Annotated in this window: 55 protein-coding genes (2 of these 55 cut by a window edge); 34 read left to right on the top strand and 21 right to left on the bottom strand. The window is 61.2% G+C overall.

What is annotated here, in order from left to right; translation table 11 throughout:
* Positions 1-398 carry the 3' portion of a membrane integrity-associated transporter subunit PqiC gene (locus LOY67_RS10240; protein ID WP_265067047.1) on the top strand. Its footprint begins 139 nt before the window's first position, so 398 of the gene's 537 nt are visible here — the last part of the coding sequence; its start codon lies beyond the left edge, outside the window; its stop codon occupies positions 396-398.
* Positions 399-491: 93 nt separating this feature from the next.
* On the opposite strand, the gene LOY67_RS10235 is transcribed toward LOY67_RS10240, so the two are convergent.
* Entirely contained in the window at positions 492-1,121 is a 630-nt protein-coding gene (locus LOY67_RS10235) for a glutathione S-transferase family protein (protein ID WP_265067046.1), read from the bottom strand.
* On the opposite strand from LOY67_RS10235, the gene LOY67_RS10230 reads away from it, so the two are divergent.
* Positions 1,113-1,868 carry a phage infection protein gene (locus tag LOY67_RS10230; protein WP_320110011.1) on the top strand — a complete coding sequence of 252 codons (756 nt, stop codon included), beginning with the start codon at positions 1,113-1,115 and terminating at the stop codon, positions 1,866-1,868. The genes LOY67_RS10235 and LOY67_RS10230 overlap by 9 nt on opposite strands.
* A gap of 68 nt (positions 1,869-1,936) precedes the next feature.
* Here the strand turns inward: LOY67_RS10230 and LOY67_RS10225 are convergent, their stop codons facing one another.
* The gene (locus tag LOY67_RS10225; protein ID WP_265067045.1) at positions 1,937-3,031 is read right to left on the bottom strand and encodes a DUF1615 domain-containing protein; all 1,095 of its coding nucleotides are present in this window, start codon (positions 3,029-3,031) and stop codon (positions 1,937-1,939) included.
* Between the two features lie 250 nt (positions 3,032-3,281).
* Positions 3,282-4,712 (bottom strand): mechanosensitive ion channel family protein, encoded by a 1,431-nt coding sequence (locus LOY67_RS10220; RefSeq protein ID WP_265067044.1) that lies wholly within the window; start codon positions 4,710-4,712, stop codon positions 3,282-3,284.
* Between the two features lie 240 nt (positions 4,713-4,952).
* Between LOY67_RS10220 and LOY67_RS10215 the strand changes: the two genes are divergently transcribed.
* Positions 4,953-5,510, top strand: a complete 558-nt coding sequence (locus tag LOY67_RS10215) for a thioesterase family protein (RefSeq protein ID WP_265067043.1) — start codon at positions 4,953-4,955, stop codon at positions 5,508-5,510.
* A gap of 247 nt (positions 5,511-5,757) precedes the next feature.
* Positions 5,758-7,521: an L-lactate permease gene (locus tag LOY67_RS10210; protein WP_265067042.1), complete on the top strand. Its 1,764-nt coding sequence runs from the start codon at positions 5,758-5,760 to the stop codon at positions 7,519-7,521.
* A 137-nt stretch (positions 7,522-7,658) separates the two neighbouring features.
* Here the strand turns inward: LOY67_RS10210 and LOY67_RS10205 are convergent, their stop codons facing one another.
* Positions 7,659-7,994, bottom strand: a complete 336-nt coding sequence (locus LOY67_RS10205; protein ID WP_265067041.1) for a hypothetical protein — start codon at positions 7,992-7,994, stop codon at positions 7,659-7,661.
* Positions 7,995-8,257: 263 nt separating this feature from the next.
* Between LOY67_RS10205 and LOY67_RS10200 the strand changes: the two genes are divergently transcribed.
* Positions 8,258-8,914, top strand: a complete 657-nt coding sequence (locus tag LOY67_RS10200; RefSeq protein WP_265067040.1) for a polysaccharide lyase family 7 protein — start codon at positions 8,258-8,260, stop codon at positions 8,912-8,914.
* A gap of 26 nt (positions 8,915-8,940) precedes the next feature.
* Here LOY67_RS10200 and LOY67_RS10195 read toward each other — a convergent pair whose 3' ends face one another.
* The 3 genes from LOY67_RS10195 to LOY67_RS10185 all read right to left on the bottom strand — a co-directional run bounded on the left by LOY67_RS10195 (position 8,941) and on the right by LOY67_RS10185 (position 12,505).
* Entirely contained in the window at positions 8,941-10,170 is a 1,230-nt protein-coding gene (locus tag LOY67_RS10195; RefSeq protein ID WP_265067039.1) for a nucleoside permease, read from the bottom strand.
* A gap of 83 nt (positions 10,171-10,253) precedes the next feature.
* Positions 10,254-11,270 carry a sugar phosphate isomerase/epimerase family protein gene (locus LOY67_RS10190; protein WP_413776204.1) on the bottom strand — a complete coding sequence of 339 codons (1,017 nt, stop codon included), beginning with the start codon at positions 11,268-11,270 and terminating at the stop codon, positions 10,254-10,256.
* Positions 11,271-11,329: 59 nt separating this feature from the next.
* The gene (locus tag LOY67_RS10185) at positions 11,330-12,505 is read right to left on the bottom strand and encodes a Gfo/Idh/MocA family protein (protein WP_265067037.1); all 1,176 of its coding nucleotides are present in this window, start codon (positions 12,503-12,505) and stop codon (positions 11,330-11,332) included.
* A 180-nt stretch (positions 12,506-12,685) separates the two neighbouring features.
* Here LOY67_RS10185 and LOY67_RS10180 point away from each other — a divergent pair, with 180 nt between their 5' ends.
* Entirely contained in the window at positions 12,686-13,690 is a 1,005-nt protein-coding gene (locus LOY67_RS10180) for a LacI family DNA-binding transcriptional regulator (RefSeq protein WP_265067036.1), read from the top strand.
* Positions 13,691-13,878: 188 nt separating this feature from the next.
* Here the strand turns inward: LOY67_RS10180 and LOY67_RS10175 are convergent, their stop codons facing one another.
* On the bottom strand, positions 13,879-14,970 hold the full coding sequence (locus LOY67_RS10175) for an SMP-30/gluconolactonase/LRE family protein (RefSeq protein WP_265067035.1): 1,092 nt from the start codon (positions 14,968-14,970) through the stop codon (positions 13,879-13,881).
* A 278-nt stretch (positions 14,971-15,248) separates the two neighbouring features.
* Here LOY67_RS10175 and LOY67_RS10170 point away from each other — a divergent pair, with 278 nt between their 5' ends.
* Both LOY67_RS10170 and LOY67_RS10165 read left to right on the top strand, forming a co-directional pair.
* A complete protein-coding gene (locus tag LOY67_RS10170; RefSeq protein ID WP_265067034.1) occupies positions 15,249-16,220 on the top strand; it encodes an EamA family transporter in 972 nt (323 codons plus the stop codon).
* Positions 16,221-16,381: 161 nt separating this feature from the next.
* Complete coding sequence (locus LOY67_RS10165) at positions 16,382-17,242, top strand: CAP domain-containing protein (protein ID WP_265067033.1); 861 nt, start codon at positions 16,382-16,384, stop codon at positions 17,240-17,242.
* Positions 17,243-17,477: 235 nt separating this feature from the next.
* On the opposite strand, the gene LOY67_RS10160 is transcribed toward LOY67_RS10165, so the two are convergent.
* The gene (locus LOY67_RS10160; RefSeq protein ID WP_265067032.1) at positions 17,478-17,810 is read right to left on the bottom strand and encodes a DUF6124 family protein; all 333 of its coding nucleotides are present in this window, start codon (positions 17,808-17,810) and stop codon (positions 17,478-17,480) included.
* A gap of 548 nt (positions 17,811-18,358) precedes the next feature.
* On the opposite strand from LOY67_RS10160, the gene LOY67_RS10155 reads away from it, so the two are divergent.
* Both LOY67_RS10155 and LOY67_RS10150 read left to right on the top strand, forming a co-directional pair.
* On the top strand, positions 18,359-19,579 hold the full coding sequence (locus tag LOY67_RS10155; RefSeq protein WP_265067031.1) for an S-type pyocin domain-containing protein: 1,221 nt from the start codon (positions 18,359-18,361) through the stop codon (positions 19,577-19,579).
* A gap of 7 nt (positions 19,580-19,586) precedes the next feature.
* Entirely contained in the window at positions 19,587-19,841 is a 255-nt protein-coding gene (locus LOY67_RS10150; RefSeq protein WP_265067030.1) for a cloacin immunity family protein, read from the top strand.
* A 62-nt stretch (positions 19,842-19,903) separates the two neighbouring features.
* Here the strand turns inward: LOY67_RS10150 and LOY67_RS10145 are convergent, their stop codons facing one another.
* A complete protein-coding gene (locus LOY67_RS10145; RefSeq protein WP_265067029.1) occupies positions 19,904-20,437 on the bottom strand; it encodes a cysteine hydrolase family protein in 534 nt (177 codons plus the stop codon).
* A gap of 26 nt (positions 20,438-20,463) precedes the next feature.
* Positions 20,464-22,191 carry a gamma-glutamyltransferase gene (gene ggt / locus LOY67_RS10140; RefSeq protein ID WP_265067028.1) on the bottom strand — a complete coding sequence of 576 codons (1,728 nt, stop codon included), beginning with the start codon at positions 22,189-22,191 and terminating at the stop codon, positions 20,464-20,466.
* A 131-nt stretch (positions 22,192-22,322) separates the two neighbouring features.
* Between ggt and LOY67_RS10135 the strand changes: the two genes are divergently transcribed.
* A complete protein-coding gene (locus tag LOY67_RS10135; RefSeq protein WP_265067027.1) occupies positions 22,323-22,757 on the top strand; it encodes a GNAT family N-acetyltransferase in 435 nt (144 codons plus the stop codon).
* Positions 22,758-22,952: 195 nt separating this feature from the next.
* On the opposite strand, the gene LOY67_RS10130 is transcribed toward LOY67_RS10135, so the two are convergent.
* Positions 22,953-23,303, bottom strand: coding sequence for a hypothetical protein (locus LOY67_RS10130; RefSeq protein WP_265067026.1), 351 nt, complete (start codon positions 23,301-23,303; stop codon positions 22,953-22,955).
* A 136-nt stretch (positions 23,304-23,439) separates the two neighbouring features.
* Here LOY67_RS10130 and LOY67_RS10125 point away from each other — a divergent pair, with 136 nt between their 5' ends.
* The 7 genes from LOY67_RS10125 to LOY67_RS10095 all read left to right on the top strand — a co-directional run bounded on the left by LOY67_RS10125 (position 23,440) and on the right by LOY67_RS10095 (position 27,370).
* Positions 23,440-23,769, top strand: coding sequence for a DUF6388 family protein (locus tag LOY67_RS10125; RefSeq protein WP_265067025.1), 330 nt, complete (start codon positions 23,440-23,442; stop codon positions 23,767-23,769).
* 136 nt (positions 23,770-23,905) lie between these two features.
* A complete protein-coding gene (tusD, locus tag LOY67_RS10120) occupies positions 23,906-24,298 on the top strand; it encodes a sulfurtransferase complex subunit TusD (RefSeq protein WP_265067024.1) in 393 nt (130 codons plus the stop codon).
* Positions 24,298-24,660 (top strand): sulfurtransferase complex subunit TusC, encoded by a 363-nt coding sequence (gene tusC / locus LOY67_RS10115; protein WP_265067023.1) that lies wholly within the window; start codon positions 24,298-24,300, stop codon positions 24,658-24,660. The genes tusD and tusC overlap by 1 nt, the downstream gene beginning before the upstream one ends.
* Positions 24,660-24,953, top strand: a complete 294-nt coding sequence (gene tusB, locus LOY67_RS10110; protein ID WP_265067022.1) for a sulfurtransferase complex subunit TusB — start codon at positions 24,660-24,662, stop codon at positions 24,951-24,953. The genes tusC and tusB overlap by 1 nt, the downstream gene beginning before the upstream one ends.
* On the top strand, positions 24,950-25,285 hold the full coding sequence (locus tag LOY67_RS10105) for a TusE/DsrC/DsvC family sulfur relay protein (protein WP_265067021.1): 336 nt from the start codon (positions 24,950-24,952) through the stop codon (positions 25,283-25,285). The genes tusB and LOY67_RS10105 overlap by 4 nt, the downstream gene beginning before the upstream one ends.
* On the top strand, positions 25,282-26,283 hold the full coding sequence (locus tag LOY67_RS10100; protein ID WP_265067020.1) for a glycosyl transferase family protein: 1,002 nt from the start codon (positions 25,282-25,284) through the stop codon (positions 26,281-26,283). Before LOY67_RS10105 ends, LOY67_RS10100 begins: the two co-directional genes overlap by 4 nt.
* Positions 26,284-26,371: 88 nt before the next feature.
* On the top strand, positions 26,372-27,370 hold the full coding sequence (locus tag LOY67_RS10095; protein ID WP_265067019.1) for a glutathione S-transferase family protein: 999 nt from the start codon (positions 26,372-26,374) through the stop codon (positions 27,368-27,370).
* Between the two features lie 140 nt (positions 27,371-27,510).
* Here the strand turns inward: LOY67_RS10095 and cysG are convergent, their stop codons facing one another.
* The 6 genes from cysG to LOY67_RS10065 form a co-directional block, all read right to left on the bottom strand.
* Positions 27,511-28,905 carry a siroheme synthase CysG gene (cysG, locus tag LOY67_RS10090; protein ID WP_265067018.1) on the bottom strand — a complete coding sequence of 465 codons (1,395 nt, stop codon included), beginning with the start codon at positions 28,903-28,905 and terminating at the stop codon, positions 27,511-27,513.
* A complete protein-coding gene (gene serS, locus LOY67_RS10085) occupies positions 28,906-30,186 on the bottom strand; it encodes a serine--tRNA ligase (RefSeq protein WP_265067017.1) in 1,281 nt (426 codons plus the stop codon).
* Positions 30,187-30,199: 13 nt separating this feature from the next.
* A complete protein-coding gene (gene crcB / locus LOY67_RS10080; RefSeq protein ID WP_238965044.1) occupies positions 30,200-30,577 on the bottom strand; it encodes a fluoride efflux transporter CrcB in 378 nt (125 codons plus the stop codon).
* On the bottom strand, positions 30,574-31,899 hold the full coding sequence (locus tag LOY67_RS10075; protein WP_265067016.1) for a replication-associated recombination protein A: 1,326 nt from the start codon (positions 31,897-31,899) through the stop codon (positions 30,574-30,576). The genes crcB and LOY67_RS10075 overlap by 4 nt, the downstream gene beginning before the upstream one ends.
* 164 nt (positions 31,900-32,063) lie before the next feature.
* Positions 32,064-32,687, bottom strand: coding sequence for an outer membrane lipoprotein chaperone LolA (lolA, locus tag LOY67_RS10070; protein ID WP_024779296.1), 624 nt, complete (start codon positions 32,685-32,687; stop codon positions 32,064-32,066).
* Positions 32,688-32,744: 57 nt separating this feature from the next.
* Positions 32,745-35,150 (bottom strand): DNA translocase FtsK, encoded by a 2,406-nt coding sequence (locus tag LOY67_RS10065; RefSeq protein ID WP_265067015.1) that lies wholly within the window; start codon positions 35,148-35,150, stop codon positions 32,745-32,747.
* Between the two features lie 317 nt (positions 35,151-35,467).
* On the opposite strand from LOY67_RS10065, the gene trxB reads away from it, so the two are divergent.
* The 4 genes from trxB to infA all read left to right on the top strand — a co-directional run bounded on the left by trxB (position 35,468) and on the right by infA (position 38,461).
* The gene (trxB, locus tag LOY67_RS10060; protein WP_265067014.1) at positions 35,468-36,427 is read left to right on the top strand and encodes a thioredoxin-disulfide reductase; all 960 of its coding nucleotides are present in this window, start codon (positions 35,468-35,470) and stop codon (positions 36,425-36,427) included.
* Between the two features lie 213 nt (positions 36,428-36,640).
* Positions 36,641-37,321: a leucyl/phenylalanyl-tRNA--protein transferase gene (gene aat, locus LOY67_RS10055; protein WP_265067013.1), complete on the top strand. Its 681-nt coding sequence runs from the start codon at positions 36,641-36,643 to the stop codon at positions 37,319-37,321.
* A 56-nt stretch (positions 37,322-37,377) separates the two neighbouring features.
* Complete coding sequence (locus LOY67_RS10050) at positions 37,378-38,085, top strand: arginyltransferase (RefSeq protein WP_265067012.1); 708 nt, start codon at positions 37,378-37,380, stop codon at positions 38,083-38,085.
* 157 nt (positions 38,086-38,242) lie between these two features.
* Complete coding sequence (gene infA, locus LOY67_RS10045) at positions 38,243-38,461, top strand: translation initiation factor IF-1 (protein WP_002553999.1); 219 nt, start codon at positions 38,243-38,245, stop codon at positions 38,459-38,461.
* A gap of 230 nt (positions 38,462-38,691) precedes the next feature.
* Here the strand turns inward: infA and clpA are convergent, their stop codons facing one another.
* On the bottom strand, positions 38,692-40,962 hold the full coding sequence (clpA, locus tag LOY67_RS10040) for an ATP-dependent Clp protease ATP-binding subunit ClpA (RefSeq protein WP_265067011.1): 2,271 nt from the start codon (positions 40,960-40,962) through the stop codon (positions 38,692-38,694).
* Between the two features lie 29 nt (positions 40,963-40,991).
* Positions 40,992-41,354: an ATP-dependent Clp protease adapter ClpS gene (gene clpS / locus LOY67_RS10035; RefSeq protein WP_015094394.1), complete on the bottom strand. Its 363-nt coding sequence runs from the start codon at positions 41,352-41,354 to the stop codon at positions 40,992-40,994.
* A gap of 241 nt (positions 41,355-41,595) precedes the next feature.
* On the opposite strand from clpS, the gene cspD reads away from it, so the two are divergent.
* The gene (cspD, locus tag LOY67_RS10030; RefSeq protein WP_265067738.1) at positions 41,596-41,859 is read left to right on the top strand and encodes a cold shock domain-containing protein CspD; all 264 of its coding nucleotides are present in this window, start codon (positions 41,596-41,598) and stop codon (positions 41,857-41,859) included.
* Between the two features lie 76 nt (positions 41,860-41,935).
* Here the strand turns inward: cspD and icd are convergent, their stop codons facing one another.
* Entirely contained in the window at positions 41,936-43,192 is a 1,257-nt protein-coding gene (gene icd / locus LOY67_RS10025; protein ID WP_265067010.1) for an NADP-dependent isocitrate dehydrogenase, read from the bottom strand.
* Between the two features lie 482 nt (positions 43,193-43,674).
* On the opposite strand from icd, the gene LOY67_RS10020 reads away from it, so the two are divergent.
* From LOY67_RS10020 to LOY67_RS09970, 11 genes are all read left to right on the top strand, one after another.
* Positions 43,675-45,900 (top strand): NADP-dependent isocitrate dehydrogenase, encoded by a 2,226-nt coding sequence (locus LOY67_RS10020; protein ID WP_265067009.1) that lies wholly within the window; start codon positions 43,675-43,677, stop codon positions 45,898-45,900.
* 587 nt (positions 45,901-46,487) lie between these two features.
* Positions 46,488-47,363, top strand: a complete 876-nt coding sequence (locus tag LOY67_RS10015; protein ID WP_265067008.1) for a hypothetical protein — start codon at positions 46,488-46,490, stop codon at positions 47,361-47,363.
* 195 nt (positions 47,364-47,558) lie between these two features.
* On the top strand, positions 47,559-48,005 hold the full coding sequence (locus LOY67_RS10010) for an NUDIX hydrolase (RefSeq protein WP_265067007.1): 447 nt from the start codon (positions 47,559-47,561) through the stop codon (positions 48,003-48,005).
* A gap of 59 nt (positions 48,006-48,064) precedes the next feature.
* Complete coding sequence (mnmA, locus tag LOY67_RS10005; protein WP_265067006.1) at positions 48,065-49,189, top strand: tRNA 2-thiouridine(34) synthase MnmA; 1,125 nt, start codon at positions 48,065-48,067, stop codon at positions 49,187-49,189.
* Positions 49,186-49,809 (top strand): high frequency lysogenization protein HflD, encoded by a 624-nt coding sequence (gene hflD / locus LOY67_RS10000; protein ID WP_265067005.1) that lies wholly within the window; start codon positions 49,186-49,188, stop codon positions 49,807-49,809. The genes mnmA and hflD overlap by 4 nt, the downstream gene beginning before the upstream one ends.
* A gap of 258 nt (positions 49,810-50,067) precedes the next feature.
* Complete coding sequence (gene purB / locus LOY67_RS09995) at positions 50,068-51,438, top strand: adenylosuccinate lyase (protein ID WP_265067004.1); 1,371 nt, start codon at positions 50,068-50,070, stop codon at positions 51,436-51,438.
* A gap of 84 nt (positions 51,439-51,522) precedes the next feature.
* Positions 51,523-52,689, top strand: a complete 1,167-nt coding sequence (locus LOY67_RS09990; RefSeq protein WP_265067003.1) for a cupin domain-containing protein — start codon at positions 51,523-51,525, stop codon at positions 52,687-52,689.
* On the top strand, positions 52,682-53,107 hold the full coding sequence (locus LOY67_RS09985; protein WP_265067002.1) for a GNAT family N-acetyltransferase: 426 nt from the start codon (positions 52,682-52,684) through the stop codon (positions 53,105-53,107). The genes LOY67_RS09990 and LOY67_RS09985 overlap by 8 nt, the downstream gene beginning before the upstream one ends.
* Before the next feature lie 293 nt (positions 53,108-53,400).
* Positions 53,401-54,162: a secretin N-terminal domain-containing protein gene (locus tag LOY67_RS09980; protein ID WP_265067001.1), complete on the top strand. Its 762-nt coding sequence runs from the start codon at positions 53,401-53,403 to the stop codon at positions 54,160-54,162.
* 491 nt (positions 54,163-54,653) lie between these two features.
* The gene (gene aceA / locus LOY67_RS09975; RefSeq protein ID WP_014337679.1) at positions 54,654-55,979 is read left to right on the top strand and encodes an isocitrate lyase; all 1,326 of its coding nucleotides are present in this window, start codon (positions 54,654-54,656) and stop codon (positions 55,977-55,979) included.
* A gap of 632 nt (positions 55,980-56,611) precedes the next feature.
* Positions 56,612-56,963: the 5' portion of an NADH-quinone oxidoreductase subunit A gene (locus LOY67_RS09970; protein ID WP_024779313.1), read on the top strand. Its footprint extends 62 nt past the window's final position; the window shows 352 of its 414 coding nt (coding positions 1-352); it begins with the start codon at positions 56,612-56,614; its stop codon lies beyond the right edge, outside the window.

Raw genomic sequence — 56,963 nt, 5'->3', positions numbered from 1 at the left:
AGCAGGTCAGCGTCCCGCCTCAGGTGGATCGCCCCCAGATGGTCATTCGCCAAGGCAACAGCGGGTTGGCAATCCTGGAAACCGAATGGTGGGGCGCCAGCCTGGCGGATGAGCTGCGCAGCAGCCTGGAGGAACAACTGAGCAATCCCGGCGCGCCGAAGGTACTGCTGCGGGTGGACGTCCAGCGCTTCGACTCGGTCCCCGGCCAGTACGCGCGCATGGACGTGCAATGGCGCCTGCGCAACCTGAACGACGAAGCCCACGCCTTCACCTGCCGCAACCTCCTGCAGACGCCTGCCGGAAACACCCTCGATGAACTGGTGATGGCGCATCAGAACAATGTCCGGCAATTCGTCGACCTCATCGTCCAGGCCGCCCGTCAAAAGGCATGCCCCTGACCCCTGTAGGAGCTGCCAAGCGCAGCGAGGCTGCGATCTTGCCCCAGACAATTGAGTCCCAAGCGAAAACGCGGCCCGAGCCTGCGGCAGCTCCTACGAAGGCCAATGCAGTGACAGCACCGGCTCAACACGTGGATGCCGGTCGATGCGCTCCAACACAGCATGGAATTCCGGCCGCGCGCTGAGCATCGCCTCGCGCGTTCCGGACCACTTGGTGATCACCGCCGCCAGGATGTCCAGCGCTCCCGGCTCGGTGCCGCTGAAGAATGGTCGCGCCGGAAACTGATCGGCAAACAACACCCAGTTTCGATACAAGCGTTGCTTCGTGCCGGACACCAATTGCTGCCGGATCGCCTCATCCGCCTCGGCCAGCCAGCGCTCGGGAAAATCGATGATGCCGATGGGCGTGTAGCAATTGGCGGCAATATAAACCAGGCCCCGTATGGCTTGCGCTCGCAGGACAGGGTCCTCGGGCAGCAATTTCGATTCCGGATAGGCCAGCCCGAGGTGAATCAGGATGGCCGCAGATTCAGTCAGCACCGAGCCGTCCGGCAACTGCAAGGTCGGGACCTGTTTCTGGGGATTCAACGCCTCAAGCTCTTTCGCCGCGTCATTGTCTTCGGTCGAATAGGCATCGACCCGACGATAAGGCACACCACATAAGCACAGGGCAATCTCCACGGCCGAAGAACCGGATTGCCGGTAACCCAATAAATGAAACATAGCCTGCCTCCCGGGAAGGTTCAGTCGATAGAGCTCCGAGGACGACCGATGTTCCACTCCGGGGACGACCTGCACATCGACCGACCAGTTATCACCGCCATCGATGTTCACCATCACGTCAATGAAGTTCTCATGATGACTGCCCGACGCAACAATGGCCCCACACAAACCCACTACACCCCGGAGCACACCATCATGAAACGCCAAATCATCCTCAGCCTCGCTTTCTCGGTTCTGGCAGCCAACGTATTCGCCGCTTCCTCCCACCCGGTCGTTGCCGAAGGTGGTTCTGATCGACTGATCGAAAACCGCGTCGCTGAAGGTGGTTCCGATCGTCTGATCGAAAACCGCGTCGCTGAAGGTGGTTCGGATCGTCTGATCGAAAACCGCGTCGCTGAAGGTGGTTCCGATCGTCTGATCGAGAACCGCGTCGCTGAAGGTGGTTCCGATCGTCTGATCGAAAACCGCGTCGCCGAAGGTGGTTCCGATCGTCTGATCGAAAACCGCGTCGCCGAAGGTGGTTCCGATCGTCTGATCGAAAACCGCGTCGCTGAAGGTGGTTCCGATCGTCTGATCGAGAACCGCGTCGCTGAAGGTGGTTCGGATCGTCTGATCGAGAACCGTGTGGCTGAAGGTGGTTCCGATCGTCTGATCGAGAACCGCGTCGCCGAAGGTGGTTCCGATCGTCTGATCGAGAACCGTGTGGCTGAAGGTGGTTCCGATCGTCTGACCCAGAACCGCGCATGACTTGCCACCCTGCTCTGCCCGACAAAAGCCCGGCCTATCCGCCGGGCTTTTTTCATGCTCGCTGTTCGCTACCGTCCCGCCGACCGTGCCATGCATCGCTGATAACGCTCATCCACCCGCTTGGCAAACCATGCCGTGGTCAGCTTGCGGGTGATTTTCGGGCTCTTGAGTACGATCCCCGGCAACACCGCACGGGGCAATGGCTTGCCCTCGGCCTTCTCAGCCAGCTCGAACACACGCTTGTAGAGTTTGCTGTCCTCGAACGCCAGGCTGTCGCCCTGCTCCAACTGATCGCGCATGGTCGGATTGCGCATTCCCAACGTTTTTCCCAGGGTGCGCACCGCCAGCTCAGTGCTGCCGGGCATGATGGAATCATGCAGGATCAAATCACCATCGAGCGCGAGGGAAATGCCTGAGGCGCGACTCACGGCATGCTGGAATGCCGCGTTGCGGCTGGCGTACCAACCGGCATTGAAATCGGCAAAGCGATACAGCGGCTCGGTGTAGCTCACCGGATACCCCAACAAATGCGCAATGCCGAAATACATCCCACCGCGACGGCTGAACACTTCCTGGCGAATCGAACCCTCCACTGCGTAAGGATAATTTCGGGCATTGGCCTGGGCGAAGGCGATACTGACCTGCATCGGTCCACCGGTGTGCACCGGGTTGAAACCGTCGAACAGCGTCTTGCCCAGCGGCACCATGCCAATGAAATCATCGAAGATGCCGCTCAGCTCCTTCTCACTGCGCACCGCGGCAAGCCGGTCGCTGTAGCTTTTGCCATTGGACGAACGCACCTGGAGCGCGCCGCTGACCAATATTGCGGGAATATGCAGCTTCGCCGCACGGCGATCGATTTCCTGCCGGGCAATCTTGCCCAGTCCCGGCACCGCGGGATCGGCCTGGAATGTCGACTCCTGCTCGGCGACAGCCAGGACCGAACAGATATTCTGCGTCGTGGGCGGGATCTGCTGTGCGGCAAACGCCACATAGATGTCCGAGGCCCAGCCTTCGCGATCCGCGGTCCTGGCCGGCAACAACCGCACAATCTGTGCCTTGACCTCGGCAGGCTGGCGCTCAGGCTCCTGGGCCTGACGACTGCCGCAACCGGCCAGGACCAGCAACGCCGGGAGAATGAACAACCATCGATTGAAAGGCATAGGGCTCCATCAGGTGTGTACTCCAGAGCACCATACGATCAAAAGCAGGGACAGGCTATGTTCCGTCGCCCAGCACGCGGACAAACCCGATTTAGCAACCACCAGAAACCCAGTGTGGGAGCGAGCCTGCTCGCGATAGCGCCAGTTCAACCAACTTCGATGTCGACTGACACAGCGCAATCGCGAGCAGGCTCGCTCCCACAAGGGATTTGCGGCGGACACGAAACCTGCGACCGCCTCAGTTTCAGGGTCACCTGTGCTTCAGCCATTGCAGAAAACGGTTTTTCTTGGGCTCCACGACTTTCTGCATCACCACGGTCTCGCGGATTTCCTCGCGTTGCCCCTGCAGGTTGCTCAAGGCGGCTTTCAATTCGCCGAGGTGCACCAACTCCTGGCACAGGGCGGCTTTTTCTATGCGAAACAGCCGTCCGCTGGTGATGCTGCGGAATTCGCCCCGTGACGGATTGGCGGCCAGGATTCCTTCCTCGCCCAGGATTTCCCCTGGCCCCAGGCGCCCGGCCTCGATCATTTTCTCGCCGTCGTGGATCGAAACGGAAACCACACCACTGCTGATGATCATCAGGCAATCGGCTATCTCGCCGAACGCCAGGATCACCTCATCGGCCTGATAATCCACCGTGGCCATGTCGTCGGCGAGTCGTTCGCGCTCGTCGTTATCCAGCGAACGGAAAATACGCACGTCCTCCAGCAACTGCCGCTGGCGGCTCCAGGGCTGGGTGCCCAGGCCGGTGCCCCAGATGATGCCGGAGGCTTCGAGGTGACGATGGGCGAGGTCGAACATCAGGTTGCAGACTTCCGTCTTGTGCCTGGCCGACGCGATGAAGCCCTTGAGTTCATATTCGGTGTATTCCAGATGAGAAGCCTTGACCGAGGCCTTGGCGGAGAACGCCGGCAGCAGCGCCCGGGTGCCGCGCAAGGCTTTTTCCAGGGCTTCGATGACGCGACGCGGGCGCACGTGGCTGGGCACCGCGATGCACACACTGACGCCGTGGGCGTCTCCCGGCCGGCTGAAATTGAGCAGGCGCGCCTTGGCCGCCAGGGAGTTGGGCACCACCGCCATGCCGCCCATATCGGTCATCAGGTGTGTCGAGCGCCAATCGATTTCCACCACCCGCCCCTGGGTGCCATCAATGGAGATCCAGTCATCGATCTGATAAGGCTTGGTGGTGTTGAGCACGATGCCGGAAAACATATCGCTGAGGGTGCTCTGCAACGCCAGGCCGACAATGATCGCCATGGCACCGGAGGTGGCCAGCAACCCTTTGACCGGCAACTGCAAGACATACGCCGCGGCACCGATGATGCCGATCAGGAAGATGACCGCGCCCATCAGGTCCTGGAGCAAACGCGCGTTGTGGCCGACCCGGGACAACAGGCCGTTGCCCAGCAGCACCGTCAGGGTCCTGGCCGCGAACAGCCACCAGCCGATGCCCAGCACGGTGCCCATCAGGTTCAGGATCGCATCGTCGGGCCACAGCGGCGGTTGCAGCGGGCTGATGCCGGCGGCGGTCATGACCCAGCAAAACATCACGAAGACGCCGACACGCGCGCACATCCGCAGGTTACGTCGCGAATCGCCGATGAGTTGCCACAGCGCCAGGTCGATCAGGATCAGGATGACGCCACAGACCAGCGGATGATGCTGCACAAACGTGGCCATGACGAACCTCCCCGGCGCATTGCCGGCTGCACTGGCAAAGCACTGTAACGGACAGGCCCACGGCTGGCATTTCTACATCGGTGCTAGCGGCTCATACCTGGGTATGAGCCTGACACAAGGCGATCAAGCACTCAGACATGTCCCAAATGCGCATTTTCCGCGCAAACAGTCATTTACGCACCTGGCCTGGGCCATTCCGCCTGTCTAGAGTGGGCGCTTTTTTCCCCTTCCGGTATTTCCATGAATCTCTGGTTCCGACTGTTACTGATGCTGTTCCGTCGTCCCTGGCGCAAGCCGACGGCGCCCCTGGACACCACCGTGGTACGCATGCGCGTGTGGCCGCTGGACCTGGACCTCAACCGCCACGTCACCAACGGACGCTATTTCACCCTGGCCGACGTTGGCCGCATGGATTACGTGCTACGCAGCGGCGCCTACAAAGTGGCACTGCGCAACCGGGCGGTGCCCATCGTCGGGGATGTCTGGGGCAAGTTCCGGCGGGAACTGAAACTGTTCGAAGCATTTGAAGTGCATACCCGGATGCTGGGCTGGGACGAAAAATGGACCTTCATGGAACACCGCTTCGTCAGCCAGGGGCGTGTGGTCGGAACAGTGATCATGCGTGGCCTGTTCCGCTCGAGCCGGGGCACGGTGGCACCGGGGGAATTCGTCCGCGAACTGGGGCTGGCCGAACAATCGCCGATCATGCCGCAATGGCTGACGGCCTGGTCGCAAAGCTGCGATGGCTTGAGTGTTGAACTTCGACTGGAAGAAGGTGGCCGCACCGACACGCGTTAGCCAGCCCCCCGCTGGGCCTGTAGGAGCTGGCGAAGCCTGCGATCTTTTGATCTTTCCCTTGAGACTCAAGAATCAGGGGAAAGATCGCAGCCTCGCTTCGCTCGACAGCTCCTACAGAGCCAGCGGGAGCAAGCTCCCTCGCCACAGGTGTCCACCCTGCCCCATGCCCTGGCCGATCCGCGCCTATACTCCTCTGCCAATCCCCCCTGGGGCCTGCACTTCCAAGAATAAAAAGCAGAGGTGGAACATGGTCTGGCAACAAGTCTACGATCCCTTCGGTAATGCGGTGCTGTCGACGCTCCTGGCGGCGGTCCCGGTGGTGGTGATGCTGGCGTCCCTGGCGTTCTTTCATATCAAGGCCCACCTGGCGGCGTTGCTGGCCCTGGCCTCGGCCCTGCTGATCGCGATTTTCGCCTTTGGCATGCCGGCTGGCATGGCCGGTTCGGCGGCACTCTATGGCGCGGCCAACGGGTTGCTGCCCATCGGCTGGATTGTGCTCAACATCATTTTCCTGCACCGGCTGACCACCGAAAACGGTTCGTTCAAGGTCTTGCAGGATTCCCTGGCGCGCATCACCGACGACCGGCGCCTGCAACTGCTGCTGATCGCCTTCTGTTTCGGGGCGTTCTTCGAGGGTGCGGCGGGCTTCGGTACGCCGGTGGCGGTGACCGGGGCGATCCTGATCGGGCTGGGTTTTTCACCGCTGGCCGCCTCGGGCCTGGCACTGATCGCCAACACCGCGCCGGTGGCGTTCGGCGCCCTGGGCACCCCTGTCATCACCCTGGCCAAGGTCACCGGGCTGGATGAGATGGAACTGTCGATGATGGTCGGCCGGCAGTTGCCGTTCTTTTCGGTGATCGTGCCGTTCTGGCTGATCTGGGCGTTCGCCGGATGGCGCAAGATGCTCGAGGTCTGGCCGGCGATTCTGGTGGCCGGCGTCAGCTTCGCCATCCCGCAGTTCGTGGTTTCCAACTACCATGGGCCGATGCTGGTGGACGTGATCGCCGCGCTGATTTCCATGGCCTGTCTCACCGGTTTTCTCAAGGTCTGGAAACCGGCCACGGTGCACACTTCCGCGGCATTGTCGGGGCGCCACGACGATTCGAAGATCGACGCCAGCGAAGAACAACAGCCGGTGACCGGCACGGTATTTTCCAGCGACACCCGGCCGGCGGTGCTGCGCGCGTGGATGCCGTGGATCATCCTCACGGTGTTCGTGTTCGCCTGGGGCACCCAGGGCTTCAAGAACCTGTTCGATACCCGCCCGGCAATCGACCCGCAGACCCAGTCGGCCAGACTCGACCCCCAAGGCAAGCCGATGCGCGAGGCGAACCCGCTGTTCTCGCCCATGGTGACCTTCAGCACCCTGCACCAGCAGATCGAGAAAGTCCCGCCGGTGGTGCCGCAACCCAAAACCGAGGAAGCGATCTACAAGTTCAACTGGTTCACCGCCACCGGCAGCGGCATCTTCCTGGCGGCGATTCTCGGCGGGTTGCTGATGGGCTATTCGATTCCACAATTGGTGCGCCAGTACCTGCGAACGTTGTGGGTGGTGCGTTACTCGCTGATTACCATCGTCGCGATGCTCGCACTGGGGTTCCTGACGCGCTATTCGGGTCTGGACGCCACCATGGGCCTGGCCTTCGCCGCAACGGGCATTTTCTACCCGATGTTCGGCACTCTGCTGGGCTGGCTCGGCGTGGCATTGACCGGCTCGGACACCGCCTCCAACGTGCTGTTCGGCGGCTTGCAACGGGTGACGTCAGAGCAGTTGGGCCTGAGCCCGGTATTGATGGCCGCCGCCAACAGTTCCGGCGGGGTCATGGGCAAGATGGTCGATGCGCAATCGATCGTGGTCGCCTCCACCGCCACCCGTTGGTACGGCCATGAAGGGGAAATCCTGCGCTACGTGTTTTTCCACTCGGTGGTGCTGGCGATTCTGGTGGGCGGACTGGTGACGTTGCAGGCGTATGTTGAGCCGTTCAGTCGCATGGTGGTTGGCGGGCATTGACCGGCACGTCTACCGATCATTCCCACGCTCTGCGTGGGAATGCATCCAGTGACGCTCCGCGTCACGCTTTAGAAGCGGAACGCGGAGCGTCCCGGGCGGCGTACCCACGCAGAGCGTGGGTACGATCGAGCTGACCTTTACTGAACGTTCTTCAGCTTGACCACATCCCCGGACACCGACGTGGTGTAGCCGGTCAGGACCCAGGCCCAGAACCAGTCTTCCTGCACCTGGGTGTTGATCATGGCGTCGCCACCCTTGGCCAGGATCGCGGCGGTCTGGGCGCGTACGAAGCGGTTGTTCTGGCGGATCGGGATCACGCCAAACAGCAGCAGGCCGGTGGCCTTCGCTTCACTGTGACCGACAACGGTGTACTGGCTGCTGTCGTACTGCTGGGTCTTCATCGGGGTGCCGGTGCAACCCGCCAGGACCAGGCCGAACAGTGCAGTGGCGACAACTTTGCTGAAACTTTTCATTGACTACTCCATGGGTAAACGCCCGGGATCCGTCTCTCGGGCGGCGCGTACTCTACCCGATTAACATCAAATCGACATTATTTACCCGCAACCCTCATCCCCCCCGCAACGCCCAAGTTAGAGCCACTCGTCAGTTGCCCCTCCAACCTCCTTCAGCGAATCAGCGTCGCGTCGATAACCAGATCATTGCGCCACGGAAGGCAAATACTGCCCTTGCCGGCTGAACCGATATGCACCGGCTGCCCCCGTTGGAGCGCTTGACCATGATTGACCTGACTGTCTGGAACATCACCCTTCCGGTACAAACCCCAGCCCTGACCATTGCGACCAAAGCGGTTCCGACCCTGCGCAACCAGTACTTCACCAACACCGGTGACAAGATCGTGTTCTGGGCCCCCGTAACCGGCTCCCATACGGGCAAAAGCGAGTACCCGCGCTCCGAGCTGCGGGAAACCTCAAAAGACGGCAAGCTGCGCAACTGGCGCTACAACAGCGGCATCAACACCCTCAAAGGCACCCTGGCCGTGAATCAGGTACCTTCGGTCGGTCGCGTGGTCGTCGCGCAGATCCACGCCAAGGATGCGCCCGCCCCGTTGCTGAAACTCGTCTACCGCGTCACCAAGGGGGTCGGCAACCTGGATGTCGAATACCGGGTCAAGCCCAAGGATGCAAAAAGCCCGGTGATGTTCACCGTGCCGAACGTTGCCTTGAACAAAGTCTTCACCTACTCCCTGCAGATGGACAAACAGGGCAAGGTCACCGTGATGATCAACAACCTCGGCAAACAGGTGAAGCTCGACCCGTCCTGGTACGGCTACAACTTCTACTTCAAGGCGGGCGTCTACACCCTGGACAACGTTGGCTATGCCAGCGAAGGCGGGAAAGTGACCTACACCAAGCTGGACGTCAGTCATCTATGACCGACGTCCAGCCCGATGCTTGCCTTTCAGGCCTTTGAAGGAACGGCCGCCGCTTGCCGGCCGCTGAAGGCAACCAGGAAGCAGACGAACACCAGCAGCGCGAACCCGGCCGGGAACAGCCAAATGCTGGTCCAGTCATGACCGCCCGCCTCGGCAAAATGATCGGTGACCTGCCCCGCCACCCGAAAGCCGATCAACATACCCAGGCCATAGGTCGCCAGGGTGATCAGCCCTTGGGCCGAACTGCGCAGGTGCTCCGGCGCCTTGGCGTCGGTGTAGATCTGCCCCGAGACAAAAAAGAAGTCGTAGCAGATGCCATGCAGGGCAATGCCGGCGAACAGCATGAACGCCAGGTCACCGTTGTTGCCGTAGGCGAACAGCAGGTAGCGCAACGCCCACGCCAGCATCCCCACCAACAGTGCCAACTTGATACCGAAGCGCTGGATGAACAGCGGCAACAGCAGCATGAACAGCACCTCGGACACCTGCCCGATGGCCATCTTCGCCGTCGGGTTGGTCATGCCGGTTTCGGCCAGGAACGGGTTGGCGTTCTGGTAATAGAACGCCAACGGGATGCAGATCAGGATCGAAGCGATGAAGAACACCAGATAACTGCGATCCTTCAACAGCCCCAGGGCATCCAGGCCCAGCAGTTGTTTCACGCCACCGCCGGCGTCAGCCTTGAGCGGCGCCGTGGCCGGCAGCGTGAAGCTGTAGATGCCCAGGACAAGCGAGGCAATCGCCGCCATCAGGAAGGTATTGCGCAAGCCGCCCGCCGTAATGGCTTCCCGTGAATCCCAGGCGAACACAAAACTGATCACCACGCCGGCGACGATCCAGCCGAGGGTGCCCCACACCCGCACGCGAGAGAACTCCAGCGCCGGATCGCGCATCTGGCGGAACGCCACGGAATTGACCAGGGCCAGCGTCGGCATGTAGACCACCATGTACGCCAGCACGAACGGATAGAACCCACTGAAGTCCTGCGCCGAATACAGCTGATACAGCAGCACCGCGCCCAGCAGGTGCAACACCGCCAGGATACGTTCGGCATTGAAGTAGCGGTCGGCGATCAGGCCGATCACGAACGGCGCGATGATCGCCCCCCAGGACTGGGTGGAAAACGCCATGCCGATCTGCCCACCACTGGCGCCCAGGGTGCTGGAAAGGAAGGTCCCCAGGGTGACGAACCAGCCGCCCCAGATAAAGAACTGCAGGAACATCATCACGCTCAAGCGTGTGTTCATCGTGGTCATGACAGTCACCGTCTGTTTGTTGTTCTTATCAGAACTGAAGCTTTCCTTCTGTGGCGAGGGGATTTATCCCCTCGCCACAGAGGCTATTTCTGCAACCCAAGCAGCCGCCGATTGGACGCCTCATCCGCCGTCACCCCGGCAAAATCATCGAACGCCTTGCGGGTCTTGCTGATCATGTGCCGCTCGATGAACGCCGCCCCTTCGGCGGCGCCCTGTTGCGAATCCTTCAGACAGCATTCCCATTCCAGCACCGCCCAACCGCTGAAATCGTATTGGGCCAGCTTGCTGAAGATCGATTTGAAATCGACCTGCCCATCCCCCAGGGAACGGAACCGGCCGGGGCGATCCACCCAGCCCTGGTAGCCGCCATACACACCGGAGCGGGCATCGGGGCGAAACTCCGCGTCCTTGACGTGGAACATGCGGATGCGCGCGTGGTAGCGGTCGATGAACCCCAGGTAGTCCATCTGTTGCAGCAGCAGATGGCTGGGGTCGTAGAGAATGGCCGCCCGCGGATGGTGAGCGACGGCTTCCAGGAAACGCTCGAACGAGGCGCCGTCGTGGAGGTCTTCGCCGGGATGGATTTCGTAGCACAGGTCGACGCCGGCTGCCTCGAAGCAATCGAGAATCGGCAACCAGCGCCGGGCCAGTTCGGCGAACCCTTGCTCGACAAGCCCGCTCGGGCGTTGTGGCCAGGGGTACATGTAGGGCCATAGCAGCGCGCCGGAAAACGTCGCATGGGCACTGAGCCCCAGGCGTTGGCTGGCCCGGGCCGCCAGCTTGAGCTGCTCGATGGCCCACTCGGTCCGGGCGTGGGGCTGGCCGCGCAGATGGGCCGGGGCAAAGTCGTCGAACAGTGCGTCGAACGCCGGGTGCACCGCGACCAGTTGGCCTTGCAGGTGCGTCGACAATTCGCTGATCTCGACACCGGCCGCTGCGCAGGTGGCCTTGAGTTCGTCGCAATAGGCCTGGCTGTCGGCGGCCCGGGCCAGGTCTATGTAGCGGCTGCCCAGGGTCGGCAATTGAACGGCTTTGTACCCTTGTGAGGCCGCCCACCGGGCGATGTTCGCCAAGGTGTCGAACGGCGCCTCATCGGACATGAACTGGGCCAGGAAAATGGCCGGCCCGCGCAGGCCGCCCGGTGTTTGATCGGCGGTCTTCACAGCAGCGACTCTCCGGTTTTCAGCGCGGTCCACTTCGCCTCGCCACGATGATTGATAATGGCCGCCTCGATGAACGCCATGCCGCGCAAGCCGGTTTCGATGCCGGGTACGCCAGGCGCATCGGGGCCCTCGATCCGTTCGCGAATGGCCCGGGCGAAATCGCCGTAGAGGTTCGCCATGGCTTCCAGATAACCTTCGGGGTGCCCGGCCGGTAGGCGCATGCGGCGGGTGGCGGCCTCGCACAACCACGGCTGGCCGACACCGCTACGCAGGGTGCCCAGGGGTTTATCGAGAGCGCGATGGATCAGGCTCGACGGTTCCTCCTGACGCCACTCCAGGGCGCCCTTGTCGCCGTAGACGCGAATCTTCAACGGGTTCTCTTCACCGGCGCAGACCTGGCTGGCGATCAACACACCGCTGACGCCATCACTCATGCGCAACAGCATCGCGGCGTCGTCGTCCAGTTGCCGGCCCGGAATATGGGTGCCCAATGCCGCGCAGAGCTGTTCGACGCGCTGCCCGGTCACGAACTCTGCCAGGGAAAATGCGTGTGTGCCGATGTCGCCGATGCAGCCGCCCAGGCCGGACTGCTGGGGATCATCGCGCCAGCCGGCCTGTTTGTTGCCCTGCCCGGCGACGTCCTGGCTGAGCCAACCCTGGGGGTACTCGACCAGCACTTTGCGCACCGTGCCGATCACGCCCGTGCGCACCATCTCCCGCGCCTGCCAGACCATGGGATACCCCAGGTACGTGTGGGCCAGGCCATACAGGCGGCCGCTGCCTTGCAGCACATCCTTGAGCGCGAGCAGCTCAGGCAGGTTCAACGCCGCGGGCTTTTCGCTGAACACATGAAAGCCCACCTTCAACGCCTGGACGGCAATCGGTGCGTGCAAGTGGTTGGGGGTGACGATGACCAGCAGCTCCATGCGCTGGTCCGCAGGCAATGCCGCTTCAGCGTCCAACAACTGCTGCCAGTCGCTGTAGCAGCGGGAAGCGGCCAGCCCCAGGGTGGCGCCGGTTTGCCGATTGTTGCGGGCATCGCGGCTGAACGCGCCGCACACCAACTCGAAACCGCCGTCCAGGCCCGCGGCCTGACGATGGGCCTGACCGATGAAAGCGCCCTCTCCACCGCCCACGAAACCCAGTCTTATTTTCGGTGCCACAGGATTCATCGCGATTCTCTCAGGCCAGGACTGATGACAATGTAACCGGTTACATGAAAGCGGAATCTAGGCGCAGTTTCGCGGCATGTCAAACCCCACCCTCTTCATGCAGAAGCGTTTGTGAGGTGTCCAACCTGCGGTAAGCTCCCCCTCGTGCCGCTATTTTCCGGCGCTCGATCGAGGTGGTTTTTGTCCAATATCCGTGAAGTGGCCCGGCTGGCCGGCGTGTCGGTGGCTACGGTTTCCAGAACGCTGAAATCCCCGGAACGGGTACTGCCCGAGACGCGGGACAGGGTCAACGCGGCAGTGGAACAGGCCGGCTATCGTCCGAACCTGATGGCCGTGCAGTTTCGCTCCCGTCGCACCGGCAACCTGGTGATCCTGGTGCCGGCCATCGCCAACACGTTCTTCGCCCGGGTCATCAGCGGTGCCCAGCAGGCCGCCCAGGCCGCGGGTTATCGACTGTTGTTGTGCGACACCCAGGGCCGGGAAGAGGTCGAGCGGGAATTCGCCGCGCTGGTCTATGCACATCAGGCCGATGGCGTGATCCAGTTGCGCGCCAGTAATCCTTTCGCATCGCTCCCACCGGGTGCCGAAGCCCTGCCGCTGGTCAACGCCTGCGAAGTGGTCAAGGGTGCCGACTATCCCACCATCAGCCTCGACAACCGCGCCGCCGCCCAAGCCATGACCGAGCACCTGATCGGCCTCGGCCACCGTCGCATCGGCATCATCAAGGGCCCCCGCAGCAGCCCGTTGACCCTGGACCGCGTGGCCGGTTACGAGGACGCCTTGCGCCAGGCCGGCCTGGCCGTTGACCCGAGCCTGATCTGCCACGGCGACTTCACCTTGAGCGCCGGGTACGACGGCGCCGGTACGATGCTGGCGCTGGCCGAGCGTCCCAGCGCGCTGTTCTGTGAAAACGACGAGATGGCCATCGGCGCCCTCAAGCGCATCAAGGCGTCAGGGTTGCGAGTGCCTGAGGATATTTCCCTGGTGGGCTTCGATGACATCCCGTTCGCGGCGTATTGCGATCCGCCGCTGACCACCATTTCGCAACCTGCCGAGACTTTTGGCCGCAGGGCTGTCGAGATGCTGATCGCGCTGATCGAGAAGAAGCCCATTGCCGAACGGCGGGTGGTGTTGCCGTTTGAGTTGACGGTGCGGGGCAGTACGGCAACGCACTCAAGCGAGTAGTAGCAAGACCCTGTGGCGAGGGGATTTAGCGAAACGTCGCACCGCCCCGCTGGGTCGCGGAGCGGCCCCAATGTGGTCTATCTGGCACACCGAGGTGTCCTGTTTTAGGGCCGCTTCGCAGCCCAGCGGGGATAAATCCCCTCGCCACAGATAAATCCCCTCGCCACAAATGGATCGCGATATCTCAATCAGGCAAACGTCGCCCCCCGGGTATTCACGAACAGCGAATACAACGAATGGCTGCTGGCCATGAACAAGCGATTACCCTCCCGTCCGCCGAAGCAGATATTAGGGCAGCGTTCCGGCAGGGAAATGTGCCCGATGGCTTTGCCTTCCGGGTTGAACACCCGTACGCCGTCGAGCTTTTCCAGGTCTGCCTTGGGGTCACCGTTGCCACCCCAGCCGCACCAGAGGTTGCCGCTTTCGTCGCACTTGATGCCATCGAGGGCGGCGTAGTCCAGGCCTTCGATGTGCTTGCGCCGCTCGCCCAGCGTACCGTCGTCCTTGACCGTGATTGCCCAGATCAGACGGTTGGGCTTGGCTCTGCCCTCCACCACATAGAGAATCTTCTCGTCCGGAGAGAAACACAGGCCGTTCGGCCCCGCCAGGTCGTCGATCACCCGGGTCACCTTGGCGGTTTCGCCGTCGATCCGGTACACCGCGTGGGGCTGGGAAGGCGTGACCTTGTGTCCTTCGTAATTGTTGCCGGTCTGGAACGGTGGGTCGGTGAACCAGACCGAACCGTCGCGCTTGCACACGATGTCGTTGGGCGAGTTGAAAGGTTTGCCTTCGAAACTGTCCGCCAGCACGGTGACGGTGCCGTTGTGCTCGGTACGGGTGATGCGCCGGCCCTCGCTCGAAGTGGTGGAGCCTTCGCACACCAGCAACCGCCCTTGGCGATCACGGCACATGCCATTGGAGAAATTGGAGTTCTCGCGGTACACCGACAGGCCGCCGGTGATTTCATCCCAACGCACGATGCGGTTGTTGGGAATGTCGCTGACCAGCAGGTAGCGGCCGTCGCCGACCCAAACCGGCCCTTCGGCCCAACGCAGGCCCGTGGCGAGTTTTTCCACGCTGGCGTTGAAGATGCGCAGGTCCATGAAGCTGGGGTCGAGGATGTTGATCAATGGATCCGGGTAACGCTGGCTCAACGGCTCGGCCTGGGCAAGCCCGGGCAGGTTCCCGAGGGTGGCGGCAGCCGCCGAGACCACCAGGGATTTTTTCAGGAATACCCGGCGGCCTTGGTCGGCGGGGTTGATGAGTTGCGAGGTCTCCATCGTGCGTCTCTCCGTTAATTATTATTGGACGGGACGACAGTTTTACTACGTGATAAGACATCGTACAAGATTGCTCTTCTATACCTACTGAAGAAGGACAATCATATGACCGCTCAAGGCTGGGTATTTCTATGTTATGGAGGAAGCTTTGACCTCTTCGCTACTTGTTCCACCGGATCAGATAAGGTAAAAATTCAGACACGTTGTACGACAACAATAACTAAAATCACCGATTCGAGGCCCCTCGCTTCGGCGTTGTTCCTTTGAGAAATCCTGCCATGACCCGCCCCACCGCCGCATCGGACACCCCCGCTCCGTTTCCACGCCACCTCGCCGTGCTCGTGCTGCTGTGCATGGGCTGCGCCTTCGCCGGCAACCATGTCGCGGCGCGGGTGGCGTTCGACGATGGCGCCGGTGTGCTGCTGGCGATCCTGATGCGTTCGGGTGGAACCCTGCTGGTGCTGGCCTTGATGGTGCTATGGCAGCGCCAGGGCCTGCGCCTTCCACCAGGCGCCTGGCGCTGGCAGTTGCTGCTCGGGCTGTTGATCGGCACCCAGAGTCTTTGTCTTTATTCCGCCGTGGCGAGGGTACCGGTGGCTCTGGCACTGCTGGTGGGGAATGTGTTCCCGATTCTGCTCGCGCTGTTGACCTGGGCACTGGGCGGACCACGTCCCACCGCGCGCACCGCCGCGCTGATGGGGATGATTCTGCTGGGCCTGGTGTTCGTACTGGAAGTGCCGGCGCGGTTATCGTCCGGACAGAACGTCGGCTCGCAATGGCTGGTGGGCGTCGGCCTGGCCTTCTGCGCGGCTTGTGCATTCGCCTGCGCGCTGTGGATCACCGATCACAAGCTGTCCCAAGTGCGCGGCTCGGTGCGCAGCCTGCTGACGATCTTCATTGTGTTCAGCAGCGTCAATCTCGCCGGCCTGAGCGGCGCCCTCCCCGGCGGCTTCAGCCTGCCGGCCACCAGCACCGGCTGGTTCGCCCTGGCAACCCTGGTGGCGCTCTACGGCACCGGGTTCATCGTGCTGTTCATCTCCGTGCCGCGCCTGGACATGCCGCGCAATGCCCCGGTGATGAACGTCGAACCGTTGGCCACGCTGCTGATCGGCTGGCTGGTGCTGGACCAGATGCTCAGCCCCGGTCAGATACTCGGTGGCACTATCGTGGTGGCTGGGATCGTACTGTTGACGTATCACAAGGTTGAACGGGTCGAGGCGCCTGTGGCCGGAGCGGCTGGGCACAATTGAACTCGCCACAGGGGTGTTGTTTGTAGCTTCTGCTGAAACTTGTTTTCAAACCCACAGTCCTACCCCAGCCGTGAAAACCTCGCCGTCCTGTGCGAAGCGCTTTGCGGTTGATCGGCGCCAAACCTGGCGCCAAGGCAACTCCCCTCCCGAGCCGTTCGTCCATGCGCCACTCTGTTCGCTCCAGCCGTTTCGTTTCGCTCTGCCTGCTCCCCTTGCTTCCCCTGTTCACCAACCCTGCCCACGCTCGAGGCGAAGGGCAACTGCTGGACGCCATCAACGACTACCGCAGCCAGTCCCGCCGCTGTGAATGGCGCACGGTGCGGGCTTCCCCGCCCTTGGCGCTGCGCTCGCGCCTGGCCTTGCCGATCGGCTTTCGTGACGGTTTGCGGGAAACCTTGAAGGACGCCGGTTATCAAGCCCGGGCCGTGCGCAGCATCCGCCTGACGGATGCACGAGATGCCGAAGAGGCTTTCGACAGGTTGGCGGACGAGCACTGCGCCGCCCTGCTGGACAACCAGTACGCCGACATCGGCATCAACCGGGTCGGTGATGAGTGGCGGGTGGTCCTGGCACAGCCCATGGGCGGTGCACCGGTCAGCGACGCCTCATCCGCAAATAAGGCGTTGCTCGCCCAAGTCAACGCGGCAAGAGCCAAGTCGCGCCTGTGCGGCCGCCAACGCTTTGCCGCCGCCCGGCCACTGAGCTGGAACGCCGCACTCGGATCAGCCGCCCAGGGACACAGCCAGGCAATGGCCCGCGGCAACTACTTCGCCCATCGCGACCCGGACGGCCGCTCGGTCGCTGATCGAGCCAAAGGTGCCGGCTTTCGTGGCCGCAAGATCGGCGAAAACATCGCCGCCGGCCAAGGCTCACCGAACCAGGCCATGCAAGACTGGCTCGCCAGCCCGGGGCACTGCGCCAACCTGATGAACCCGATGTTCACCCAAGTGGGCGCCGCGTATGCCACTGATTCGCGCAGCGACGCGGGGGTGTATTGGACGATGGTGTTTGGCGCGCCTTGAGCTGAAGACCCGAAGTCTCTTATGGCGAGGGGATTAGCGAAATATGGCACCGCCCGCCGGGTTGCGCCTGTAGGAGCTGTCGAGCAAAGCGAGGCTGCGATCTTTCCCCTGACACTTGAGTCTCAAGCGAAAGATCAAAAGATCAAAAGATCAAAAGATCAAAAGATCGTCCGAACGCGCCCGAGCCTTCGCCAGCTCCTACAAGCGCAGCTTCGCCACCCAGCGGGAGGGAACGTTAACGCGGGTCGACGTTATCCAGCGCCCGGTTCGCCAGCAATGTGCCCAGTTCAATCAGTTGCTGGATACCCAAGGCGACGTGCCGTCGGGAGCCGTCCAATTCGAATGCCAGGTCACTGGTCATGGCATTGGCCGAGGCCAATGTTTCGCTGAGATTGGCAAGCAGGACTTCAGTGTCGATGCCGTTAACGACAGTAAAGAGTTGATCGGATGTCGAATCGGCCTCGGTCGGTTTAGGTTTCAGGTAGTAGTCAAGGGCACGATCGGCAGCCTTGTCGTACGAGGCGGCTGAGGAGTCGGCTTCTGGCGGATTGGGAGTTACTTTGAACATAGATGAAGCTCCGATACATTTGAAAAGGAGCCATCACTCTCACGCTACCAAACGAAGGGCGGTGGCCATACGAAGGTTGGTAGACCGGGTATCGGAACCGGCGCCTCCGAAGAAGCCCTGCGCATGGCCACCAAAAAGCGAAGCGCATGATTGCACTTGCAGGAGGTGACGCTGTGCACCGAAAACCCGGGCTACCAAACCCGATCACTGATTCGTCAGTGATCGGCAAACGATAGAGGCCGCCTCCCAAGCGCACAAGCCGGCGGATTCTGGCGTAGTTGTAGGCGGTGGCGCAAGACGATGTAGCTCGATCCAGCAGAGCCCAACAGCACAATAAACACACTGATCGTCGCACTCGGGTGCAGTAAACGAATGCAATCACATCAATCAAAAAGTGCGTTCTGAAAGACGTTGGTCACACATCCATTTATTTTTCCTACAAAGCCTGAGGAAGACGTAACAACTAATACAAAAAAGTCCCTACAGCTCCAGCCTCGGTCCCTAGGTTAGTGTCTCTCCCGCATTGATTGGACGAGATCTGCCCCTCCGTGACACGTCAAAAAGACATCCCCCAAGTCAAGAACCCGCCCGGCGGTGATGGGCACTACGTCACCTATCGGGACATGACGCCCAGCGAATTGGCCGAGCGTGAAGCCGGACAATTGAAGTACGAAGCCATGCTTGACCGGCAGGCCGCCTATGAAAAGGAACGCTGGACCAAGGTCGATAAAACGCTACTGCCCATAAACGGCAGCGTATTCGCCAAGAGCGGCAAATTACCCGACGGTGTCATTGATTACAGCAACCCCAACGGCTATGTGCCGGCTGACTTGGTCAGGCAGTACGGCGACCTGGTCTGGCTCGGCGGCAGACGGGCTGACGCATCGGGGACTGTGCCCCTCAAGCAGATTGGCGCCGGCGCGATAACCGCGTCATTGGGCAGGCTTGCTCTCGGCGGCACCGCACTTGAGGCAACCGGGGCAGCAGTCAGTGGCACCGTCGTCACGGGTCTGTTAACCGGCATGGTTGCCTTGCTCTGGCCTTCCAGCCTGGGCGATAGCGCCCTTTACTCCGAAGAACAGTTACACAACCTGAAGCAGGCCCGCAGCCGCATGCGTCTGCAAATCGAGCAGCAGGCCGATGGCAGCCTCAAGGGCTATGGTTTCTATACCGGCCAGAACCGCGATTGGGAAATGGTCGACGTCGTTCACCTGGTTCCTCGCGCCGAGCACTACGTCGCTGACTTGGGCGACGGCATCGAGCTGATCTGGACGCCAGCCGTCGATCCGTCCGACACCTTGGGCATCCCTGCCCTGGAAGCGGCACCGCAGGCCCCTCCTATCTGGATTTATCCGCCGACGCCGATGGCCGACAGCATCATCGTCGATCCGATCTATCCGCCGGAGTACAGAGATTTCATTCTGGTGTTTCCGGCAGACTCGGGGGTTCGCCCTGTTTATGTAGTCGTCTCTGTAAGACGAGCAGGTAACGCTGACCACGATTACTATTCGGCCCCAGAAACCGAAGAAATCACGGGTTTCCCCAATCTCAAGACGGCAAAAAAGAAAACACCAAAACAAGCAGGAGCCGGGTTAAGAGAGAGATGGACTGATCTTAAAGGCAGGACAATCTACGAGTGGGACTCCAGACATGGGGAACTGGAAGCTTATCGAGCAAGCGACGGAAGTCATTTAGGGGCTTTTAATCACGAAACGGGACATCAGGTGGGCCCGGCCAAAAAAAATCGCAACATCAAAAAGTACTTGTGAGGACCCAATGGGTTTAAAACTGAGACTGGACTGGTACAACAAGAAAACCGAAACGGGCGAAGGCAAAGAGTATTCGATAGACCTGGCTGATGACTTGTCGATAATTACCGCATTGGGTTTGGAAAACGAGCCAGAGATCTACGATGGCGGTTTTGACTTATCCGAAGAGTGGATATCGATCCTGCAATCCTTTTTCGGCCATAGGATCGACATAGCAAAATATGACTATCAGATCGCGTTTCGATACCGAGCCATTTGGTAGTACGTCCAGCCCGCCTGATGGGATGGCGGGCCAGCCAATTCCACTATCGACATGAGACCGGGTCAGAGACGCACGTCCTGCGCCGGCACCACATCAATCCGCGACACCGCGCTGCTCAGGCGCCCCAGCCGCTCATTGTGGTTGGCGATGATCTGCTCCGCCGCCAGGCTGCCGTTGTCCACGGTGGTGTGGGCATCGGCCGCCAGGACCACTTCATAACCCAGGGTGTGGGCCTGGCGTACCGTGGCGTTGACGCAATAGTCGGTCTGCATGCCGCAGATCACCAGGCGGTCGATGCTGCGGGCCTGCAGCAACGACAACAGGTCGGTCTGGTAGAACGCGTCCGGCGTGGTCTTGCGCACCCGCAGGTCGTCCGCGGCGGTCAACAGCCCGTCCGCCAGTTGCCAGGCGGAGGAGCCGTACAACAGCGAACCTTGCAGTTCTTCGTGCTGGATCAGGATCACCGGCAAGCCGACGGCCCTGGCCCTGGCACTGAGGTCGTTGATGGTCCGGATGACGCGCTGGCTCTCGAAGCATTCTTCTTCACCGCTGCACAGGGCGCTCTGGACATCGATGATCAGTAAAGCGGTGCTCATGGTTTTCCTCTTCAAAACAGTGACCGTTAATAACCCAACGATAATCCCGTGTTGCGACGTGGATCGTTGGCCCCATAGAAACGATTCTTGCCCACCGGCTTCCCGCCCAGCGACGGGGCGCCCACCAGAATCGCGGCGATGTGGTTCGGGTCCTGGGGACCTGCGAACTTATGCCCCCAGCTTTCCAGGATCTTTTGCGTGTCGGGGCTGGCGGCGAAGGTTTCCAGGTTGGTCTGCTCGGGCATCCACTGCTGGTGGAAGCGCGGCGCATCGACAGCTTCCTGCAGGTTCATGCCGTAGTCGATCACATTGAGGATCGTCAGCAATGTCGCGGTAATGATTCGGCTGCCACCCGGCGTCCCTACCACCATGACGGTCTTGCCGTCCTTGGTGACGATGGTCGGGCTCATCGACGACAACGGTGCCTTGCCCGGCGCGATGGCGTTGGCCTCGCCCTGCATCAGGCCGTACATATTGGGAACGCCGATCTTGGCGGTGAAGTCATCCATTTCGTCGTTGAGAATCACCCCGGTCTTGCTCGCCATGACGCCCGCGCCGAACCAGTCGTTGAGGGTGTAGGTGACGGAAACCGCGTTGCCCCACTTGTCGACGATGGAATAGTGGGTGGTGTTGCTGCCCTCGTGGGGGGCTACGCCAGGCTTGATCGCGTGGGAGTCACCGGCCTTTTGCGGTTCAATGGCGGCCCGCAGTTTGGCGGCGTAGCTTTTGTCCAGCAGATGGTCGATGGGGTTCTGCACGAAGTCCGGGTCGCCCAGGTAGCTGTTGCGATCCACATAGGCATGCCGCATGGCTTCGATCTGGTAATGCATGCCCTGGGCCGAATGGAAGCCCAGTTCCTTCATCGGATAGCCGTCGAGGATGTTCATGATCTGACACAGCACCACGCCGCCGGAACTGGGCGGCGGCGCCGAGACGATATGGTAGCCGCGATAATCGCACTCCACCGGCGCCAGCTCGCGGGTCTTGTACTTGTCCAGGTCGGCCTGGGTGATGATGCCTTTGTTGGCCTGGCTGGAGGTGACGAGGGCATCGGCGACCCAGCCCTTGTAGAAACCGTCGGCACCCTTGGCGGAGATTTCCCGCAGGGTCCTGGCGAGGTCTTTCTGCACCAGTTTCTGGCCGACCTGCATCGGCTCGCCGTTGTGCAGGAAGATCGAGCCCGAGTCACGCATGTCCTTCTTGAACAGCTCGGTGGCGGTGTCCAGCAGGTCCACGTCGCCCTGCTCCAGGGCGAAACCTTCCTCGGCGAAGCGGATGGCCGGGGCGATCAGCTCGGCCCGGGGCTTGCTGCCGTACTTCTTCAGCGCCAGCTCCATGCCGGACACCGTGCCGGGCACACCCACCGCCAGGTGCCCGCGGGTGCTGAGGTCGGGGACGACGTTGCCGTCCTTGTCCAGATACATGTCCGCCGTAGCAGCCAACGGGGCCTTCTCGCGGAAATCCAGGAAGGTCTTGCGTCCATCGGCCAGTTGAAGGGTCATGAAACCACCGCCGCCCAGGTTCCCCGCCGCCGGGTAGACCACCGCCAGGGCGTACCCCACCGCCACCGCTGCGTCCACGGCATTGCCGCCGTTCTTGAGGACATCGACGCCCACATGGGTCGCCAGGTGCTGGGCGGTGACCACCATGCCGTTCTCGGCGGCGACCGGGGCCTGGGAAGCAGCCTGCACATAGAAGCAACTGAGGGCCAGGGATGTCGCAACCAGGGTCCGGGTCAAGGATTCGAACTTCATGAGTCGCTCTCTTCTTGTTTTGGAAATCCCAGGAAGTATGGCCCGATTTGCGAAATGCGCCCGTTCGCTGCCGGACGGTCTTTTGGGGTAGGCTCATGCCGTTCATCTTCCCCGCCATAAGGACATTGCTGATGACGCTGCGAATCGAACGTACATTCACCCCCACCGCTGAAGACCGTGAGGCCATCCTCGCCCCGCTACGCAGTTACAACGTTTCCCAGGCGGGTGACGGAGCGTCCAAGCTGGTGGCATGGTTGGTGCGGGATGAGTACAGCACCGAAATAGTGGGAGGACTTTACGGCAGGTTGTTTTACCGCTGGCTGTACATCGAATTGCTGTCAGTGCCGGAACAGGCCCGTGGCCAAGGCATGGGCAGCGAACTGATGCGGGCGGCCGAAACCCTGGCGCGAGAGGAGGATTGCATCGGCATCTGGCTGGACACCTTCGACTTCCAGGCACCAGAGTTCTACAGAAGACTCGGTTTCACCGAGTGCGGCCAGATCGACGACTATCCGCCGGGCCATAAGCGTTTCTTCTTCCAGAAGCGCCTGACTGAGTCCGCTTGAAATACAAAACCTGTGGGAGCGAGCCTGCTCGCGAAGCGGTTTACCCTTCAACCTTATCGTCGACTGACCCACCGCCATCGCGAGCAGGCTCGCTCCCACCAGGCTCGCTCCCACATTGATTCCGGGCCGGCCGCAAGATTTCTATTCAGCGCAAATCCCCTGTGGGAGCGAGCCTGCTCGCGATGCTTTACCGGCCTACAGGCAAGTCGCCAACGCTGCCAACCGGCGCTTGGCCATGAAGTCGTCGTGCTTGGCGTAATAGTTCAGCGTCGTGCCGGTGGCGCCGGTTTCCAGGTCGACAAAGGATTCGGCGGAGCGGGTGTACACCGTCGAGCCACCTTTCTTGCCCGGTTGCAGGTAAGCCCCGGCATCGACGCCGAACACTGCCTCATCCTGCCAGGAAAACTGCACGCACTGGGCCACGATCTGTTCCGGCTTGTCCGAGGCCAGGGTCTTGTAAGGCGCCTGGGTCCGGGCCTCGTTCATCGCCGAACCGGCGCAGCCGGCCAGCAAGGTAGCGGCCAGGGCCACCGTCAGCATTCGCATTGCGTTCACTCATCGAGAAAAAAACGGACTGTAGCACCGCGCCCCCGGCCTTCGTATGGCTTTGCTGAAATTTATACGCGACACCGGACGACGATTCGCGCAACCTTGAGCCTTTCGTCATCACCAGGGAGTCACCATGGCGGCAACCGAACAGCAACATGAGCGGGCGTTGGAAAAATTTCTCGATGAGCGCCCCGAATTGCGCGCCGAGCTGGACCACCTCAACCCGCTGCTGGCCCAGGCCAAGGGCGAGACGGCGGAACAATACCGCGCCGAGCGCTTGCATGAAGCCTTCGAAGCCGAGGCCGAGCGCCTGGGCCTGTTTGCCTGGGAATTGACCTTGCAACTGACCGCCGCCTCGCCGCAGGACTACCACGCCCAGCGGATGGACGTGCACAGGGAAGTGGCAGAGATGGCGGGGATGGATTGGGCGGAATATTGCGAGTTGCACGGGCTCGAGCAGTAGATGAACTGATTGAACAACACCTGTGGCGAGGGGATTTATCCCCGCGCCACAATGATGCCCTCCAACCCAGTCGTGCCAATCGCCCCCCCGCCCATAAAGCTTTATCATGGCCGCAGTTTTATTGTTCGGATCTGCCATGAAGCTCGCCATCGCGCTGTTTTCCGCCGCCCATGCGCCGTCCTCGCGCCGCGCCTTGCTGTTTGCCCAGGCCGCGCTGGCCGGTGGGCATGAAATCGTGCGGCTGTTTTTCTATCAGGATGGTGTCTACAACGCCGACAGCGGCGTGGTCCCCCCCCAGGACGAACAGGACCTGCCCAAACAGTGGCGCAGCTTTGTCAGCGACCACCAGCTCGACGGCGTGGTCTGCATTGCGGCGGCATTGCGCCGTGGGGTGTTGAACGCAGAGGAAGCCCAGCGCTACCAACGCTCGGCCGTGAGCGTCGAGGCCCCTTGGGCCCTGTCCGGGCTCGGCCAGTTGCACGACGCGATCCAGGATGCCGACCGCCTGATCTGTTTTGGAGGCGCGTAATGGCTAAATCCCTGTTGCTCATCAGCCGCCAGTCCCCGTGGTCCGGCCCCGGCGCCCGGGAGGCGCTGGACATCGTGCTGGCCGGCGGGGCGTTCGACCTGCCCATCGGCCTGCTGTTTCTCGATGACGGCGTGCTCCAACTGCTCGCCGGCCAGAACGCCAAGGCCGTCCAGCAAAAGGACCTGAGCGCGAACTTGCAGGCACTACCCATGTTCGGCGTCGAAGACCTCTTCGTCTGCGCCGACAGTGCCGCCGAACGCGGTATCGACACCGACGCACTGGCGCTGGCTGACCTGAAGCTGCTGACCGCACCGGACATCACCGCTCTCATTGACCGTTACGACCAGGTGATCACCCTCTGATGTCGACCTTGCATGTGTTGTCCCATTCGCCCTTTGGCGATCACCGCCTCGCCAGTTGCCTGCGGGTCCTGGGAAACAAGGATGCGCTGCTGCTGTGTGGCGATGCGATTTACGCGTTGCAACCCGGCAGCGCGCCGTTTGCACAATTGCAGGCCGCCGGCCTGAAACTGTTCGCACTGGCCGAAGACCTCCAGGCCCGTGGCTTGCAAGCACCTGACTGGACCAAGACCATCGACTACCCGGCCTTCGTCGAACTGTCGATCCAGCATGACAAGGTCAACTCCTGGTTATGAACGCGCTGAACGTAGGCGAACGCGCCATCGCGCTGGACAAGGACGGCTACCTGGCCGACCGGGACGACTGGTCCGCCGACGTCGCCACGGCCCTGGCCGCCGCCGAAGACATCGAGTTGAGCCCCGAGCACTGGGAAATCCTCGAACTGTTGCGCGGCTTCTACGACGAGTTCCAGCTCTCCCCCGCCACCCGGCCGCTGATCAAGTACACCGCGCTGAAACTGGGCGCGGACAAGGGCAACAGCCTGCACCTGAACCGATTGTTCAAAGGCACTCCCGCCAAACTCGCCGCCAAGCTGGCGGGCCTGCCCAAACCGACGAATTGCTTATGACCGACGTTCCATCGCTGACCCTCGAGACCCCGGCCGAACATCCATTCGCCCAGTTCGTGCGCATCCTGGGCAAAGGCAAGCGCGGCGCCCGCGACCTGACCCGTGAAGAAGCCCGCGAGGCCATGGGCATGGTGCTCGACGAGCAGGTCGAGGACACCCAGCTCGGCGCCTTCCTGATGCTGCTGCGGCACAAGGAGGAAAGCGCCGAGGAAATGGCCGGTTTCACCGAAGCCCTGCGCGCCCGCCTGGATGCCCCGGCGCTGGCGGTGGACCTCGACTGGCCGACCTACGCCGGCAAGAAACGTCACTTGCCCTGGTACCTGCTGGCGGCCAAGTGCCTCGGGCAGAACGGCGTGCGGATTTTTATGCACGGCGGCGGTGCCCATACGGCAGGTCGGCTTTACACCGAACAGTTGCTGGGCTTTCTGCAAATTCCCCTGTGCCGCGACTGGCAGCAGGTCGGCACAGCGCTGGACAACGGCGGCCTGGCCTTCATGCCGCTGGTGGACTGGGCGCCCCAGATGCAGCGCATGATCGACCTGCGCAACACCCTCGGCCTGCGCTCACCGATCCATTCCCTGGCGCGAATCCTCAACCCGCTGAAGGCCCGCTGCGGGCTGCAAAGCATCTTCCATCCCGGCTACCAGGCGGTGCATCGCGACGCCAGCGGTTTGTTGGGGGACACGACCCTCGTGATCAAGGGCGACGGCGGCGAGATCGAAATCAACCCGGATGCCGACAGCCACCTGTATGGCACCACCGGCGGCACCAGTTGGGACGAAGAATGGCCACGGCTGGCCGCGCAGCGCCACGTCAAACCGGAAAGCCTCGATCCCGAGCATCTGAAAGCCATCTGGCGCGGTGACGTGGAGGACAGCTACCCGCAATTGGCCCTGATCGCCACCATGGCGCTGGCTCTGCGCGGCCTCGGCCTGGCCCGTGAAGAAGCATTCGACAAGGCCCGGCAGTATTGGGCTGCCCGGGATCGTTCGGTTTAACCGATGGTTAATGCCTAATCTTTGCGCTTTTTGTTCGAACCTATCGGAATAGACTCGTCTCCAACGTTTATTGGCCGAGGAAATCGAGATGGGTTTGTTAGTCGAAGGCCGCTGGCAGGATCAGTGGTATGAAAGCAAGGACGGCACCTTCCAGCGCGAACAGGCGCAACGCCGTCACTGGATCACCGCCGACGGCAGCGCCGGCCCCACGGGCGAGAGCGGGTTTGCCGCCGAGGCCGGGCGCTACCATTTGTATGTGTCCCTGGCTTGCCCCTGGGCCCATCGCACGTTGATCTATCGCAAGCTCAAGGGCCTGGAAGACCTGATCGACGTCTCGGTGGTCAGCTACCTGATGCTGGAAAACGGCTGGACCTTCGACAAGGCCCACGGCTCCACCGGCGACAAACTGGACGACCTGCGCTTCCTGCACCAGCGTTACACCGCCGACGCGCCGGACTACACCGGCCGCGTCACCGTGCCGGCACTGTGGGACAAGCGCCAACAACGCATCGTCAACAACGAATCGGCGGAGATCATCCGCATGTTCAACAGCGCCTTCAATGACCTGACCGGCAACCATCTGGACCTGTATCCCGAACACCTGCGCAGCAAGATCGATGCGCTGAACGAGCGGATCTATCCGGCGGTGAACAACGGCGTCTATCGTGCCGGCTTCGCCACGACCCAACAGGCTTACGAAGAAGCGTTCGATCAGTTGTTCGCCGAACTCGACCGGCTGGATGCACTCCTGGGCTTACAGCGCTACCTGGCCGGCGAATACCTGACCGAAGCGGATATCCGCCTGTTCACCACCATGATCCGTTTCGACGCGGTGTACTTCGGCCACTTCAAATGCAACCGGCGGCGCATCGCCGATTACCCGAACCTGTCGAACTGGCTGCGGGAGTTGTATCAATGGCCGGGCATTGCCGAGACGGTGGATTTCACCCACATCCAGCGGCATTACTACGGCAGCCACAAGACCATCAATCCCAACGGGATCGTGCCCAAGGGGCCGGAGCAGGATTTCAGCGGGGCCCATGATCGGGCGCGGTGGGTGGGGAAAGGCATCTGGGGCGGGGACTGAGCCGGGATTTTTAGTGGATCTAAAGGCGTCATCGCGAGCAGGCTCGCTCCCACATGGGATCCGGGTGCAACCATAAATTCCTGGTTACACCCAGCCCAATGTGGGAGCGAGCCTGCTCGCGATTGAAGACGACGCGGTCTCTAGACCTGCCCCTGCGCCCCTTCAAACCACGCCAGTTTCTCGCGCAATTGCACCACTTCCCCAACGATCACCAGCGTCGGCGCATGCACCTCATGCTCCGCCACCAATTGCGGCAGGTCCGCCAGAGTGCCGGTGAACACCCGCTGGTTGGACGTCGTGCCCTGCTGGATCAGCGCCGCCGGGGTATCGGCCGCGCGACCGTGCTTGATCAACTCGCTGCAGATGCTCGGTAGCCCCACCAAGCCCATGTAGAACACCAAGGTCTGCGCCGGCGCCACCAGATCCGCCCACGGCAGGTCAGTGGTGCCATCCTTGAGATGGCCGGTGATGAAACGCACCGACTGGGCATAGTCGCGATGGGTCAACGGGATACCGGCATACGCCGCGCAACCGCTGGCCGCGGTGATGCCCGGCACGACCTGGAACGGGATGCCTTGGGCCGCCAGCTCTTCGATCTCCTCACCGCCACGCCCGAAGATGAACGGGTCGCCGCCTTTCAAGCGCACCACCCGCTTGCCTTGCCGGGCCAGTTCGACCAACTGCTGGTTGATCTGGTCCTGGGGCACGGCATGGTCGGCGCGGCGCTTGCCGACGTAGATCCGTTCGGCATCACGCCGACATAGCTCGAGAATCGCTGGCGCGACGAGACGGTCGTAAAGCACCACGTCGGCCTGCTGCATCAAACGCAGGGCGCGGAACGTCAGCAGATCGGGATCACCCGGCCCGGCACCCACCAGATAGACTTCACCCGGTGCGTGGGGCGCCTGGCCGGCGATTTTTTCGCGCAGCAGGCGCTCGGCTTCGGCACCCTGCCCGGCCAACTGGCGGTCGGCGATGGGGCCCTGGAACACCTCTTCCCAGAACGCCCGGCGTTGTTGCACATCCGGGAACAGCCGTTTGACCTGGTTGCGAAACTGCGCCGCCAGACCCGCCAGTTGCCCGTAGGTCGAGGGAATCCAGGTTTCCAGTTTGGCGCGGATCAGCCTTGCCAGCACTGGCGCGTCGCCGCCGCTGGACACCGCGATCACCAGTGGCGAGCGGTCGACGATGGCCGGGAAGATCACGCTGCACAGGGCCGGCGCGTCCACCACGTTGACCGGCACGCAGCGCTTGTGAGCGTCGGCCGAGACCTGGGCATTGAGGGTTTCGTCGTCGGTGGCGGCGATGATCAGGCCGCAACCGCCCAGGTCCGCTTCGAGATAACCGCGCAGGACACACTCGCCTCCGCTGCCACTGACCAGCTCCCGCAGTTGCGGCTCGATTTCGGGTGCGACCACCCGCAGCAGCGCGCCGGCATCGGCCAGCAGGCGGGACTTGCGCAAGGCAATCTCGCCGCCGCCGACCACCAGCACGCGACTGCCGCGCAGGTTATGGAACAGTGGCAGATAGTCCATTTAGCCGATGACCTCGATGCCACCCATGTACGGCTTCAACACCTCAGGCACACGGATCGAACCGTCGGCCTGCTGGTAGTTTTCCAGCACCGCCACCAGGGTCCGGCCCACCGCCAGGCCGGAGCCGTTGAGGGTGTGGACCAGTTCCGGCTTGCCGGTTTCAGGGTTGCGGAAACGCGCCTGCATGCGACGGGCCTGGAAGTCGCCACAGTTGGAGCACGACGAAATCTCACGGTATTTGTCCTGGCTCGGAATCCACACTTCCAGGTCGTAGGTCTTGACCGCGCTGAAACCCATGTCGCCGGTGCACAGCGCCAGGGTGCGATATGGCAGCTCCAGCAGTTGCAGGACCTTCTCGGCGTTGGCGGTCAGGCTTTCCAGGGCTTCCATGGATTTGCCCGGCTCGACGATCTGCACCATCTCGACCTTGTCGAACTGGTGCTGGCGAATCATGCCGCGGGTATCGCGACCCGACGCCCCGGCTTCACTGCGGAAGCACGGCGTATGGGCGACGAACTTGATCGGCAGTTGCTTGGCGTCGACGATCTCGCCGGCCACGATGTTGGTCAGCGACACTTCAGCCGTCGGGATCAGGTACAGGTCGGCCTCGCCTTCGCGGCCGATCTTGAACAGGTCTTCCTCGAACTTCGGCAACTGGCCGGTGCCTTGCAGGGCCGGTGCCTGCACCAGGTACGGGGTGTAGGCCTCTTCGTAGCCATGCTCGGTGACGTGCAGGTTGATCATGAACTGGGCCAGGGCCCGATGCAGGCGGGCAATGGGCCCGCGCAGCAGGGCAAAACGGGCGCCGGACAGCTTGGCGGCGGTTTCGAAGTCCAGCCAGCCGAACTTCTCGCCCAGGGCGACGTGGTCCTGCACCTGGAAATCGAACGCTTTTGGCGTGCCCCAGCGACGGACTTCGACGTTGCCATCTTCGTCTTCACCGAGCGGCACCGACTCGTGGGGCAGGTTCGGAATGCCCAGCAGGATCGAATCCAGCTCGGACTGGATCTTGTCCAGGGCCAGCTTGCCGTTGTTGAGTTCGGTGCCCATGCTCTCGACGTTCGCCATCAACGGCGCGATGTCTTCACCGCGCTGCTTGGCCTGGCCAATGCTCTTGGAGATCGCATTACGCTCGGCTTGCAGCTTTTCAGTCTGAGTCTGGACGGTCTTGCGCTGCTCTTCCAGCGCTTCGATGCGCGCGACGTCCAGGGCAAAGCCACGGGATGCCAGGCGGTCCGCTACGTCCTGAAGGTTGCTACGTAACAGTTTGGAATCGAGCATGTCGGTCTCTCGTTTAGATAAGTTTGGTCAGGGACAGGCCGGCCCAGGTGGCGAGCAGCCCGCCGAATACGCTGGCTGCCGCATAGCCCAGGGCCAGCGGCACCTGCCCGCTTTCCAGCAGGCGCACCGTATCCAGTGAAAAGGACGAAAAGGTCGTCAGGCCGCCAAGGAAGCCGACGATCAGCCCCGCGCGCACTTCGACAGGCACTTCGGGACGAATCAGGAACAGACCGTATAAAACGCCGATCAGCAGACAGCCCACGATATTAACGGTCAGCGTCGCGGTATAGAAGTGCCGGGGCCAATTTGCGTTGACCCAATTGCCGGCGGCGAAACGTGCCAGGGTGCCGGCAATGCCGCCAGCAGAAACTGCAAGTATCAGGGGAATCAAGGCTTTCTCCGCTGCCGTGGGCTCAGGCGATCCAACTGCGCCAGGTGATTCAGCTTTTCGCCGATCTTCAGCTCCAGGCCACGGGGCACCGGCTGATAGAACGGCTGGGGGTCGAGTGCTTCGGGAAAATAGTCTTCGCCGGCGGCGTAGGCATCCGGTTCGTCGTGGGCGTAGCGGTATTCATCACCGTAACCCAACTGCTTCATGAGCTTGGTCGGGGCATTGCGCAGGTGCAGCGGGACCTCGAGGGAACCATGCTCGGTGGCGCTGCGCATGGCTGCCTTGAAGCCCATGTACACCGCATTGCTTTTCGGTGCACAGGCCAGGTACGTGATGGCCTGGGCCACGGCGAGCTCGCCTTCGGGGCTGCCCAGGCGTTCCTGCACATCCCAGGCCGCCAGGCACAGGCTCAAGGCGCGGGGATCGGCGTTGCCGATGTCTTCGCTGGCCATGCGCACCACCCTTCGTGCGAGGTACAACGGATCGCAGCCACCGTCGATCATCCGGGCGAACCAGTACAGGGCCGCATCGGGGTTGGAACCCCGTATGGATTTGTGCAGCGCCGATATCTGGTCGTAGAACGCCTCGCCGCCCTTGTCGAAACGCCGCCGGGTGTCGCCCAGCAGGCTTTGCAGCAGCTCGACACCGATTTCGCTGTCATCCTCGGCCAGGTCCGACGCGTTCTCCAGCAAGTTGAGCAACCGCCGGCCATCGCCATCGGCCGCTGAAAACAGGATCTGGAAACCTTCGTCGCTGAGGCTCAGCCTGCGCTTGCCCAGGCCGCGCTCTTCGGTCAGCGCCCGGTGCACCAGCTTGCGCATCGCCGCTTCGTCGAGGCTCTTGAGCACATAGACCCGCGCCCGGGACAGCAAGGCGTTGTTGAGTTCGAACGAAGGGTTCTCGGTGGTCGCGCCGATGAAGATCAGCGTGCCGTCTTCGACATAGGGCAGGAACGCATCCTGCTGGGACTTGTTGAAACGGTGCACTTCGTCGACGAACAGAATGGTGCGCTTGCCGTATTGCCCGGCCTGCTGCTTGGCGACTTCCACCGCCTGGCGGATCTCCTTGACCCCGGCCAGCACTGCCGACACCGTTTCGAAATGCGCGTCGGAGACTTCCGCCAGCAGCCGTGCCAAGGTGGTCTTGCCCACGCCCGGCGGCCCCCAGAAGATCATCGAATGCAACGCACCCTGCTCCAGGGCTTCGCGCAGGGGCTTGCCCCGGGCCAGCACATGCTCCTGGCCGACGTACTCATCCAGGTTGGTCGCGCGCAGGCGGGCGGCCAATGGCTGGGCAATCGGGGCGCTTCGAAACAGGTCCATCACTGCTTATGCAACCTCCACTGGGTTCCATGGACACCACCATCCCCTTGTGGGAGCGAGCCTGCTCGCGATGGCAATACCACATTCAACATCAATGCTGACTGATCCGACGCTATCGCGAGCAGGCTCGCTCCCACAGGTCCTGTGTTCCAATCAGCTATTGTTTATTCCTGGATGACATCGGCACCCTTGGGGATGTCGAACTTGAACTTGGACGCCGCGATCGGTTCGTTGGCCTTGACTCCGGTGAACAGGATGTTGGTGCGCTGGCCGACGCTGTCGATCAGTTGCATGTCATTGACCAGGCCGTTGCGGAACGACAGGCGCAGGCTGTCGAACAGGCTGTCCTTGGTCTTGGGCTTGAGGGTGAAGTCGATCACGCCACCCGCTTCCTTGGCCGTGATGTCGAAGCTCTGGCTGATCTTGGAAATGTCACCCGACAGCAACAATGCCGGCGTCTGGGTCAGGCGCTGGTCGAGATTCTTGATGGTGACCTGCTCCAGGTCCGGGTCCCACAGGGAGACTTTCTTGCCATCGGACACCATTAGCTGTTCAGCCGGTGCGTCGGTGTGCCAGTAGAACAGCCCCGGACGCTGGAGCGCCATGTCACCGGCGGTTTCCTGCAACTGGGTGCCGCTGCCGTCCAGGGTCAGCTGGGAAAAGCGTGCGGTCAGGGTCTTGGATGTTTCCAACAGCTGGGTCAGGCGGGCCACGTCCTTTTCATCGGCATGGGCCGACAAGGTGGTCAGGGCCAGTACGGGCAACAGCAGCATGCGAATCAGGCGCATGGGAATCCTCATGAATTCGTGGGGGTTCGAGCGGCGCGTGAAGGGCCGCCCGGGTCATTAGTCGCGCATCGGGCCCGGCGCCAGTACTTCGCGCGAACCGTTGGTGTTCATGGCCGTCACGACCCCGGCCATTTCCATGGCTTCGATCATGCGTGCGGCACGGTTGTAGCCGATCTTGAGCTTGCGCTGGACGGCGGAAATCGACGCCCGGCGGCTTTCCAGGACGAACTGCACCGCTTCGTCATAGAGCGCATCGGTTTCCGCGTCTTCGTCGCCACCGCCGCCACCGCCCTCGAAACCGCTGCCGGCTTCTTCGACACCGTTGAGGATGTCGTCGTTGTATTCGGGAGCGCCACGCAGTTTCCAGGCTTCCACCACGCGGTGCACCTCGTCGTCGGAGACGAACGCACCGTGTACGCGGATCGGCAGGCTGGTGCCCGGCGGCATGTAGAGCATGTCACCGTGACCGAGCAATTGCTCGGCGCCGCCCTGGTCGATGATGGTCCGCGAGTCGATCTTGCTGGACACCTGGAACGCCATGCGGGTCGGGATGTTGGCCTTGATCAGGCCGGTGATCACGTCCACCGACGGCCGCTGCGTGGCGAGGATCAGGTGGATACCCGCCGCACGGGCCTTCTGGGCGATACGGGCGATCAGCTCTTCGACCTTCTTGCCGACGATCATCATCATGTCGGCGAATTCGTCCACCACCACCACGATGGTCGGCAGCTTGTGCAGCAGCGGCGCTTCGTCGTGGATGTTTTCGCGGTGGTACAGCGGGTCGGTCAATGGCGTGCCGGCCTCTTCGGCTTCCTTGACCTTGGCGTTGAAGCCCGACAGGTTGCGCACGCCCATCTTGGCCATCAGCTTGTAGCGACGTTCCATCTCGGCGACGCTCCAGCGCAGGGCGTTGGCGGCGTCCTTCATGTCGGTAACCACCGGGCACAAGAGGTGCGGGATGCCTTCGTAGATCGACAACTCAAGCATTTTCGGGTCGATCATGATCAGCTTGGCGTCTTCCGGGCCGGACTTGAACAGGATCGACAGGATCATCGCGTTCACCCCCACCGACTTACCGGAACCGGTGGTACCGGCCACCAGCAGGTGGGGCATCTTCGCCAGGTCGGTGATGACCGGCTTGCCGCCGATGTCATGGCCCAGGGCCAGGGTGACCGGCGACTTGTGGTTGTCGTACTCGGGGGTCGACAGCACTTCGGAGAAGCGCACGATCTGCCGGTCCTCGTTGGGAATCTCAATACCCACGGTGGTCTTGCCTGGAATCACTTCCACCACCCGCACGCTGGTCACGGCCAGCGAACGCGCCAGGTCCTTGGCGAGGTTGGCGATGCGGCTGACCTTCACCCCGGCGGCCGGCTGAATCTCGTATCGGGTGATGACCGGGCCTGGGTGAATCGAATCCACCGACACCTCGACACCGAACTCCTTGAGCTTGATTTCCAGCAGATGGCCGACGGCCGCCAGGGATTCGGGGGAATAGTTGAGCTGTTTCTTCTCGGCCGGGTCCAGGATCGAAATCGGCGGCAAGGTGCCTTCCACCGCGCTGTCGACGAACAGCGGCACCTGTTTCTCTTTTTGCACGCGCTTGCTCTGCTCCGGCGGCTTGGCCGGGGCCATGGTGATGACCGGCGGCACCTGCTTCTCGCGCTCGGACATGTGCTTGCTCAGGGCCTGCTCGCGCTCGATCAAGCGTTCCTTGACCTTGGCCTGCTCGCGCTTGTCGGGCACCGTCGGGGCCACCACGTCATGGACCCGGTCGTCCACTTCACGCAGTTGCGCCACCAGTTGCTTGCGCTCGGTACGCGCCGCCCACCAGCGATTCACGGCGCCCTGGATCAATTCGATCAGGTCGAGGGTGATCTTGCCGGTGATGTCCATGACCTTGAACCACGACAGGTCGGTGAACACCGTCAGGCCAAACAGGAACAGGGCGATGAACAACAGCGTGCTGCCCTGGATGTTCAGGGCGTTCCTGGCCAGATCGCCAAGGCTTTCCCCCAGGGCCCCGCCCGCCCCGGCCGGCAGGCCAGTGGGGGCATGGAAATGGATATGGGCCAGCGCGGCCCCCGACAGTACCAGGAACACCAGGCCGATCAGCCGCCAGGAGAACAGCCAGCCGCTCCACTGCCACGGCTCGTGGCGCTGGCGAAAGATCTGGTAGGCCTTGATTGCCAGCAACAGCGGGAAGATATAAGCGAAATAACCCAGCACCATGAACAGGATGTCGGCGCTGTAGGAGCCGGCCGGACCGCCGAAGTTCTGCACGTCGTCGATCTTGCTGTTATGGCTCCAGCCCGGATCGTCCTTGCCGTAGGTCAGCAAGGCCATCATCAGGAACAGGCACAAGGCACCGATGGCGATCAATGCACCTTCCTTGAGTCGGTAGTGCAATTGCTGGCGCCAGAGCGGGACGACTGTTTTAGGTGCTGCGGTGGATTTCTTCAAAACGCTTCTTTTCCTGCGCCAATGGCGCGTCCATCTGTTGAATGACTATAAAAACTGCTCACTACGAGCAGGTAAAAAAGTGAATGTGCACAACCGGTACTACTTTTACCACTGAGAGGTGCGTCCGGAAAACCGCAGGTGTTGCCGAAGATGTTGATCTTTAGCCCATCCTGCGTTCAAAACTCAAGCATTGTACGGGTTTGTCGGCGCCAAGGCATTGCCCGCACGCCGGGTGACAGCGTCGTCGGAAACGGGTCGCACAAGCGCCAATTGGACCATGCATTGTCTTTTGTGACAAAGGCTTATGAGGTGTTTTTATGAACGAAGTGAAGCATTCACGCCTGATCATTCTAGGTTCCGGTCCCGCAGGGTACAGTGCAGCGGTCTATGCCGCCCGAGCCAACCTCAAACCCGTTGTCATTACCGGCATACAGGCCGGAGGCCAGCTCACCACCACGGTCGAAGTCGATAACTGGCCCGGCGACGTCGAAGGCCTGACCGGCCCGGTACTGATGGAACGTATGCAGCGACACGCCGAGCGCTTCGACACGCAGATCGTCTACGACCATATCCACACCGCCAAGTTGCAACAGCGGCCGTTCGAGCTCATCGGCGACAGCGGCACCTACACCTGTGATGCCTTGATCATCGCCACCGGCGCATCCGCCCAGTACCTGGGCCTGCCATCGGAGGAAACCTTCGCCGGCAAAGGCGTTTCCGCCTGCGCGACCTGCGACGGGTTCTTTTACCGCAACCAGGTGGTGGCCGTGGTCGGCGGCGGCAACACCGCGGTTGAAGAAGCCTTGTACCTCTCCAACATCGCCCGGGAGGTGCATCTGATCCACCGCCGGGACAAGCTGCGCTCGGAAAAAATCCTGCAGGACAAACTCTTCGAAAAGGCTGCCAACGGCAATATAAGGCTGCACTGGAACCAGAACCTGGACGAAGTGCTGGGGGACGCCAGCGGCGTCACCGGCGCGCGCCTGCGAAGCAGCCAGAGCGGCGAGACCAGTACGTTGCAACTGGCCGGGGTGTTCATCGCCATCGGCCATAAACCCAATACCGATCTGTTCCAGGGCCAGTTGACCATGCGCGACGGCTACCTGCTCGTGCGCGGCGGCAGCGAAGGCAATGCCACCGCGACCGATATCGAAGGTGTGTTCGCAGCCGGCGACGTGGCCGATCATGTGTATCGCCAGGCCATTACCTCGGCCGGTGCCGGCTGCATGGCCGCGCTGGATGCCGAGAAGTATCTCGATGACATTCCGGCCGTTTGACGGTTATCTTTGGACAAGCGCGCATCTTGTGGCGAGGGGATTTATCCCCGCCGGGCTGCACAGCAGCCCTAAAACCAAACACCCCGGTGGGTCAGACGGATTGAATAGGCTGCTTTTGGGGCTGCTGCGCAGCCCGGCGGGGATAAATCCCCTCGCCACAATTCATCCGCGCGCAACCTCTGGTGCCCTCCCCTTCTGCAAGTTCGGACAACAATGCTGACGTGGTTACAACGCAATTCCCTTGATTTTCCACCCCTGGAAAAAGCCATGCGCGACCCCAACGGCTTGCTGGCCGCCGGCGGCGATCTGTCTGCCGACCGGCTGATCCAGGCTTATCGCCACGGCTGCTTCCCCTGGTTTTCCGAGGGGCAACCGATCCTGTGGTGGTCTCCCGACCCGCGCACGGTGCTGTTTCCCGACGAACTGCATGTCTCGCGCAGCCTGGGCAAGCTCCTGCGCAAACAACGCTATGAAGTGACGTTCGACCAAGACTTCGCGGCGGTCATCCAGGCCTGCGCCGCACCGCGGGCGTATGCTGACGGCACCTGGATCACCGGTGCCATGCAAACCGCCTACCTGGAACTGCATCGGCGCGGCTTCGCCCATTCGGTGGAGGTCTGGGACCAGGGTCTGTTGGTGGGCGGCCTGTACGGCCTGGCCATGGGCCAACTGTTTTTCGGCGAATCCATGTTCAGTCGGGCCGACAACGCGTCGAAATTCGGCTTCGCCACTCTGGTCCAACACCTCAAGACGGCCGGTTTTGTGCTGATAGACTGCCAGATGCCCACCGAGCACTTGCACAGCCTGGGCGCCCGGTCGATCACTCGCTCAGCGTTTGCCGGCTACCTCAAGGCGCACCTGGACCAGCCCAACCACGCAACCTGGGTTTGCTGAGCGACATTTGCCCCAGTGGCTTACACTTAATCCAAAGCTTATCCCGAGGGTTGATCATGACCGAGTTGGCGCGCTTGAAGTTTTATGCCACTCAACCCCACTCTTGCAGTTATCTGCCCGAAGAGCAGGCTACGACGCTGTTCCTCGACCCTAGCCAGCCCATGGATGTGCACGTCTATGCAGACCTGTCGGAAATGGGTTTTCGGCGCAGTGGCGATCACCTCTACCGGCCCCATTGCCAGCATTGCAATGCGTGCGTGCCAGCGCGCATCCCGGTGGCGCAATTTACGCCTGATCGCCAGCAGAAACGCATTTTCAAGCGCAATGCCGATCTCCAGGTGCGGCCGGCCAAGCCCCAGTTCAGCGAAGAATATTTCGACCTGTACCAGCGCTACATCGAGCAGCGCCACGCCGACGGCGACATGTACCCGCCCAGCCGCGATCAGTTTTCGACCTTCCTGGTGCGTGACCTGCCCTTTTCCCGCTTTTATGAGTTCCGCCTCGAAGGAAGACTGGTGGCGATTGCCGTCACGGACCTGCTGCCCAACGGGCTTTCAGCGGTGTACACCTTTTATGAGCCGGACGAAGAACGGCGCAGCCTGGGACGCTTTGCCATTCTCTGGCAGATCAACGAAGCCCGGCGCCTTGGCCTGGAAGCGGTGTACCTGGGCTACTGGATCAAGAACTGCAAGAAAATGAACTACAAGACCCAATATCGGCCGATTGAACTGCTGGTTAACCAACGTTGGGTTGTCCTCAGCTAGTGTCCTGCCTCGGAAATAAGCCGTTCATTTTTGGCGACGCCTGAGACAGGCCACTAGAACCCCTTGGCTTGCCCCCCCTTTTTCGGGCACAATGCACGCCGCTTTTGCCTGGCGCAGTTGCACCGGGCCATTCACTGGACACCGAGGGCTTTACTGCATGTCGAAAGAAGACAGCTTCGAAATGGAAGGCACTGTCGTCGACACCCTGCCCAACACCATGTTTCGTGTGGAGTTGGAAAATGGGCACGTCGTTACCGCGCACATCTCCGGCAAGATGCGCAAGAACTACATTCGTATTCTTACCGGCGACAAAGTGCGCGTCGAGCTGACGCCCTATGACTTGAGCAAAGGGCGCATCACTTACCGCGCTCGCTAACAGGTCAATACAAAACGCCCGGCTGATACCGGGCGTTTTTGTTTGCCTGGGATTTGATGACCACGCAGATCCAATGTGGGAGCGAGCCTGCTCGCGATGGCGGTGGATCAGCCTGCATTGATGTTGAATGTGTCGGCGCCATCGCGAGCAGGCTCGCTCCCACAGGTTCGATATTCTCAAGACAACAAAAAGGCGCCTTCCGGCGCCTTCTGCTTTATTACAGGTTTCGATCAGGCCATTTCGGCCGTGGTTTCGAAGTCGAAGGTCAGCTCGCCATCCTTGATGTCGATGTGGACCACACCGCCATGCTCGGCCAGTTCGCCAAAGAGGATTTCCTCGGCCAGCGGACGCTTGATCTTGTCCTGGATCAGGCGAGCCATCGGCCGTGCCCCCATCGTCACATCGTAACCACCTTCTGCCAGCCAGCTGCGGGCCGCATCGGTGACTTCCAGCAGCACACGCTTGTCTTCGAGCTGCGCCTGAAGTTCGGTGAGGAACTTGTCCACCACGCTTTTGATGACCTCATGGCTGAGGCGACCAAACTGGATAATAGTGTCCAGGCGGTTGCGGAATTCAGGTGTGAAGCTCTTCTTGATCACTTCCATCGCATCGGACGAGTGGTCCTGATGGGTAAAGCCGATCGAAGCCCGCGCTGCGGTTTCGGCACCGGCGTTGGTGGTCATGATCACGATCACGTTGCGGAAGTCCGCCTTGCGCCCGTTGTTATCGGTCAGCGTCCCGTGGTCCATGACCTGCAGGAGCAGGTTGAAGACTTCCGGATGCGCCTTCTCGATTTCATCGAGCAACAACACACAGTGTGGCTGCTTGGTGATGGCTTCGGTCAGCAAACCGCCCTGGTCGAAACCGACATACCCCGGAGGCGCACCGATCAGACGCGAGACGGTGTGGCGCTCCATGTACTCGGACATGTCGAAGCGTACCAGTTCGATCCCCATTGCCTTGGCCAGTTGCCGTGCGGCCTCGGTCTTGCCCACACCGGTGGGACCGGCGAACAGGAAGGAACCGACCGGCTTGTCCGGCGACTTGAGACCAGCGCGGGACAGCTTGATGGCCGTCGACAGCGAATCGATGGCCGCATCCTGGCCGAACACCGTCAGCTTCAGGTCACGCTCCAGGTTACGCAGCAGTTCCTTGTCGGAACTGGTGACGTGCTTGGGCGGGATACGGGCGATTTTCGCCACGATATCCTCGACCTGAGGCACTTCGATGCGCTTGACGCGTTTCTCCACCGGTTGCAGGCGCTGATAGGCACCCGCTTCGTCGATCACATCGATGGCCTTGTCCGGCATGTGCCGGTCATTGATGTAGCGCGAGGCCAGTTCAGCCGCGGCCCGCAGGGCTTCATCGCTGTACTCGATATTGTGGTGCAGCTCGAAACGCCCCTTCAGGCCGCGCAGGATGCCAATGGTGTCTTCCACCGAAGGCTCCGACACATCGACCTTCTGGAAGCGCCGAGCCAGGGCACGGTCCTTCTCGAAGATCCCGCGAAATTCCTGGAAGGTGGTCGAACCGATGCAACGGATATCGCCCGAAGACAGCAGCGGCTTGAGCAGGTTCGAGGCGTCCATGACACCGCCGGACGCGGCACCCGCACCGATGATGGTGTGGATTTCGTCGATGAACAGGATGGCCTGCGGACGTTTCTTCAATTCGCCCAGCAACGCCTTGAAGCGCTTCTCGAAATCGCCACGGTACTTGGTACCGGCCAGCAGGGCGCCCAGGTCAAGGGAATACACCACGCTGTTGGCCAGCAGGTCCGGTACCTGGTTGTCGACAATACGCTTGGCCAGGCCTTCGGCAATCGCGGTTTTACCCACGCCCGCCTCGCCCACCAGCAACGGGTTGTTCTTGCGACGCCGAGCCAGGATCTGCGCAACACGCTCGACCTCCGCCTCGCGCCCGACCAACGGGTCGATGCGACCCTGGCGTGCCAGTTCGTTCAGGTTGCTGGCATAGGCGTCCAGCGGATTGCCCGAAGAAGAAGACTCGCCGCCCTCCTCGTCCTGCATATCCTGCTCGCCTTCGGAATGGTCGCCATGCCCCGGCACCTTGGAAATGCCGTGGGCGATGTAGTTGACGACATCTATACGCGCAACGCTCTGCTGCTTGAGCAGGAAAACCGCCTGGCTTTCCTGTTCGCTGAAGATGGCGACCAGCACGTTGGCGCCGGTGACTTCACGCTTGCCCGAGCTCTGTACATGAAAGACAGCACGTTGCAGGACACGCTGGAAGCCCAGGGTTGGCTGGGTTTCACGATCCTCGTCATGAACGGGGATCAACGGCGTGGTGGAGTCAATGAACTCCTGCAGATCATGCTTGAGTTTATCGAGGTTCGCGCCGCAGGCACGCAAAACGGTGGCGGCAGCCTCGTTATCCAATAGGGCCAGCAGCAGGTGCTCGACGGTCATGAACTCATGACGCTTCGAACGGGCCTCCTTGAAGGCTAGATTGAGGGTGACTTCGAGCTCGCGGTTTAACATGGCTTCACCTCATACCCAAGTGGTCGGCGTTAACCGTCCTTCTCGATTTCACAGAGTAGCGGATGCTGGCTTTCCCGGGCGTACTGGTTGACCTGCATGGCCTTTGTTTCGGCGATGTCGCGGGTAAACACTCCACATACTGCCCGTCCCTCTGTATGGACGGCCAGCATGACCTTGGTCGCCAGCTCGCGATTCAGGTTAAAAAACACCTCGAGCACTTCGACGACGAAATCCATCGGTGTGTAGTCATCGTTGAACAAAACCACCTTGTACATCGGTGGCGCCTGCAACGCAGGCTTTGCTTCCTGAACAGCAATGCCTGCGGAATCGTCGTCATGTAGATCCGGGCGATCCTGATTGAATGTTAGTCGAATCTGGCTGATTGCATGCATGGAAAGAAAGGTTCGTTTAGTTGGCAAATACAGTGATGGGGGCACTGGCTGGCGATTTCAACCGCCACCGCCGCGTCACCTTGACTATCGGCAAAACGGTGTTACAACCAATAGAGCCCATCGTGGGTTAAAAAGGTCCGTGGAATCGATCCTTAAAACAAGATTAGATTGCGGATGAACTGGATGATACTCCAGTGATGGAGTGCGTTGCAGAGGGAAATGGTCTATGTCGGTCGTCAAGATGAGTGGCAAGGTGAAATGGTTCAACAACGCCAAGGGCTACGGCTTTATTCTGGCGTCTGGCAGGGATGAAGACCTTTTCGCACATTTCTCGGCCATCAGGATGGAAGGCTACAAAACCCTGAAGGCCGGGCAGCCCGTGACATTCGAAGTGATCCAGGGGCCCAAGGGCCTGCACGCGGTCAACATTTCGCCGGTCGAGGTCGAAAGCACATCTGCCCCCGAAACAGTCAAAGTCAAAACCAAAGTCACTGAAACCCATTGACCATCTGCAGTCATCGGTCAACAAAACGCCCGGCTCGATCACTCGAGCCGGGCGTCCTTATTGCGCGTCGATCCGCTTACATGTGCGAGATCATGGCATCGCCGAAGCCCGAGGACGACACCAGCCTGGCACCTTCCATCAGGCGTTCGAAGTCATAGGTCACGGTCTTGGCCGAAATCGCGCCGTTGGTGCCCTTGATGATCAGGTCGGCCGCTTCGGTCCACCCCATGTGACGCAGCATCATTTCTGCCGACAGGATCAGCGACCCCGGGTTGACCTGGTCCTTGCCCGCATACTTGGGCGCGGTACCGTGGGTGGCTTCGAACATCGCCACGGTGTCGGACAGGTTGGCACCCGGCGCAATACCGATACCGCCCACTTCCGCCGCCAGGGCGTCGGAGAGGTAGTCGCCGTTGAGGTTGAGGGTCGCGATCACGTCATATTCGGCCGGACGCAACAGGATCTGCTGGAGCATGGCATCGGCGATGGCGTCCTTGACGACCACGTTCTTGCCGGTCTTCGGGTTCTTGAATTGCATCCACGGCCCGCCATCGAGCAGCGTGGCGCCAAATTCCTCGGCGGCCACTTCGTAGGCCCACTCCTTGAAGGCACCTTCGGTGAACTTCATGATGTTGCCTTTGTGCACGATGGTCAGGGAGTCACGATCGTTGTCGACCACGTACTGCAAGGCCTTGCGCGCCAGGCGCTTGGTGCCCTGCTTGGAAACCGGCTTGACGCCGATGCCGCAATCCTGGTCGAAACGGATCTTGGTGACACCCATTTCTTCCTTCAGGAACTTGATGACCTTGGTGGCCTCGGCCGAACCGGCCTTCCACTCGATGCCGGCATAGATGTCCTCGGAGTTCTCGCGGAAGATCGTCATGTCCACGTCGCCAGGTTTCTTCACCGGGCTCGGCACGCCTTCGAACCAGCGCACCGGGCGCAGGCAGACGTACAGGTCCAATTGCTGACGCAGGGCCACGTTCAACGAGCGGATGCCGCCACCGACCGGCGTGGTCAGGGGGCCCTTGATGGAAACCACGTAATCCTTGACCGCATCCAAGGTTTCCTGGGGCAGCCAGGTGTCCTGGTCGTAGACCTGGGTGGCTTTTTCACCGGCATAGACTTCCATCCAGGAAATCTTGCGCTTGCCGCCGTAGGCCTTCTGAACCGCAGCGTCCACAACCTTGATCATGACCGGACTGATGTCGACGCCAATGCCGTCGCCTTCGATGAAGGGGATGATCGGGTTGTCGGGAACATTAAGAGAATGGTCTGCATTGACGGTGATCTTGTCACCGACGGCTGGAACCTGAATCTTTTGATACCCCATGCTGAACTCCATTGCTTGGATTGAACATCTGGCTGCGTCCGAGCGTACCCCAGTTGAATCGACGCGCAAACCCTAGGTTAGACCCATCGAGGGGAAAGTCGCACAGTTCGCCACGTACAAGCCTGAAAACCAAGGGAAAAGCGCCAAATATGAGCATAGGCCAGCGCACCGGTCCTGCGACGTTTAGACCAATGGACGTATCTGGAGGTCTATGAACCATCGGCAGATTGCCAGCTACCTATGTATAATGCCGCCGCTGACCGCAGGGTCACGACGGCTGACTGCTCTACCAAGGGCCTTCCCGCCAGTTATAAAGCCGGACCGTTATCGCGGCCCGACCGCTTGACGCTCGACTGATGCACCCAACATCACCGCGAAGAAACCTCGACATTCGGCTCACGGCTGACTTTGAACGAACGCGCTTACCCGGCGCCCCTCGAGTTTCTGCGCATGCTTTAGCAAAGAAGAGAGTTAATCCGAATATGCCCACCCGCTCGAAGATCATCTATACCTTCACCGACGAAGCGCCCGCCCTCGCCACCTATTCGCTGCTGCCGATCGTCGAAGCCTTTACCGCTTCGGCCGAGATTGCCGTGGAAACCCGCGACATCTCCCTCGCAGGGCGCATCCTGGCCAGCTTCCCCGAGCAACTGGGTGACAAAGCCGTAGCCGACCACCTCGCCGAACTGGGCGACCTGGCCGTCACGCCTGAAGCCAACATCATCAAGCTGCCGAACATCAGCGCCTCGGTGCCGCAACTGCAGGCCGCGATCAAGGAATTGCAGGCCCAGGGCTACGCACTGCCGGACTATCCGGAAACCGTGACCAGCGAAGCCGACAAAGAAGCCAAGGCCCGTTACGACAAGGTCAAGGGCAGTGCCGTGAACCCGGTCCTGCGCGAAGGCAACTCCGACCGCCGCGCACCTCTGTCGGTCAAGAACTATGCCCGCAAGCACCCGCACAAGATGGGCGCCTGGGCCGCCGACTCCAAGTCCCACGTGGCCCACATGAGCACCGGCGATTTCTACGGCAGCGAAAAAGCCGCCCTGATCGACGCCGCCGGCAGCGTGAAAATCGAGCTGATCGCCCAGGACGGCACTGCCACCGTCCTGAAGGAAAAGACCACCGTACAAGCCGGTGAGATCCTCGACTGCGCCGTGATGAGCAAGAACGCCCTGCGCGACTTCATCGCCGCCGAAATCGAAGACGCCAAGCAAAAAGGCGTGCTGCTGTCGGTTCACCTCAAGGCCACCATGATGAAGGTCTCCGACCCGATCATGTTCGGTCAGATCGTCGCCGAGTTCTACAAGGACGCCCTGGCCAAGCACGCCCAGGTGCTGGAGCAGATCGGCTTCAACCTGAACAACGGCATCGGCGACCTGTACGCCCGCATCAAGGCCCTGCCGGCCGAGCAGCAGGCGCAGATCGAAGCTGACATCCAGGCGGTCTACGCAGTGCGTCCTGCGCTGGCGATGGTCAACTCCGACAAGGGCATCACCAACCTGCACGTGCCGAGCGACGTCATCGTCGACGCCTCGATGCCGGCCATGATCCGTGACTCCGGCAAGATGTGGGGCACCGACGGCCAGCTGCACGACACCAAGGCCGTGATCCCGGATCGCTGCTACGCCACCATCTACCAGGCGGTGATCGAAGACTGCAAGGCCAATGGCGCCTTCGATCCGACCACCATGGGCAGCGTGCCGAACGTCGGCCTGATGGCCAAGAAAGCCGAAGAGTACGGCTCCCACGACAAGACCTTCCAGATCAAGGCCGACGGCGTGGTCCGTGTTTCGGACAGCAGCGGTCGCACCCTGCTGGAGCAGAGCGTCGAGGCTGGCGACATCTTCCGCATGTGCCAGACCAAGGACGCGCCGATCCAGGATTGGGTCAAGCTGGCCGTCAACCGTGCCCGCGCCAGCAACACCCCGGCCATCTTCTGGCTGGACCCGATGCGCGCCCATGACGGCGTGGTGATCGAGAAGGTCCAGGCTTACCTGAAGGACCACGACACCACCGGCCTGGACCTGCGCATTATGTCGCCGGTCGACGCAATGAAGTTCACCCTGGGTCGTACCCGCGACGGCAAGGACACCATTTCGGTGACCGGCAACGTGCTGCGCGACTACCTGACCGACCTGTTCCCGATCATGGAACTGGGCACCAGCGCCAAGATGCTGTCGATCGTGCCGCTGATGAATGGCGGCGGCCTGTTCGAAACCGGTGCTGGCGGTTCCGCGCCGAAACACGTTCAACAACTGCTGGAAGAAAACTTCCTGCGTTGGGATTCCCTGGGCGAGTTCCTGGCCCTGGCCGCCTCCCTCGAACACCTGGGCGTGACCTACAACAACCCGAAAGCCCTGGTACTGGCCAAGACCCTCGACCAGGCAACCGGCGAGTTCCTGGACCGCAACAAGTCGCCTTCGCGCAAGGTCGGCGGCATCGACAACCGTGGCAGCCACTTCTACCTGACCCTGTTCTGGGCCCAGGCACTGGCCGCACAGAATGACGATGCAGCCCTCAAGGCGCAGTTCACCACCCTGGCCAAGACGCTGACCGACAACGAAGAAAAAATCGTTGCCGAGCTCAATGCCGTTCAAGGCAAGCCGGTGGAAATCGGCGGCTACTACTTCGCCAACCCTGAGCTGACCAGCAAGGCCATGCGCCCGAGCGCCACCTTCAACGCAGCGATTGCCGCGCTGGTATAAGGTTGTAAGCAAGTACACGAACCCCGGCCTTGTGCCGGGGTTTGTGTTTCCAGACGGCTCGCGATGACGATTTATCATCCAGCACCTGTACTGACCTGCCCCACCGCTATCGCGAGCAGGCTCGCTCCCACAAGGGTGAGTGCAAGGCAGCTATCGCGCTCACCGCACCCCCCTGTGGGAGCGAGCCTGCTCGCGATAGCGATTTACATCCGACACCGGACAGGACGAGCAGACTGTTTGACAGAATCCGGAGGCCGCCTAGGCTTAAAAGCATCGTTCCAAGTACGCCCTCTTCACTGAAGGCGCATGAAGTAAACCATCAGCATTGAAAGCCCTGGCGTGACCCAAACACACCCCTTTCAGCCTTATGGATGCGAGATGTCTCGGCAAGAGAACGAGAGAGAGTCAGATCGTCATTTTGAAGCTGGAATTGACTAAAGTTGTACCGACCTCAAGTGGAGCGAAACTGGATTGCTGCAATCGCCTGCATGGCGATAGCAATCCTTCTTGCACAGGGTCTGTTTTTTCAGCGAACAGGACGCGTTGAAAACTCACCACCTGGCTCGCACACGTTGAGGAAACACACCGTGAAAACAGATTCGCAAGTGACCATACCCGCTCAAAAACATTTCACTATTGTGAATTTCAGCTTCCTGGACCTGACAGTATTCCCCACTCTGCACGCCAGAGATGGCGAGGGTGAGCCTTTTGAGTATCGTGAAGTCAATGAACTCCGCACTTCTGGCGGAAGGTATTCTACGGATGTGCGCACCAATCACTATGGAGAGCGATACAGCTACGCCACCACCTCCCATGAATTACTGTTCAAAAGCCCATCGGCCGAATACCGATTCAACGCAACCAAGTTCGGCAATCAAGTAACCTATTCAACCCACTCACCTCGCGCCGCCATCGACACATACTATTGGATCTTTGACGACTTCATAGCCAGCATTGGACTTGCGATCAACACACCAAGCACACCCGCCGACCGCAACAAGACCGACATAGGGTGCGAGCTCCAGATCAACGATCAGGTCATTCCCTACTCACCCAATGACCCACTGCATCCCGCCCCCTCAAAAAAGGTATCGCAAGTCGTTATCGCGGACACGGATAAATTTTCTTTCTTATCCAACGTCAACCTCTATTTTTCAGGCTGTGATGTGTACCAGGATTATCCTCCCGGAAAAATACACAAAGTTGAACGACACGGCGAAGGCAATCCAAGGGTGGCTTCCGAGTTCTACCTGACACCGGATAAAAATTATCCGGCCGGAGTGACAAATCTGACTATTAAAGACGGATTTTCGGAATCAACGGCTGTTGTCGAGTTCGATCACGACGTATCCAACAAACAGGTAACGATCACCATTAAATCCTTTACAAGCAGACTTTGTGATATTCGAGACATCTGGCACTACGAAGAAAACTATCCCAATGCGATATGCATTGCGCTTTAGCATCGACTGACCCAGCGCTATCGCGAGCAAGCTCGGCCTCCACAGTTTCCAGGCCGTTCAAAAGTCCTGTGGGAGCGAGCCAGCTCGCGATGGTGGTTTATCATCCGACACCTGTATTGACTGACCTGCCGCCATCGCGAGCAGGCTCGCTCCCATAAGGGTTGTGTTTCACTATTCAGATTTCGAGGAAGCCACATGGATTGGAAACCCCACATCACCGTCGCCACCATCGTCGAGGACAACGGCCGCTTCCTGATGGTGGAGGAATCCAAGGGCGGGCGCGCGGTGCTCAATCAGCCTGCCGGGCACCTGGACCCGGACGAAAGCCTGAGCGAAGCCGCCGTGCGCGAAACCCTGGAGGAAACCGGCTGGGACGTAGAACCCACCAGCGTGGTCGGCATCTACCTGTATACCGCCCCCAGCAATGGCGTGACCTACCAACGGGTCTGTTTCGCTGCCAAAGCGCTCAAGCACCACCCCGACTATCAACTGGACGACGGCATCCTGGGTGCCCGGTGGCTGACCCGCGACGAACTGCTCGAACAACGCGACCGTTGGCGCAGCGAGCTGATCATCCGCTGTATCGACGATTATCTGGCCGGCCATCGCCACAGTCTGGCACTGATACGCCCTTCTCTTTAGCCTTGCGCGCCCGGGCCTGATAGAATCGCGTCCTTTTTCAAGACACTCATTGAATTCCTATGCGTGATCCAGCTCCTTCCGGCTCCACCAAGAAGCGCGTCATTGTCGGCATGTCCGGCGGCGTGGACTCTTCCGTTTCCGCCCTTCTGCTGATCGAGCAGGGTTATGAGGTGGAAGGCCTGTTCATGAAGAACTGGGAAGAAGACGACGGAACCGAATACTGCACCGCCATGGACGACCTCGCGGACGCCCAGGCCGTGTGCGACAAAATCGGCATCAAGCTGCACACCGCCAATTTCGCCGCCGAGTACTGGGACAACGTGTTCGAGCACTTCCTGGCCGAATACAAGGCCGGCCGCACGCCGAACCCGGACATCCTCTGCAACCGCGAAATCAAGTTCAAGGCGTTCCTCGACTACGCCATGATGCTGGGCGCCGACCTGATCGCCACCGGTCACTATGTGCGCCGCCGTGACATCGACGGGCGCACCGAGCTGCTCAAGGGCCTGGATCCGAACAAGGACCAGAGCTACTTCCTGCATGCCGTCGGCGGCGAGCAGATCGCCAAGACCCTGTTCCCGGTGGGTGAACTGGAGAAGCCCGAAGTACGGGCCATCGCCGAGAAACACGCCCTCGCCACCGCTAAGAAGAAAGACTCCACCGGCATCTGCTTCATCGGCGAACGGCGCTTCAGCGACTTTCTCAAGCAATACCTGCCGGCCCAGCCCGGCGAGATCAAGACCCCCTCAGGTGAAGTCATCGGCCGTCACCATGGCCTGATGTACCACACCATCGGCCAACGCCAGGGCCTGGGCATCGGCGGGCTGAAGGACGCCGGCGAAGAGCCGTGGTACGTGTTGATCAAGGACCTGGAGCACAACGAGCTGATCGTCGGCCAGGGCAATGATCATCCGTGGTTGTTTTCCCGTGCCCTGCTCGCTTCCGACATCTATTGGGTCAACCCGATCGACCTGAGCGAACCGCGCCGCCTGACGGCCAAGGTACGCTATCGCCAGAGCGACCAGCCCTGCACCCTGGAAAAGACCGCCACCGGCTACCGCGCCACCTTCGATGATCCACAACGGGCGGTCACCCCCGGCCAGTCCGTGGTGTTCTACGACGGCGAAATCTGCTTGGGCGGCGGCGTGATCGAAGTCGCAGAGCCGTGGAGCAGCAAGGCATGAACCCGATCCAGGAGCAACTGACGGCGTTGGGCGGTGTGTTTCTCGCCGCCGTGCTGGTGGACCGGATCGCCAAGACCGGCCAGACCTCCGAGGCCGGCCTGAGCTGCATGCTCGGCAGCCTGCTGGTGCGCGACCCCAAGGACACCCTGGAAGTCTATGGCGGCGACGACCTGAACCTGCGCGAAGGCTATCGCGCACTGATCGGCGCCCTGGAGCGCGACCCCAGCGCCCTGCAACGCGAACCGCTGCGCTATGCCCTGTCGATGCTGGGCCTTGAACGCCAGCTCGCCAAGCGCGACGACCTGCTGGACACCATCGGCAAGCGCCTGCCGCAGATCCAGTCCCAGGTCGAGCATTTCGGTCCTTCCCACGAAAACGTCATCGCTGCCTGCGGCGCGCTGTACCAGGACACCCTGAGCACCCTGCGCCAGCGTATCCAGGTGCATGGCGACATGCGCAACCTGCAACAGCCCAGCAACGCCTCGAAGATCCGTGCCCTGTTGCTGGCCGGCATTCGTTCGGCGCGGCTGTGGCGACAACTGGGGGGGCATCGCTGGCAACTGGTGATCAGCCGACGCAAATTGCTGAAAGAGCTTTACCCGTTGATGCGCAACGAATAAGTCGTCTCAACCCGTTTTTTTGTGGCGAGGGAGCTTGCTCCCGCTGGGCTGCAGCGCAGCCCCTTTGCGTCTGGCTGGTCGAACGGCTTGCCTGGATTCAGGGCCGCTTCGCGCCCCAGCGGGAGCAAGCTCCCTCGCCACAGGTAATAAATAGTACTTCGTTACGCGTAATACGCCGGTCAGTTGGCGACGGACCGGCGCTTGTTTTCATGTATGATACGCGCCCCATTTCGTTGCCCGACTGTCCGAGAACACCCCATGCAGCTCTCTTCGCTCACTGCGGTTTCCCCTGTAGACGGCCGCTACGCCGGCAAAACCCAGGCCCTGCGCCCGATTTTCAGCGAGTACGGCCTGATCCGTGCCCGCGTCCTGGTTGAAGTGCGCTGGCTCCAGCGCCTGGCCGCCCATCCTGCCATCGGCGAAGTCCCGGCGTTTTCCGCCGAAGCCAACGCGGTGCTCAATGCCCTGGCGGACAACTTCGCGCTGGAGCACGCCGAGCGCGTCAAAGAGATCGAGCGCACCACCAACCACGACGTCAAGGCGATCGAGTACCTGCTCAAGGAGCAGGCGGCCAAGCTGCCGGAACTGGCCAACGTCAGTGAGTTCATCCACTTCGCCTGCACCAGCGAGGACATCAACAACCTGTCCCACGCCCTGATGCTGCGCGAAGGCCGCGACGATGTAATGCTGCCGCTGATGCGCCAGACCGCCGAGGCCATCCGTGAGCTGGCGATCCGTTTCGCCGACGTGCCGATGCTGTCGCGCACCCACGGCCAACCGGCGTCGCCGACCACCCTGGGCAAAGAGCTGGCGAACGTGGTGTACCGCCTGGAGCGCCAGATCGCTCAGGTCGCTGCCGTACCACTGCTGGGCAAGATCAACGGTGCCGTAGGCAACTACAACGCTCACCTGTCGGCCTACCCGGAGATCGACTGGGAAGCCAACGCCCGTGCCTTCATCGAAGACGAACTGGGCCTGAGCTTCAACCCGTACACCACCCAGATCGAACCGCACGACTACATCGCCGAGCTGTTCGACGCGATCGCGCGCTTCAACACCATCCTGATCGACTTCGACCGCGACATCTGGGGCTACATCTCCCTGGGCTACTTCAAGCAGCGCACCATTGCCGGCGAAATCGGTTCCTCGACCATGCCGCACAAGGTCAACCCGATCGACTTCGAAAACTCCGAAGGCAACCTGGGCATCGCCAACGCACTGTTCCAGCACCTGGCGAGCAAACTGCCGATCTCCCGCTGGCAGCGTGACCTGACCGACTCCACCGTACTGCGTAACCTCGGCGTGGGCTTTGCCCACAGCGTCATCGCCTACGAAGCCAGCCTCAAGGGCATCGGCAAGCTGGAACTGAACGAGCAGAAGATCGCCGCCGACCTGGACGCCTGCTGGGAAGTCCTGGCCGAGCCGATCCAGACCGTGATGCGTCGCTACAACATCGAAAACCCGTACGAAAAGCTGAAAGAACTGACCCGTGGCAAGGGCATCAGCCCTGAAGCGTTGCAGACTTTCATCGACGGCCTGGACATGCCTGCCCAAGCCCGCGACAAGCTGAAGAAACTCACGCCGGCCAGCTACATCGGCAATGCGGCGGCACAAGCCAAGCGCATCTGACCGAGCGCTTTGCCCCTGAGACGCCCGGCCGCGCCGGGCGTTTTTATTCGCGTCTGAAAAGTATATTTTTTCAATAGGTTACACATGAATCCTGATATTCCTCTGCAACTCCTGGGCGGCATCACGGCACGGGAGTTCCTGCGCGACTACTGGCAGAAAAAACCACTGCTGATCCGCCAGGCGATTCCCGACTTCGAAAGCCCGATCGATGCCGATGAACTGGCCGGCCTGGCCCTGGAAGAAGAAGTCGAATCGCGCCTGGTACTCGAGCATGGCGAGCGGCCCTGGGAGCTGCGTCGTGGCCCGTTCGCCGAAGACGAATTCAGCAAGCTGCCGGAGCGCGACTGGACCCTGCTGGTGCAGGCGGTCGATCAGTTCGTTCCGGAAGTCAGCGAGCTGCTGGAACACTTCCGCTTCCTGCCGAGCTGGCGCATCGACGACGTGATGATCAGCTTCGCCGCCCCGGGTGGCAGCGTCGGCCCGCACTTCGATAACTACGACGTGTTCCTGCTGCAGGGCCATGGCAAGCGCAACTGGAAAATCGGCCAGATGTGCGACTCCGAGAGCCCGCTGCTGCCTCACGCCGACCTGCGCATCCTCGCCGACTTCGACGCCACCGACGAGTGGGTCCTGGAACCCGGCGACATGCTTTACCTGCCGCCGCGCCTGGCTCATTGCGGCGTGGCCGTGGATGACTGCATGACCTACTCCGTAGGCTTCCGTGCACCGAGCGCCGCCGAAGTGCTGACCCACTTCACCGACTTCCTCAGCCAGTTCCTGCCCGACGAAGAGCGCTACACCGACGCCGATGCGCGCCCCGTGGCCGACCCGCACCAGATCCAGCACGACGCCCTCGACCGCCTCAAGGGTTTGCTGGCCGAACACATGAGCGACGAGCGCCTGCTGCTGACCTGGTTCGGCCAGTTCATGACCGAGCCGCGCTACCCGGAACTGGTGGTCGGCCCCGAGCTGGAAGAAGACGACCTGCTGGCCGGCCTGGAACAGGGCGCCGTGATCATCCGCAACCCGAGCGCGCGCCTGGCCTGGTCGGAAGTCGATGATGACCTGCTGCTGTTCGCCAGCGGCCAGAGTCGCTACCTGCCGGGCAAGCTGCGCGAGTTGTTGAAAATGATCTGCGCGGCCGACGCCCTGCACATTGAAAACCTCGGCCCATGGCTGACCGACGAAGACGGTCGCGGCCTGATCTGTGAGCTGGTCAAGCAAGGCAGCCTGGGGTTCGCCGATGAATAAAATCCACGTTCGTGTCGCAGACTGGCAAAAGGATAACGCCGAGATCCGGCGCATTCGTGAAAGCGTGTTCATCGTCGAGCAATCCGTCCCACCCGAGCTGGAATGGGATGCCGACGATCAGGGCGCGGTGCATTTCCTCGCATTCGAAGGCGACTTCCCCATCGGCACCGCACGCCTGCTGACCGACGGTCACATTGGCCGTGTTTCGGTACTCAAGGACTGGCGCGGCCTGAAAGTGGGCGATGCACTGATGCATGCGCTGATCGCCGAAGCCGAAAAGCGCGGGCTAAAGCAACAGAAGCTCAGCGCCCAGGTGCATGCCACGCCGTTCTATGAGCGGCTGGGTTTTGCAGTGGTCAGCGAGGAGTTCCTGGAAGCCGGGATTCCCCATGTGGACATGGTGCGGCGCTCGGCCTGAAGCGATCCCTTGTGAATAGGAGATTTATCTGTGGCGAGGGGATTTATCCCCGCTGGGCTGCGCAGCAGCCCCAAAGCCCTGCGACTCGGTGTATCAGACGGATTGAGTCGCCTGTGTTGGGGCTGCTGCGCAGCCCAGCGGGGATAAATCCCCTCGCCACAAGAGCATCGTGCAACGCTCAAAACGCCCCGCCATCCACCGATGCCGGGGCGTTTTGCCGTCTATCATTCAACTTGCCCCACCCTGGGCCGACAAACTGGCAATATCAAGCCTTTGTCCCGCGGAGAAATGGAATGTCGCTACGCACCCTCCTGGCCACCCTGCTGCTCGGTTGCAGCCTGTCGGTCATGGCCGACACGCAAATCGTGCCGTTGAACTACCGCACCAGCGCCGACCTGCTCCCGGTGGCGCAGGACTTCATCGGCAAGGACGGCCAGGTCAGCGCCTACGGCAACCAACTGATCGTCAACGCCGAGCCCGGCAAGATCGAGGAACTGCGAGAATTTCTCGCCCAATTGGACACCGCCCCCAAGCGCCTGCTGATCACGGTCGACACCAACGAAAACAACCTGCAGGGCGACCAGGGCTACTCCATCAACGGCGCCGCCCCCAGCCAGACCCGGATCATCAACCGCAGCACGGCCAGCCGTGACGGTGGCGTGCAACAAGTGCAAGCCAGTGAAGGCCAGCCGGCGCTGATCCAGGTCGGCCAGAGCGTACCGTTCACCAGCAGCCAGACCGACAGCTACGGCGGCATGCAAAGCCAGACCGAATACCGCAACGTCACCCAGGGTTTCTATGTCACGGCGAGCGTCACCGGCGAGACCGTTCATCTGAGCATCAGTACCAACCGTGACCGCATGAGCCAGGAACGTCCCGATGTAGTGAACGTTCAGAGTACCGACACAACTGTCAGCGGACGGCTGGGTGAATGGATCACCCTGGCGGGCGTGAATCGCCAGACCCAAGCCGACAAACAGGGCCTGACCCGCAGCTACTCGACCCAGGGCCGCGACGACATGATTCTGCGGGTCAAAGTCGATACCCTGAACTGAAGCACCAAAAACTGACTGACGAGTCGTATTAGACCAAAGATGTAGTGCTTGAAAAAAAGCACTACAAAACGTTTGACGAGCCAAAAAACCGAAGGCATGATGGCCTCGCTCCCGCTAATCAGGGGCCCTGGCAAGGGCCTTCGGGTCGCCGCTTGCACCTACCCCGCAAGCCGATTCGTGTCTGTACTGCCCACAAGGTGTGTTTGACGAGGTTGCGACTGGAACGAAGTTGTCCCGAGGGACGGAAGCGTAACTAGGTAACCCGGCATCACTCTGAGTTCGTACAAGGGCCCACGACGCCCGAATGCGCCCGCAGTCCGCCTCTACCTGCTCACTTTCCCCTCGAGCCCATCGTTCATCCCGTCGCCGCCCCGCCTGAACCGACTTGTACGCCCGGCCCCCTGGCCAGCGAGCAGCCTTCTTCGCCAATGATTGGTGAACGGCAGGAGCAGGAATCTTCCACACCCGACGATGCGACGAGGTTTATCTCCATGGCACTGACACGCGAACAGCAAATTGCAGCCCTTGAAAAAGACTGGGCTGAGAACCCACGCTGGAAAGGCGTGAAGCGCAATTATTCCGCTGCTGACGTCGTCCGCCTGCGTGGCTCGGTTCAACCTGAGCACACCTTTGCGAAAATGGGCGCCGAAAAGCTGTGGAACCTGGTGACCCAGGGCGCCAAGCCAGCCTTCCGCCCCGAGAAAGATTTCGTCAACTGCATGGGCGCCCTGACCGGCGGCCAGGCCGTACAGCAAGTCAAGGCCGGCATCCAGGCGATCTACTTGTCGGGCTGGCAAGTGGCCGCGGACAACAACTCCGCCGAGTCGATGTACCCCGACCAGTCGCTGTACCCGGTGGATTCGGTTCCGACCGTGGTCAAGCGCATCAACAACTCGTTCCGTCGCGCCGACCAGATCCAGTGGAAAGCCGGCAAGAACCCGGGCGACGAAGGCTACATCGACTACTTCGCACCGATCGTGGCTGACGCCGAAGCCGGTTTCGGCGGCGTCCTGAACGCCTACGAGCTGATGAAGAGCATGATCGAGGCAGGCGCCGCCGGCGTTCACTTCGAAGACCAACTGGCGTCGGTGAAGAAGTGCGGCCACATGGGCGGCAAGGTACTGGTACCGACCCAGGAAGCCGTGCAGAAGCTGACCGCTGCCCGCCTGGCCGCCGACGTTGCCGGTGTACCGACCATTATCCTGGCCCGTACCGACGCCAACGCCGCTGACCTGCTGACCTCCGACTGCGATCCATACGACCAGCCGTTCGTGACTGGCACCCGTACCCAGGAAGGCTTCTACAAAGTCCGCGCCGGTCTCGACCAGGCCATCGCCCGCGGCCTGGCCTACGCGCCGTACGCCGATCTGATCTGGTGCGAAACCGCCAAGCCGGACCTGGACGAGGCTCGTCGCTTCGCCGAAGCGATCAAGAAGGAATACCCGGACCAACTGCTGTCGTACAACTGCTCGCCTTCCTTCAACTGGAAGAAAAACCTGGACGACGCGACCATCGCCAAGTTCCAGCGCGAACTGTCCGCCATGGGCTACAAGCACCAGTTCATCACCCTGGCCGGCATTCACAACATGTGGCACAGCATGTTCAACCTGGCGCACGACTACGCCCGCAACGACATGACTGCCTACGTGAAGCTGCAAGAGCAGGAATTCGCCGACGCCGCCAAAGGCTACACCTTCGTGGCTCACCAGCAGGAAGTGGGTACCGGCTACTTCGACGACATGACCACCGTGATCCAGGGCGGCACCTCGTCGGTGACCGCACTGACCGGTTCGACCGAAGAAGAACAGTTCCACTGATCCACGGGTAAACGGCCCTTGCGGACCGAATAAAAACTAACCGCAAGGCTGACGATCTGACGCCCCGACTGGTTCGGGGCTTTTTTTCGCCTACCCTTTACCAGCAACACATCTTCTCCTGTGGGAGCGAGCCTGCTCGCGATAGCGCCGGCACATTCAACATCAGTGCAAGCTGATGCATCGCTATCGCGAGCAGGCTCGCTCCCACAAGGAAATCGAAGAGCCTTCAGAAAAATTGATCGAACGCAGTAACAGGCAGTCTGAAAAAGAGTAAAACGGCAGGTGCTCACAACTTTATCGGCGCTCATGTAACACAAGTTTCCGGACGTTACAGGAAGCCATCAGGAAAAGTTGCTATCAAACAATAATGATTATCACTTGAGATGCATTATCATCATGTGCACTGTCCGAAATATAACAGCCCAATAAACGATCAATACCCACAGGGCTGGGGGGTTGCGGCCGCTTCGAGAGGTGCCATGTCCTTATTCCAATAAATAATTTCGCTATAGGAATTTTACTTGCTCGGTGTTTAGCCATAAAATCACCGCGATCGATTGCTGCGACATATCGTCACTGCGTTATTTCTTTTCAAGCTCAGAGGCCTTTGCCCTCTGTTAAGGATTTCCAGCATGCCCGAAGCGACAGGACTCATGGCCCACAACTGGGGCTTTGCCATTTTCCTTCTGGGTGTCGTCGGCCTGTGTGCCTTCATGCTCGGGCTGTCGAGCCTTCTCGGGTCAAAAGCCTGGGGCCGCAGCAAAAACGAACCGTTCGAGTCCGGCATGCTGCCTACCGGTGGCGCCCGCTTGCGGCTCTCAGCCAAATTCTATCTGGTCGCGATGCTCTTCGTGATCTTCGATATCGAAGCCCTCTTTCTCTTTGCCTGGTCTGTGTCCGTCCGCGAAAGCGGCTGGACCGGATTTGTCGAAGCTCTCGTTTTCATAGCAATTCTGTTGGCAGGTCTTGTCTACCTTTTCCGGG

It is taken from the genome of Pseudomonas sp. B21-056 (genome assembly GCF_026016325.1).
In the GTDB taxonomy this organism is placed as follows: Bacteria; Pseudomonadota; Gammaproteobacteria; order Pseudomonadales; family Pseudomonadaceae; genus Aquipseudomonas.
This window is presented reverse-complemented; position numbering and strand designations above follow the sequence as displayed.

Coding starts and splice junctions, on each gene's coding strand:
- LOY67_RS10230 (WP_320110011.1), top strand. CDS start 1,113: ATGAAACATAGCCTGCCTCCCGGGAAGGTTCAGTCGATAGAGCTCCGA.
- LOY67_RS10235 (WP_265067046.1), bottom strand. CDS start 1,121: ATGTTTCATTTATTGGGTTACCGGCAATCCGGTTCTTCGGCCGTGGAG.
- LOY67_RS10225 (WP_265067045.1), bottom strand. CDS start 3,031: ATGCCTTTCAATCGATGGTTGTTCATTCTCCCGGCGTTGCTGGTCCTG.
- LOY67_RS10220 (WP_265067044.1), bottom strand. CDS start 4,712: ATGGCCACGTTTGTGCAGCATCATCCGCTGGTCTGTGGCGTCATCCTG.
- LOY67_RS10215 (WP_265067043.1), top strand. CDS start 4,953: ATGAATCTCTGGTTCCGACTGTTACTGATGCTGTTCCGTCGTCCCTGG.
- LOY67_RS10210 (WP_265067042.1), top strand. CDS start 5,758: ATGGTCTGGCAACAAGTCTACGATCCCTTCGGTAATGCGGTGCTGTCG.
- LOY67_RS10205 (WP_265067041.1), bottom strand. CDS start 7,994: ATGAAAAGTTTCAGCAAAGTTGTCGCCACTGCACTGTTCGGCCTGGTC.
- LOY67_RS10200 (WP_265067040.1), top strand. CDS start 8,258: ATGATTGACCTGACTGTCTGGAACATCACCCTTCCGGTACAAACCCCA.
- LOY67_RS10195 (WP_265067039.1), bottom strand. CDS start 10,170: ATGACCACGATGAACACACGCTTGAGCGTGATGATGTTCCTGCAGTTC.
- LOY67_RS10190 (WP_413776204.1), bottom strand. CDS start 11,270: ATGTCCGATGAGGCGCCGTTCGACACCTTGGCGAACATCGCCCGGTGG.
- LOY67_RS10185 (WP_265067037.1), bottom strand. CDS start 12,505: ATGAATCCTGTGGCACCGAAAATAAGACTGGGTTTCGTGGGCGGTGGA.
- LOY67_RS10175 (WP_265067035.1), bottom strand. CDS start 14,970: ATGGAGACCTCGCAACTCATCAACCCCGCCGACCAAGGCCGCCGGGTA.
- LOY67_RS10170 (WP_265067034.1), top strand. CDS start 15,249: ATGACCCGCCCCACCGCCGCATCGGACACCCCCGCTCCGTTTCCACGC.
- LOY67_RS10165 (WP_265067033.1), top strand. CDS start 16,382: ATGCGCCACTCTGTTCGCTCCAGCCGTTTCGTTTCGCTCTGCCTGCTC.
- LOY67_RS10160 (WP_265067032.1), bottom strand. CDS start 17,810: ATGTTCAAAGTAACTCCCAATCCGCCAGAAGCCGACTCCTCAGCCGCC.
- LOY67_RS10150 (WP_265067030.1), top strand. CDS start 19,587: ATGGGTTTAAAACTGAGACTGGACTGGTACAACAAGAAAACCGAAACG.
- LOY67_RS10145 (WP_265067029.1), bottom strand. CDS start 20,437: ATGAGCACCGCTTTACTGATCATCGATGTCCAGAGCGCCCTGTGCAGC.
- ggt (WP_265067028.1), bottom strand. CDS start 22,191: ATGAAGTTCGAATCCTTGACCCGGACCCTGGTTGCGACATCCCTGGCC.
- LOY67_RS10135 (WP_265067027.1), top strand. CDS start 22,323: ATGACGCTGCGAATCGAACGTACATTCACCCCCACCGCTGAAGACCGT.
- LOY67_RS10130 (WP_265067026.1), bottom strand. CDS start 23,303: ATGCGAATGCTGACGGTGGCCCTGGCCGCTACCTTGCTGGCCGGCTGC.
- LOY67_RS10125 (WP_265067025.1), top strand. CDS start 23,440: ATGGCGGCAACCGAACAGCAACATGAGCGGGCGTTGGAAAAATTTCTC.
- tusD (WP_265067024.1), top strand. CDS start 23,906: ATGAAGCTCGCCATCGCGCTGTTTTCCGCCGCCCATGCGCCGTCCTCG.
- tusC (WP_265067023.1), top strand. CDS start 24,298: ATGGCTAAATCCCTGTTGCTCATCAGCCGCCAGTCCCCGTGGTCCGGC.
- tusB (WP_265067022.1), top strand. CDS start 24,660: ATGTCGACCTTGCATGTGTTGTCCCATTCGCCCTTTGGCGATCACCGC.
- LOY67_RS10105 (WP_265067021.1), top strand. CDS start 24,950: ATGAACGCGCTGAACGTAGGCGAACGCGCCATCGCGCTGGACAAGGAC.
- LOY67_RS10100 (WP_265067020.1), top strand. CDS start 25,282: ATGACCGACGTTCCATCGCTGACCCTCGAGACCCCGGCCGAACATCCA.
- LOY67_RS10095 (WP_265067019.1), top strand. CDS start 26,372: ATGGGTTTGTTAGTCGAAGGCCGCTGGCAGGATCAGTGGTATGAAAGC.
- cysG (WP_265067018.1), bottom strand. CDS start 28,905: ATGGACTATCTGCCACTGTTCCATAACCTGCGCGGCAGTCGCGTGCTG.
- serS (WP_265067017.1), bottom strand. CDS start 30,186: ATGCTCGATTCCAAACTGTTACGTAGCAACCTTCAGGACGTAGCGGAC.
- LOY67_RS10075 (WP_265067016.1), bottom strand. CDS start 31,899: ATGGACCTGTTTCGAAGCGCCCCGATTGCCCAGCCATTGGCCGCCCGC.
- lolA (WP_024779296.1), bottom strand. CDS start 32,687: ATGCGCCTGATTCGCATGCTGCTGTTGCCCGTACTGGCCCTGACCACC.
- trxB (WP_265067014.1), top strand. CDS start 35,468: ATGAACGAAGTGAAGCATTCACGCCTGATCATTCTAGGTTCCGGTCCC.
- aat (WP_265067013.1), top strand. CDS start 36,641: ATGCTGACGTGGTTACAACGCAATTCCCTTGATTTTCCACCCCTGGAA.
- LOY67_RS10050 (WP_265067012.1), top strand. CDS start 37,378: ATGACCGAGTTGGCGCGCTTGAAGTTTTATGCCACTCAACCCCACTCT.
- infA (WP_002553999.1), top strand. CDS start 38,243: ATGTCGAAAGAAGACAGCTTCGAAATGGAAGGCACTGTCGTCGACACC.
- clpA (WP_265067011.1), bottom strand. CDS start 40,962: ATGTTAAACCGCGAGCTCGAAGTCACCCTCAATCTAGCCTTCAAGGAG.
- clpS (WP_015094394.1), bottom strand. CDS start 41,354: ATGCATGCAATCAGCCAGATTCGACTAACATTCAATCAGGATCGCCCG.
- cspD (WP_265067738.1), top strand. CDS start 41,596: ATGAGTGGCAAGGTGAAATGGTTCAACAACGCCAAGGGCTACGGCTTT.
- icd (WP_265067010.1), bottom strand. CDS start 43,192: ATGGGGTATCAAAAGATTCAGGTTCCAGCCGTCGGTGACAAGATCACC.
- LOY67_RS10020 (WP_265067009.1), top strand. CDS start 43,675: ATGCCCACCCGCTCGAAGATCATCTATACCTTCACCGACGAAGCGCCC.
- LOY67_RS10010 (WP_265067007.1), top strand. CDS start 47,559: ATGGATTGGAAACCCCACATCACCGTCGCCACCATCGTCGAGGACAAC.
- mnmA (WP_265067006.1), top strand. CDS start 48,065: ATGCGTGATCCAGCTCCTTCCGGCTCCACCAAGAAGCGCGTCATTGTC.
- hflD (WP_265067005.1), top strand. CDS start 49,186: ATGAACCCGATCCAGGAGCAACTGACGGCGTTGGGCGGTGTGTTTCTC.
- purB (WP_265067004.1), top strand. CDS start 50,068: ATGCAGCTCTCTTCGCTCACTGCGGTTTCCCCTGTAGACGGCCGCTAC.
- LOY67_RS09990 (WP_265067003.1), top strand. CDS start 51,523: ATGAATCCTGATATTCCTCTGCAACTCCTGGGCGGCATCACGGCACGG.
- LOY67_RS09985 (WP_265067002.1), top strand. CDS start 52,682: ATGAATAAAATCCACGTTCGTGTCGCAGACTGGCAAAAGGATAACGCC.
- LOY67_RS09980 (WP_265067001.1), top strand. CDS start 53,401: ATGTCGCTACGCACCCTCCTGGCCACCCTGCTGCTCGGTTGCAGCCTG.
- aceA (WP_014337679.1), top strand. CDS start 54,654: ATGGCACTGACACGCGAACAGCAAATTGCAGCCCTTGAAAAAGACTGG.